Source organism: Psychrobacillus antarcticus, assembly GCF_029533155.1.
GTDB lineage: Bacteria > Bacillota > Bacilli > Bacillales_A > Planococcaceae > Psychrobacillus > Psychrobacillus antarcticus.
Map to the genome: position 1 here is coordinate 1 of NZ_JAIZDB010000011.1, position 57,671 is coordinate 57,671.

A 57,671-nucleotide genomic window follows, 5' to 3' on the forward strand; every position below is an offset into this window, starting at 1 on the left:
AAGATAAGCAAGTTTAACTTCTTCACTATTTTGCAGTTCTTGCGCTGATCCAGAAAGTACAACTCTTCCTGTTTCAATTACATATCCTCTATTAGCTATAGACAAGGCCATATTAGCATTTTGTTCAACTAATAAAACCGTAGTCCCCTCTTGATTTATATCTTTAATTACTTGAAATATGGTTTTAACCATTAATGGTGCAAGTCCCATAGATGGCTCATCTAATAAGACAAGTTTTGGTTTTGCCATAATCGCTCTTCCCATTGCTAGCATCTGTTGCTCTCCACCTGAAAGAGTTCCAGAATGCTGTTTTTTACGCTCTAAAAGTCTCGGGAATATTTCGTACACTTTTTGCATGTCTTGATGAATTCCTTGTTTATCTTTTCGAAGAAATGCGCCTAGCTCTAAATTTTCTTCTACCGTTAAATTTGCAAAAACACGTCTTCCCTCTGGCACATGGGAAATCCCTGCCTTTACTATGGATTGTGCTTGCTTGCCGGAAATAGATTTGTCCAGAAATTCTATCTTACCTTTTTTCGGTTTTAACAAGCCAGATAGGGTTTTTAACAATGTACTTTTCCCAGCTCCATTAGCACCAATTAACGACACAATTTCTCCTTGGTTAACAGTAATAGAAACATCACGCAGTGCCTGAATATTGCCGTAAAATACATCTATATTTTCAATTTTAAGCATTGTCATCGTGAACTTCCTCCCCTAAATAAGCCTCAATTACCTTAGGATGGTTTCGGATCTCTTCTGGTGATCCTTCCGCAAGAAGTTGACCATGATCGAGTACATATATTCTTTCACAAACGCCCATTACTAAATTCATATCATGCTCGATTAACAAAATTGTTAAATCGAACTTTTCACGAACAAATCCAATCAAGTTCATTAAATCATGTGTTTCCTGTGGATTCATACCTGCTGCAGGCTCATCTAGTAAAAGTAATTGTGGTCCTGCGGCAAGTGCTCTAGCAATTTCTAATCGCCTTTGTTGACCATAAGGTAGATTTTTTGCTAGTTCGTCCTTATACTTCTCCAACTTGAAGATTTCAAGAAATTCTAATGATTTTTCTTCCATTTCTTTCTCACCTTTATAATGGGAAGGTAAACGGAGTATAGAACTTAACATGGTATGTGTCGCAAGTGAATGATAAGCTACTTTCACATTGTCTAAAACGGATAATTCATTGAACAGACGAATGTTTTGGAATGTACGGCTAATTCCTTTTCTCGTTACTTTAAAAGGAGCTAACCCATTAATACGCTCTCCATTAAACAAAATATCTCCTTCAGTCGGTACATACACACCAGTTAGTAAATTAAAGCTCGTCGTTTTACCAGCTCCATTTGGTCCAATCAACCCAACAAGTTCCCCTTGATTTAGCTTAAGGTTTAAGTTTTGAACTGCTTTAAGCCCACCAAATTGAATGCCCGCATTTTTTACTTCTAATATTGTTTTACTTTCCATGCTGACCGCCTCCTTTTGGCGTTCTCCAAAGCTTGAAGTAATCCGTAATTTCCATCGTACCCATCAATCCTTTTGGACGATACAGCATAACTAAGATTAACACAAGACTATAAATAATCATTCGTGTTTCCGGATATCCTTGTAAATAAGTGGAAACCACTGTCAATAAAATAGCTGAAAGTACAGCACCCGAAAGACTACCTAATCCACCTAGAACAACAAATATTAATATATCAAATGATTTTAAAAATCCGAATTGACCAGGTTGAATGATATAAAAGTTATGAGAATATAAAGCTCCTGCTACCCCAGCAAAAAAAGAACCAATGGCAAATGCTGCTACTTTATAATAAGTAGTATTGATTCCCATCGCATCTGATGCAATTTCATTTTCTCTCACAGAGATTGCAGCTATTCCATGTCTTGAATTAGTAAAGTTCACTATTACTATGATAGTAATGACAAGGCAAACAAATGCATAAGTCCAAGTCGTTAAATGAGAGACTTGCATCCCTGCAGCCCCACCAACATAGTCAATATTCAAGAATACAATACGAATAATTTCCGCAAAACCAAGCGTTGCAATTGCCAAGTAATCTCCTTTTAATCTTAAACTTGGAATTCCGACAATTAGTCCCGCTAAAGCAGCTACAAATCCCCCAACAATAATTGCAAGGAAAAAAGGAAGATCCAATTTCATTGTCACGATTGCTGAAACATATGCTCCTACCGCCAGGAAACCAGCATGACCAATAGAAAACTGTCCTGTAATACCAATTACTAGATGTAGGCTGACCGCTAAAATTATGTTGATGGCTACAAAAATAAGTGTATTAGAATAAAACTGATTCATTGAACCATTTGCTATTAAAACCTGAACCACTGTGTAAACTAATACTGCCGCTATAATAAATAGCCAAAACTGTTTTGACTTTTTCATAATTATGTATCACCTACACTTTCTCTCGTGTATTTTTTCCAAAGATTCCAGATGGTCTAAAGATTAGAATTAATATTAAAATGACGAATGCTGCAGCATCTCTCCATAAAGAGAATCCTAAAGCACTAACGACCGTTTCAACAACTCCAAGTACCAACCCACCAACCATTGCTCCGGGAATTATGCCAATTCCACCAAGAACCGCTGCAACGAACGCTTTCACACCGGGAATCACACCCATAAGCGGATCAATCTTTGTATAATATACTCCGAAAATAACTCCAGCTGCTCCAGCTAGTGCTGAACCAATTGCGAAAGTTGCAGATATTGTATTATCAACGTTTATACCCATTAATTTAGCAGCTTCTGTGTCATGTGAAACCGCTCTCATTGCTTTTCCTGTTTTTGTTTTATGAACAATGAATTGAAGTAAAATCATTAGAACTACTGAAACAGATAGTATAAGAATAGATTGTATACTAATTTGTGCACCTAAAAATGCAAATGAACGATTGGAAAACACATCTGGATATGCTTCTGGTTGAGCCCCTCTAATATAAATTACTCCATATTCAATTAATAAAGATACTCCGATTGCAGTAATAAGTGCAGCTATTCTTGTTGCATTACGTAATCGTTTATAGGCAATACGTTCGATAATTACGCCAAATAATGCACAAGCTGCCATTGAAATGATTAATGCAGGGAAAAACCCTAATCCAAAAACGGTGATCGAGTAAAATCCGATAAATGAACCAACCATGAACACATCCCCATGTGCAAAGTTGATCAGCTTAATAATTCCATAAACCATCGTGTAACCGAGGGCAATTAGTGCATAAATACTCCCGAGTGAAATGCCGTTTATCAATTGTTGTATCCATTCCATCAATTTTCACTCCTATAACTTAAGATTTCAACTAAATTAGAAATAGAAAAGGAGGGATATCAATCCCCCCTAAAACCTACAAATCTTAAGGATTAACTTTTGCTTTAAATTGTTGACTTCCATCTACGAATTCAATAATTATAGCTGATTTAATCGGATGATGATTTTCATCAACTGAGTATAAACCTGTTACAAGTTCTAGTTGATCAGTAGCTTCAAGCGCTTCTTTAATTTTTGTGCCGTCGGTAGAATCTGCCCGTTCAATAGCATCTTTTAATAAATAAACCGTATCATATCCAAGTGCATTGAATGAGTTTGGTACTTTACCATATTTCTTTTCGAAGTTATCAGAAAACTCTTTCGCTTTACCGTCTGGATCTTCAGAAGAATAAGCAGTAATAATGAATGTATTATTTAAAGCATCTGCTCCAGCTAAGTCAACAAGTGTTGGAGAATCCCAACCATCTGCACCCATTAACGGAACAGTGATTCCTAATTCACGAGCTTGCTTTACGATTAATCCTACTTCTTCATAATATCCAGGGATAAAGACAAATTCTGGATTAGCCGATTTAATACGAGTAAGATTTGAACGGAAATCAGTATCTTTTGCAACATAAGATTCTTCAGCTACAATTTTACCACCTGCCGCTTCAAAATCTTTAATAAATGCAGCTGCTAGGCCTTTTGCGTAATCACTTGCATTGTCCGCGTATACTGCTGCTGTTTTTACTTTTAACTCATTGGCAGCAAAGTTAGCAGCTACCGTTCCTTGGAATGGATCGATAAACGCTGTACGGAATGTAAATGGATTTACTTTTCCATCTTCCCCAACAGTTACAGTTGTACTTGTTCCTGAAGGCGAGATCATAGGTGTTTTAGTATCCGTTGCTATTTGAACTTGAGCAACTGAGTTACCGCTTGTTGCAGCTCCAATGATAGCTACTACTTTATCTTGACTTGTTAGTTTAATAGCAGCATTAGTAGCCTCGGCTGCATCCGATTTATTGTCTACTTTGATAAGTTCGATTTGTTTTCCATTAATACCACCAGCGGCGTTAATTTCTTCAATAGCTAGATCAATAGCGTCAGCTTCTGATGTACCATAAGAAGCTACTCCTCCTGAAAGCTCAAGATTGGCACCAATTTTAATAGTGTCTCCACCTTTGCTTTCTGTGCTAGTTCCTTCTTCTCCATCACTCCCGCAACCAGCAAGAATCCCGATCAATAATGAAATTGAAAGGAAAAGTGAAGCAAATTTCGATTTTTTCATAAAAATACCCCCTATTTTTGTTTGATAATTCAGAATTTATAAGTTATACTAATTGCTTTCTTTCTTTAGCAAGTACAAACTCAAAAACTATCATTTTGTAAGAACAACCCTATTGTAAAACAAACTTTAAATTCAGTCTATACTAATTTTTCTCTATAATTTGAAAATTTACAGTGTTTATTCTAAATGGTAACTACATCCAGTCTTTAAGTCCTTATAGAATAAGGTTTTATAGGTCAATTTACTTGCCAGAAATTTCTTGAATTTAAAAAATAAAATTTTTAGATAAAAGTTTTTATGCAATATATAATATTATTTTCACTAATATTTCATACATATTATAGAAATAATTGAAAAATTTATATGTTTTTACTTTTCAATTATTATTCTATATACTATTGATAGTTCGAAATCCGTTATATTAAGGAGAGATAAAATGGTAAACCACATGCCAAGACGAGAAGAAGTAAAGCTGGAGGAAACATGGAATTTACATGATTTATTTAAGACTGAAAAAGATTTTGAAGTTTCGTTAAAAGCAATCGAAAACGGTGCATTGGAATTTAGTAATCGTTTCCATGGTAATATCCTAACTGCTACTGATGTAGTTGCAGCTTTGATAGAATATACGAAACTATACGAAGAAATAGTACCAGCAGGAACATTTGCTAGCCTTTCCTTAAGTACAGATCAAACAAATACGGACGGTCAAATGAGAGCAAGTAAATTTGGTTCACTTTCTGCAAAGGTAAGCAGTCAATTATCTTTCTTAAACAGTGAACTTGTGGAGCTTCCTGATGATGTAATTGAAGAAGCTATCTCAAAATCTCCATCCCATCAACTTTACTTAGAAAAGTTACTTAAAAAGAAAAAATATCAGCTCCATCCAGAAGTAGAAAAAACACTCGCTGCCTACTCCGCTTCTTTTGGAGCACCTTACAAATTATATGATACAACTAAGATGCTTGATATTTCGTTTGATAATTTTGAGGTGAACGGTCAAGAGTATCCTCTAAGCTATGTTTCATTTGAGAATGATTGGGAAGCAGAATCTGACACAGAAATAAGAAGAGCTGCATTCGAAGCATTCTCTAAAAAATTAAAAGAATATCAGCACACGACAGCTAAAACGTACGATATGCATTTACAAATGGAAAAAACAACTTCCGATATACGAGGCTATGACTCTATATTTGATTACTTACTGTTTAACCAGGACGTGGATCGTTCCTTATATAATAGGCAAATAGATTTAATCACAAAGGAACTTGCACCTCATATGCGCAAGTATGCAAAATTACTTCAAAAGGAACATGGGTTGGACAAAATGACATTCGCGGATTTAAAGATTTCATTAGACCCTACCTACGAACCAACAATATCTATAGAAGAATCGAAAAAGTATATTGATGATGCCCTTTCAGTAATGGGTGAAGAATATATCGAAATGGTCAACCGTGCATATGAAGAACGTTGGATAGATTTCCCACAAAACGTTGGAAAATCAACAGGTGCTTTCTGCTCTAGTCCTTACGGAAGTCACCCGTACATTCTAATTTCATGGTCTAGCCGGATGAATGAAGTCTTTGTGCTTGCACATGAATTAGGTCATGCAGGTCATTTCTATTATGCCAACAAAGAGCAGAATATCTTTAATGCCCGCCCTTCTCTATATTTCATCGAAGCTCCATCTACAATGAATGAAATGCTAGTAGCCAATCATTTACTGAAAAATTCGGATGACCCTAAATTTAAACGCTGGGTCATTTCTTCTATTGTAGCCCGTACGTATTATCATAACTTTGTCACTCACCTATTAGAGGCTGCCTATCAACGTAAAGTTTATGACCGAATTGATCAGGGTTTAAATGTGAATGCACAAATCCTAAACGAATATAAACGAAGTGTACTAGAAGAATTCTGGGGTGATTCGGTAGAAATTACAGAGGGTGCAGAACTTACTTGGATGCGCCAACCGCATTATTATTTGGGACTGTATCCATACACATATAGCGCAGGGTTAACAATATCCACTCAAGTTTCTAAGCAAATATTGGAAGAAGGTCAACCCGCTGTAGACGAATGGACGAAAGTATTGAAAGCTGGGGGTACTAAATCTCCTGTAGAGCTAGCACAAATGGCTGGTGTAGATATCACGACGGATAAGCCGTTAAAGGATACGATTGCATATATAGGTTCATTGATTGATGAGTTAGAATCGTTAACAGAGGAAATAAATCAAAAGGATTAAATTACCTAGATATGTGAGTTCAAGGTACAATTTTATACTTTATTCCATATAAGAAAAACCGGGCAGAAAAACGCCCGGTCTTCTAAAAAGAATAATGTAGATATGAAATTGATTTCCGCTCCGAGCGGACGCGTTCCGTGGGCACGGCTTCAGCCGCTTCCCTCGCTTACGCTCAGTCCAGGGTCTTCAGCTCGCGCTGTTCCCACTGGAGTCGCCGCTCTGCGCTCCAATCAATTAAATCCACTTTATATAAGCGGATAATTGGCTATAAAACCACTTAAATATACAATATAGATGTTTCATCTTAAAATATGTAAGGCTGAAAGAGACTCATATCAAAGAAAATCCACTTTCTACATTCTACGTTATAGCATAATATCTCTAATTCATCAGACTGTTTTATCCCTATATTAACTTTTATTTCTATTATCGTCTGAGCGAGAGGCTATGCTAAATCTTTAAGTACAGTACTACTCACTTAATTGATTGAAGTGAAGGGTGGCGACTTCTGCGGGATGAGTGAGACAGATGAGATATCACAGCGACGCGCTAGCGACGGTGATAGCTCATCGCTCACCCCGCGAAACGCGTCCACCTGAAACGCAAATCAGTAGTATCATTCAAGCATTAAAAGTCCTGTAAAAACAAAGTTCATGCTGTATTTTTATATACTTTCTTATCTTTTAAGAAAAACCGGACAAAAAACGCCCGGTACTTTAGGATCTAAACCTGTTTCTACTGATTTCGAAGGGCTTTGGACAGACTTATTGATATATAATTACCGTTTGATTTTTTAAAGATGCTGGTCGTGACTGAAGTCACGACCAGCATCTTTTTTTCTCGGTAATCTTATGGCTATTAACTGTCCGTCGCCCTTCTACAACTTTTAGAAACGGGTCAGTTCATTTTTTGGGTAACAAGAGAAAAGATACTATCCTAATAATGGAGGAGAGAGGATGACAGTCTAAGTACGCGACATCTTGGTGCTCCTGCGCAAAGCTCGTCGCAAAATAAAAAAACATTTCGCAACGACTGCCTGACCCGCATCGTGCGAGCCTGAAGATGCAATTTCGTTCGCTATTTCGCTTCTTTATTTGGTAGACACTTACTATTTTTCCTTATTTCCACTAGTAAAAAAGGAAATCTACTATCTTCATCCTTCCTTATACAATTTCATTCCTACATTCAACAGACGGTTTTATCCCCACATTAACTCCTACTACTCTTCTTATATAAGCGAGAGTCTATGCAATATCTCCTAGATGAGGACTACTCATTTAATTGATTGGAGTGAAAGTGGCGACTCCTGTGGGAACAGCAAATGTTTTCTGCACCGATAGCGAAGCGACAGGTGCACGAGCTGAAAGTCCCGCAGGAAAGACGTTGGTCAAACTTTATTTGACCAACGTCTTTGCGACGAGTAACCGCAGGAGCATATGTTTTCGTAGTGACAAGGAAATTGAAGCCGTGCCCACGAAAAGCGTCCACTGAAACGCAAATCAGTAGTATTAATCATTCTTAAAAGCCCTGTAAAACTGGTGTTCATGCTGTATTTTTATATACTTTCTTATCTATTAAAAAGCACTTGCTTCCGCAAGTGCTTTTTGCTGTTTATTTTACTTCCAACGATTTTTTAGATATATCTACTCTTTTTACGAATAGTGATAAGACTAAGGCTACAACTGTTACAAGCGTAGCGATGAAGAAAGTGAAATTAATCCCTTCTAACATAGCTTGACTACTAAGTTGCATTTTAAACTGCTTTAACGCATCTGTAGCAGTTGGCACATTTCCTGCTTTCGCTGCTTCTGCAAATAAACTAGCTCCTTTTGATTCCATTCTTGCATTCATTATTGTGATGAATATTGCAGAACCTATTGCCCCTGAAACTTGCTGCAAAGTGTTATTGACTGCAGTTCCATGAGGATTCATCTTCATCGGCAATTGATTTAGACCATTTGTCATGATAGGCATCATTACCATGGACATTCCTAACATACGGATTGTATAAACAATCATGATGTAATAATAATCTGAATCTATCGCTAAATTACTCATCATATATGTCGCAATCGTAGTAATTATTAAACCGATAGCCGCTAACGAGCGAGCACCATATTTATCAAACAACTTCCCTGTTACTGGTGACATTAACCCCATTGCTAAAGCTCCGGGTAGCATTAACAAACCAGAATCTAGAGGTGAAATACCTCGAATAGTTTGCACATATAATGGTGTTAAAATCATACCCGAGAACATTGCTGCAGAAACTACTACTGAAATAATAGAAGATAACGCAAACATAGGATATTTATAAATACGTAAATCTAACAATGGTTCGTCTAGTTTTAATTGTCTAATAACAAAAGTAACAAGTGCAATTACTCCGATTGCGATTGTACTATATACAATCGGTGCATCCCACCCTTTGTCTCCTGCAGAACTGAATCCATATAATAGACCGCCAAAACCGATAGAAGATAAACCTAGTGAAAAAATATCTAGTTTCATATCCTTGTTCGGGGTAATATTTTTCAGCTTGAAAATGGAAAATATTAATACGATTAAAGCCAATGGTAAGATAAACTCGAATAATACTCTCCAAGTATAATGTTCAATGATAAAGCCTGATAATGTTGGTCCAATTGCTGGAGCCATAATCATTACTAGACCAAATAATCCCATCGCTGTTCCTCTTCGTTCAATAGGGAATGCAGTCAACATAACATTCATAAGTAACGGCATCATTACAGCCGAACCTGCAGCCTGAATCATACGAGCTAAAATAAGTACCCAAAACTCTGGTGCTATAGCTGCTAAAAATGTACCCAATGAGAATAAGGTCATTGCAGTAATAAATAATTTTCTATTGGAGAACTTTGTTACAAAATATGCACTAGCTGGTATTAAAATACCGTTTATCAGCATATATCCAGTTGTCAGCCATTGAACAACAGAAGCTTTGACATCAAATTCAATCATAATTGTAGGTAAAGCTACGTTTAATAAGGTATTATTTAAAAAAGCTATGAATGCTCCTACAAATAGGATTGCAATCATCGCATAAGGTGGTTTTTGTTGCGTTTCGTTCATTCTTCATTTTCCTCCTAATATTTTGGGATATAATTGCACGAGTTGTACACTACTTGAAACATTTTATACTCTCAGTCCAAAAAATGCAACCATATAAAACGATTTGAATTAAATTTTATTGATTTAACTACTATTAATTTGTATTATTATATTTAGACTCATAGTATAAAGTGAAACTTCAAACAATGGGAGGCTCCCTCCCAATGAATGTTAGTTGAACCAATCGGACCTTTCCGGACAGATTATCTTTCTCTTATCATGAGTTTCCTTTGAAAACTTGAAGTGAAGATATTACTGCCCGTTCAGGCGGGATAAAGGTGTGTAAAAATGAAAAATAGAAAGCATCAAGTATTATTGTCTGCACAAAAATTATTTATCGAGAAAGGTTTTGCGGCTACTTCAGTTCTAGATATTATAAACGAAAGTAAAATATCGAAAGGTACTTTTTATAATTATTTTTCATCAAAGAATGAGTGTATAATTTCAATTATAGATAGTGCTCAGGAAGAAACTACGCTTAAACGTAGAGAATTATTAATCCATCAGGATGTATCAAATAAAGACATATTGATACAACAATTAATTGTCCGTATGGACGTACACAAAGAAAGAAACTTAGTCCCTATTTTTCTCGTAATTTTCCATTCTCAAGATTCGGAGCTTAGGGAAATTATTAAAGCAAATCACTATACAGAAGTAAAATGGTTAGCGAAGCGTATTGTAGATGTTTATGGAGAAAAATCACGGAAATTTTCAGTAGATAGTGCTATCCTAGTATTAGGAATGATTCAACAAATGCAACACCCTTGGACTATTAAATCAAAAGAGGTTTCTTCCAAAGAACTAGTCAATTATGTAGTGAACCGATTAGATTCATTAATACCAGCTTTAGTAAAATCCGATGAAGTTATTATAGATAATTTTGTTTTTAATCATTTCTTTGATGAAGTCAGAATTACAAAAGAACATGTTATTCAACTAATTCAAACATTTAAAGACATAAATATTAAAGAACTGAAAGTACAAGAAGTTGAATTGATAAACTTTATCATTGAGGAACTTAAAAGTAGTCAACCTAGAAAATTTCTTTTGGAAATAGTAGTGAATAGTTTCTCCCATACTATGAAAAATACTGCTCAATCTTTAGAAATAAAAGAAATAGCATCGAATATATGGCAGGTAATTGACTCTCTTAAATGAGGAGGTTTGAAATGAAAAACAGAGTCATTGAACAGTATGAAGCAGATGAAAACATGATGATTCAAATCTTTACGCAGTGGTGTGCTAACCATGATATAGACCCTATAGTACTTTATACGAAGGCTTATCCTAATCAAGCTCCCAACGAGGTATTAAACGATTTAGAGGAAACTACAGAAAAGAACGCAACAGATGTAGATACCCAAACAGTTCTTTATGTACTCCAGTTATTCGGAAATGATGATTTAGCTTATGAAGTATCTGAAGCTGCAAATACGTTTAATAAGTAATATATAAACTCCGTAAATCAGCATACAAAGAGCCGTACCCAAAAAATTATTTGGGTACAGCTCTTTTTTATTCCTCTGGCATATGTTTTAAGGATTTTTCCAACAAAACTTGTTGGCAGTTTATCTTAGGCTCTACTGATTCCTTATAATGATATTTTCCATTTTCATCCTGTACTCTTGCTTTAGCTGTGTCTTGCAATTCCAAATCGAGAATCTCCAACACTCTTTTTTTAATAGGTGGCGATAAAACTGGAAATAGTATTTCTACACGTTTCACCATATTTCTAGTCATCATATCTGCAGAAGAAAGATACAATCTAGAACCTCCATTGCGGTGGAACCAATAAATTCTAGAATGCTCCAAAAATCTTCCAACAATGCTCGTCACAGTTATATTTTCACTCACTCCAGGAATTTGAGGGACTAAACAACAGATTCCTCTTACGATTAGCTCCACTTTTACCCCAGCATATGAAGCTTCATACAGCTTTAATATCAAATCCTTATCTGTTAAAGAATTCATCTTTAATCGAATCCATCCATTCCCGAATGCCTGATGGTACTCAATTTCTTCATCTATTAAACTAACAAATTTATCTCGAATATCATATGGCGAAACGACTAACTTATCGTAATTTGGTTTATCTGTATACCCACTTAGAAAGTTAAAAAACTGAGTTGCGTCGGATCCAATTTTTTTATTTGCTGTTATGATTCCCATATCTGTATAAGTTCTTGCTGTTTGGTCGTTATAGTTCCCGGTTCCCAAGTGAACATATTGCTCAATTTTGTTGTTCCGTCTACGAATTACTAAAGTTATTTTGGAATGCGTTTTTAAATTATGCATTCCATATATGACCAGACAGCCTGCCTTTTCTAACTCTTTAGCCCACTGCACATTATTTTCTTCATCAAAACGAGCTTTTAATTCGACTAAAACTGTCACTTGTTTTCCATTTTCGGCTGCACGCTTTAACGCAAGAATTACAGGAGAATTACCACTAACTCGGTACAATGTTTGCTTAATAGCTAAAACGGAAGGTTCGTCTGCAGCTGTTTCGATAAAGTCTATGATTGCCTGAAAAGATTCATAGGGATGATGAAAGAATAGATCCTGTTTCTGCACTTTATCAAATATATCCTCATCACTTGCTATATCTAATGGTGGCTGAGGAATGAAAGGTTCATAGAAAAGGTTCATATATTTCCCCTCAAAGGTTTTAATAAAGGAAAATAAAAACGTCGTATCTAATGGTCCATTTACTTTATAGACGTCCTCTAACGCGATTTCTAACTCATCTAGTAAATAATTTAATATCTTCGGCTTAATTTCACTGATCTTTACTTCTAATCTACTTACTGCTCCCCATTTACGCTTTTTTAACTCTTTTTCAATTTCAATTAGTAAATCTCGTGCACCCTCTTCATGAATAGTTAAATCTGCGTTGCGAGTAATTCGGAAAGGATTGGCATGCTTCACATGATAACCATGAAACATCTTGGAAATATGTTCAATTATGACATCCTCTAGAAGCACAGCGACAAACGATCCATCCTCCGTAGAAACTTGGATAAATCGTTTTAATACGGAGGGAACCTGTACAATAGCAATTTTGTTTTGTTCTACTAGGTCATCTTGATGATCTTCAATCATCACTAAAATATTCATTGTCTTACTTAATAATATTGGAAATGGACGATATGCATCCACAGCTATTGGTGTTAACACTGGAAATATTTCTTCCTCAAACAGCTTTTGCATTTCCTTCTTTTGAGCACCTGATAAATCTGAGTACTTAACTAAAGAAATACCTTGCATAGGGAGTTTTTTTTCAATGAGCTCTTTATAAATATTCATTTGCCTACTTACTAATTCCTTTGTAATAGACGCAATTCTATTTAACTGTTCTTTTGGCGTAAGGCCAGCTTTGTTTTCTGGTTTATTAAAACCTGCTCTCACCTGATCTTGTAATCCAGCTACACGCACCATAAAAAACTCATCTAAATTGGAACTAAAAATAGCTAAAAATTTTAACCGTTCCAACAGAGGATTCGTTTCATCTTCCGCTTCTTCCAACACTCGCTCATTAAAAGCAAGCCAGCTTATTTCCCTGTTATTATAATAAGCATAGTCATTAAAAGGATGTTTTTCTACCATACTGTCAATCATCGCTCAGTTCCTCCATGTCTACAAACTTCAACTTCACTTCTATATGAACTATTTTCTCTAAATGCTTTTTCAATTTTTCCGCTTGGTTTTTCTCTAATAAATAATTTCCAACTACTAAAAATGTAAAATCAATTTTATTTTCAGATTTTTGGATGGACACATTTTTTATATGAGATCTCCCTAGTATATCTATCCCTTTTGTAAAACGGATCAAGGCTCCAATGTCTCGAAGCTGCTTATTTTCCTCATTACTAATAATATGCTGATACGGTCCTATATATTGTTTAAACATATCCTTATTTTTATAGGATGCAAGTAAGGCAATCTTCAAACGATCTCTATTAGAAATACCATCAATTGTTAAATTAGTTATAAGATGAAAAGTGAGTTGGCTGTAAGCGTCCACATCGATTTCTTTACCAACATGAGATAGTTGGAAAGCATATCGAAGTATGTTAATGTCTTGGAGCGGAGTAATATAACCCCACTGTGTAAACGTAAGATATATAGAAGAGAATATTTCATACAAATGGAGAGACTTCTCTTCATCTACATGAAATTTCCCTAACAAATGTCGCATAGCATTTGATGTCACTTCATTTACATTGAAATCTATTGGAGTTTCCTCTATTAGCTGAGCTAAAATAACTCCTTCCCTCAACCCTTTTTTACTATATATAAATATCGTACCTTGTACCTCGTCCATAAATACTCGGAAGGTTTCTAATGCGGGAACGATAATATCCGCTCGATCACTGGAAAGGCCATCTATTTTCTTTAAACCTTCTAAGGAGGTTTGGGAGAATTCATCGCTAAGCTCTTGTAAATCAGATGCACTTAACTCATACTGATGTATTCCATACAGAGGATAATTTTTACGTTGCTGATCAACTTGTGCTAAATTACGAGCACTGCCCCCAATTGCTACTACCGGTACTTGTAAATTATGTAACCATTCAAGTGATTGAAATTGCCCTTTTACATATGCGATAAGGTTTTCTTTTTCCTCTGTTGTGATTAGGCTATTCGTTATAAATTTCTTTTTTAGAGAAACTGCCCCAAATGGAAAACTATGCCAGTACTTTATTTTTTTATTCTCAAAATAAGTGATTTCCGTACTTCCACCACCCATATCTATCGTTACTGCAGTTGGTAGATTAGTGGAATGTATGACTGCTAAATAACCATAATTTGCTTCCTGTTCTGCAGATATAATGGTAATACTAATCCCCGTTTGTTTTTCAGCCTCTATTATTATTGTTTCACGATTATTCGCATGTCTTATTGCAGCTGTAGCAGCCGCAAACACATCTGTAACAGTTATATCGTTTAAAATCTTTTTAAATTTCAATAATGACTCTATTAATATGCGTATACCTTCTTTAGTTAAGTCTCCATTTACATCAATATGCATACTTAATCGTGCTACCGTTTTAATATTATAATGCTCTATTAAACCCTCTTCTTTACTATAACTAAAAACCACTAGACGAATGGAGTTGGATCCTATGTCTATGATTGCTTTTTGCTTGTTATTAGTTTCCATGCATTTTACTCCTCAATATATAGTTTATTCCTTAAATCTCCCTTGAAATGTTAAAAGTATGTAAATTTTAAAAACGAATGTTAAAAACATTAATATACCATTGTAAAATTTAAGTTATTTTTCTGAATTATTATACTACGTCTGATTTATTTAATGTACAATAATGAATAATATGGTTGGAAGGATGGATATCTTGAAAAAATTCACAAAAGAAGAGAATAGCTGGTCTCTTTATGATTGGGGCTCTTCCGCTTATTCAATCATCATTACTACCGCAGTTTTCCCTATTTTTTACAAAGAATCTGCAACAGCTGCTGGAGTAGATGCAGCAGATTCCACTGCTTATCTCGGTTATACGATTGCCATTTTCACTTTTATACTTGCCTTGTTAGGCCCTGTTTTAGGAACAATTGCGGATTATCGTGGAATGAAAAAGAAATTTTTTACTTTTTTCTTTGTATTAGGCGTTACATTTACAGCAATGCTAGCGTTCGTTCCTTTTGATAATTGGATTTTATTACTAATTTTTTATACACTTGCTGCACTCGGTGCAACTGGAGCAAACGTTTTCTACGACGGCTTTATTGTCGACGTAACAACCAATGAACGTATGCACAAAGTATCTGCACGTGGATATAGTCTTGGCTATATAGGATCTACTATTCCATTTTTACTAAGCATCGTCATTATTTTACTAGCCATACAAGAAATCATTCCAATTTCAACAAATAATGCAAGCCGAATTGCGTTTGTGATCACAGCAATCTGGTGGGTAATCTTTTCTATCCCAATGTTTAAAAATGTGAAGCAAATTCACTTTATCGAAAAAGAGGGAAACTTAATCGTAGAAAGTTTTAAACGTTTAGGAAATACTTTCAAAGAAATACGACAATACCGGACTGTCTTTTTATTTTTAATAGCTTACTTTTTTTATATTGATGGAGTAGGTACCATTATCTCCATGTCTACAGCTTATGGTTCTGACTTAGGATTGGGTTCTACGAGTTTGCTTATCGTTTTATTTGCGACGCAAGTTGTCGCTGCTCCTTTTGCCATTTTATATGGGAAATTAGCTACGAAGTTTTCTGAAAAGAAAATGCTGTATGTCGGTATAATTGTTTATATAATTGTATGTACTTATGCTTTTTTCTTAGATACTATCGTAGATTTTTGGATCTTAGCAATGCTAGTAGCAACTTCTCAAGGCGGTATACAAGCGCTTAGTAGATCCTACTATGCTAAATTAGTTCCAAAAGAAAATTCAAATGAGTTTTTCGGATTTTATAATATCTTCGGTAAATTTGCGGCTATCTTAGGTCCACTATTGGTAGCTGTTACTGCTCAAATAACTGGAAACTCGGCTTATGGTGTATTTAGTTTGGTCGTCCTGTTCATAATAGGGTTTATCATTTTGACAAGAGTACCAGAACCAAAAGCTTCGCCATCTGTAGATGATATAGTAAACACATAAAGGATTAAAGGCATACTAGAATCTAGTATGCCTTTTTAGATGGAAACTATTTAACATGTAACTTATTTGTTAACAATCTTCGTTTAGTCCATATTAATGTGAATATCAAAAACAGCTCAAATGCATTCGTCACTGCTCCACTTTCTATGTTAATAGGAACAGCACTTCCAATCGTCATCATAACAGCACCAATATAGAATACTGTCCATTTCGTTTTTTTTCATAAGATTGCACTCGCTACAAGGAGAATTAGCGTAACCAATAACACCATAATCGAAGGGCCTGTCGCTTCTTCAACATTTGAGTAGCTTATAACCCCATATTCTTTCCCTACTTTTAATTTCCAATCCAACAACCTCTAAAGAAAATTCTAATACTATTAAACCTATCGTATAAATGATGCCTAAAATAACTAACCAATTTTTCTTTGCCCATTCCATCCCACTTGCCTGTTGCAAGGATAAAATTATCGTAAATCAAGGGTAGTATGCCTACGTAGATAACACTTGTCCACTTTGCTAGGTCATGCTTTCTTATTCCATACAATCCCCAGATTAATAATACAGTATACAAAGTTGCATAAAGAAAATATTAAAACGTATCCACTTTATCGCCCTCCTTTGTATTCCATTCCCAAATCCTATTACTTATGATCATCTGAATTATTTCACAATATAAAACCTACAACTAAAATTTAGCTGTAGGTTCGTTAAATTATTTATTGTTTCCCAAAAGTCGCAGGCATTACTACAGCAATTACTTCACCGCGAGCACAGAGCTCTTCCCCTGCAAATACTTCTGTAGTTACTTTGAATTTCTTTGGATGGATTTCTTCGACTTTGCCAATTGCTTTTAGTGTAACCTTTTGAGGCGTTGGTTTAAGGAAATCTACATGCAGAGATCCAGTCACAAAGCGTGGTGGTGTATCTCCACTCCCAGGTTCAAACCCATTTTTCCGATGTAGTGCAAGCGAAGCAGAACCTGTTCCATGACAGTCAACTAATGCCCCAATTAGCCCACCGTATACGAAACCAGGTATAGCGATATGTTCTTGTTTTGGTTCGTAAATAGTTACTGTCTGTTCCCCTTCCCAAGCCGTCCGAAAGTGATGTCCCTCTTTGTTCATTCTCCCACAACCGTAGCACCATGCAAAATCCTCTGGGTACTCATCTTGAATAGCGCGAATTTTTTCTACCATTAATAACTCCCCCTTTAGAAAACCATACAAAAAAGCAATCTGTACGTCAATACAGATTGCCAAATTCTATTAATATATATCTACTCTACGATCTTTAAATACAGGAATTCTGTTTCTTACTTCTTCCACTTCGTCTATATTGATATCTACTACGCCGATTGTTTCTTTATCTGCTCCAACCCAAAGAATCTCTCCCCATGGCGCAATTACCATCGAGTTTCCGTTAAATGAATTATTAGGATCTTCTCCAACTCGATTTACCGCAACGATGAAACATTGATTTTCAATCGCCCGAGCCTGTAATAATATTTTCCAATGATCCACTCTTGGTGCTGGCCATTGTGCAGGTACGAAAATAACTTTTGCTCCGGCCGATGAATGTGCCCGGAACCATTCTGGAAAACGTAAATCATAACAAATCACGCCGCCCATTTCAACATCATCCAGCTTAAAGATATTTTTGTTTGATCCTGCTTCTAAGTAAAGATGTTCATCCATTAATTTAAACAAATGAGCTTTATCATATTCAGCAATAAGCTCTCCAGTATTATTAACGATGTACATCGTATTAAAGAAGTGATTATCCTTTTTTATTGAAACTGAGCCTCCAATTATATGAATATGTAGCTCTTTTGCTAAACTAGTCAGGAGATTTTTAGTTTCTTCCCCGTTTACATCTGCCAATTCCTCGAGACGAGTTAAATCATAAGCTGAATTCCACATTTCAGGTAATACGACAATTTCCGCATTTAACATGGCTGCTTTTCGAATCTTCTCTTCAACTTTTCTAAAATTTTCTTTTGGGTCTCCAAAAGCTATATTTAACTGAACACATGCAATTCTCATTTTGCCACTCCTATAATCATTATGATTAAAAGGGTATAAGATTTGACTAACAAATGCAACTATTCACGTAATTAAAAATTATTGGAAATTATTGTCACTAATATTATTCAACCTAATAAAAACCGGGTAAAAATACGCTCGGTCCTTTAGGAACTAAACTTGTATCTACTGTATTGAAGTCCTTTGGACAGACTTATTGCTATATAATTACCGTTTGATTTTTTTAAGATGCTGGTCGTGACTGAAGTCACGACCAGCATCTTTTTTTCTCGGTAATCTGATGGCTATTGACTGTCCGTCGCCCTTCTACAACTATAAGAAACAGGTTAGTACATTTTTGGTTAACTAGAGAAAAGTTAAATTCCTAAATAGAGAAGAAGCTCACGAAGATGCAATTTCGTTCGCTGCTTCGCTTCTATATTTAGTATCTACTTACTATTTCTCTTTATTTCCACTAAATAAAACAACCTTCTTTTTTCATCCTTCCTTAAAGAATAGTATCCCTAATACAACAGACCGTATTATCACTATATTTACTTTGACCGCTCTTAACATCCAGTGTTCACATGCATTTTTATATACTTTCCTTTTTTATAAACCACCCACAATTGTGAGTGCTTTCATTTAATATTCACCTGTGTTCATAAACGTTCGTATTTCTTCTATTTCTGCTTTTATTCTTTCATTTGCAGTATCTAAAGAATGTTGATTGTCTACTTTGCTAATCAAACCTGCCATTAACGTTTCCAGTAAGCGTTCATCATCACTTAATTCCCCATCAATTAGCCTTGAGTCATACTTTTCTTTGTATTCAATCATAGTCTTCCATTCTTCAATCGTCGGCTCTCTCCCTTTCTCTAGTGAGGTTTCAACAGTAGTAAGCACCTGTTCAACATCCTTCTTCATCTGTTCTGAAATGTTCTCATTCACTGATCCACATGCTGCTAATAGAAAAGTTATTGTAAGAAGTATTAAAAATCGCCTCATCTAATTGCCTCCTTCATTCGAAAAGTGCTAAGAAATTCCATACTGCAACAGATAATAAATTACATAGAACCAACCAAACACCCCATGAATAATCGCCCACAGTATTGATTTGTTCACTGTCCATGAGATCACTATCGCTAATACGACTCCAAATCCAATTCCGCCAGACGTTACCGACCTCTCTTTACTCATTCACACCCACCCTATCCTTTTGGCAGTCTTATCAATTAATATATTCCACTTACGCAACACCTTATGCCAAGACATATAAAGCTTTTCTGCAATATCTTCCCATTCGTAGGACCGTTTTTTAAAACCAAAACTAATAGGGTGCCGTATAGACAAGTTAAATATTTAAGGTAAAATAAAACGGATGTCTAACAAATGCGACTAATTAGAAAAAGAGGTTATGTAAATGGAATTTTCAAACCGTTTAAAAAATCTGCCTGCACAGTTTTTTGCTACGCTAGTAAAAAAAGTAGGAGATGCAGTTTTGGAAGGTAGAGATGTGATAAATTTAGGGCAGGGAAATCCTGATCAGCCCACACCCCCTCATATTGTGAAAGCACTGCAAGAAGCAGCTGCTAATCCACAAAATCATAAGTATAGCCCTTTTCGTGGAACTGGAGATTTTAAAAAAGCCGCAGCCAATTTCTATAAACGAGAATACAATGTGGACATTGACCCTGAAACAGAGGTGGCAGTGTTATTTGGGACTAAAATTGGTTTAGTAGAACTTCCTTTAGCACTGATGAATGAAAATGACTTAATGCTCCTTCCAGATCCTGGTTATCCTGATTATTTATCAGGGGTTGGACTTGCAAATGTAGAGTTTAACACGATGCCTTTAGTCGAAGAAAATAATTTCCTTCCGGATTATAGCTCTTTAACAGAGGAACAAAAACAAAAAGCAAAACTAATGTACTTAAATTATCCTAATAACCCAACTGGTGCTATTGCTACATTAGACTTTTTCCAGGAAACTATCACATTAGCAAAACAATCCGATATTGCCATTGTCCATGATTTTGCATATGGAGGAATAGGTTTTGATGGCGTCAAGCCGGTAAGCTTTTTACAGGCAGATGGCGCAAAAGATGTAGGTGTAGAGATGTATACATTATCTAAAACATATAATATGGCCGGCTGGAGAGTTGGTTTTGCAGTTGGAAACGCTAAAATTATTGAAGCTATTAATATTATTCAAGACCATTTATTTGTAAGTCTCTTCCCTGCCGTGCAAGTAGCAGCTACCGCAGCTTTAAACGATAGTCAGGAAAGTGTGACAGAATTGGTCGCATTATATGAAAGTAGACGAAACACACTTATTGAATCTTGCACGAGTATCGGGTGGCAAGTGAGTGCACCAAAAGGGTCCTTCTTTGCATGGTTACCTGTTCCTGCTAATTATACGAGTGAAGCTTTTGCAGATTTACTGTTGAAAGAAGCAGACGTAGCTGTAGCTGCTGGTAATGGATTCGGTGCGTTCGGAGAAGGATATGTTCGAGTGGGTCTATTAGTGGATGAAGAACGATTGAAAGAAGCAATTACACGGATTGGAAAACTGAATTTATTTAAATAAACAGCATTCCTTTTAGGTCAAAACATGATTCTATCGTTTCCGAAGTGCTTTTGATAGACTTGTTGCTATACAATTACCTTTTATTTTTTGAGAGGCAGGTCGTCACTCACATCACGACCTGCCTCTCTTTTTTCGGTAATTTTATGGCATTTTTCCCGCATTAACGGGCAGTAGAGAACTGCCCGTAAAAGCGCCCGAATGGTTCAACTAACAATCAGTGGGGAATGAAGCCCCACTGATTGAAGTTTCACTTTTTCTGTCCGACGCCCTTCTTCAACTTTAGGAACTAGTTTAGTACTGCTTTTGGGAAGATGAGAAGAAATTCTTGCTTATACATAGAAGTGGATGACAGTCTAAGGACGCGACATCGTGTCGCAACGACTGCCTGACCCGCATCCTGCGGGCCTCGGAAGATACAATTTCCGGCGCATCTATCCTTTTTTATCTAGAAAACACTTATTATTTCTCTCTATGACCACTACTTTTTGTAAAAGCTACTTACTTTACCTAAGTGACACCTGGCTATACCTTATTAATGGTGTACTACTATCTTATTTGATTTGTTTATAGTGGAAGATGGCACTCTTAACTTTGTTCTACCACCTCAAACGCAAACCAGCGGTTATTCACTTATCCAGCTGATTAGGTATCTTTTTATTAGTCCCTACAGGATAAAATTGGTTAGCTCCTGTTTCCTCGTCAAACTGTCTACGAAACTCTATATCAATCGTTTCCGCTAACACGAGATCTACTGTAATTACAGGGTTTTCTCCTTTCATAAAATGACCACCAAAAATATTCCCATTTTGGTCACATATTGTGCCATGAAAATGCGTTTCAAACTGTCCATCTCTTTGACATACAACCCCTGTACCTTGCAAAAACTCTATCGGTCCCTCTTTAACAACCAGGTTATTGTACCCAACCCCTAAAACTGAATCCTCGTTGGGAACTAAATAAACAAATCCACTTCTTTGAAAACTACCAAAACAACTAAGAATTGTAGCGGATTGAATTTTATTTACTTTACACAACTCCTCTATCCCTTCAAGTAAATCAGTTCCATAAACTAAACGTGCAGCTACTACCTTACCCATCTGTCCAACAGCATAATTCGCTCTAATTTTTGACAACGCTTACACACTCCTAATGTATAAATATTTACTATCACTAAACATAATCTATTTCGAATATTATATCCAACTTTTAAAAAGGTGGTTGACTTTAACAAGTTGGTGTAGTAAATTATATTTTATGAACTGTTGGAAAACTTAATAGCTTATATCTCTTATCAAGAGTAGCTGAGGGACTGGCCCTATGAAGCTCGGCAACCATCCACATATTAAACGTATGTGGAAAGGTGCTAAATCCTGCAAAACAATTTGTTTTGATAGATAAGAGAGGACAAATGTACTTTTGCGCCTCTCTTTCTAATGGAAGAGAGGCTTTTATATTTATACAACGTTCTTAATAATTATTTGGAGGAATGGAAAATGAAAAAATTTGGATTATTGTTGTCAACGGTACTTTTAACTGGTGCACTTGCCGCTTGTGGAAGTGACGCATCTTCAAAAACAGAAGCGATTAATGAAGACAAAATAATAGTAGGTGTAACTGCTGGACCACATGAACAAATTGTGGAAGTGGCTGCTGAAGTAGCAGCTAAAGACGGATTAGAAGTCGAACTTAAAGTATTCTCGGATTATATTTTACCTAATACAGCATTATCAGAAGGTGATTTAGACGCTAATAGCTATCAACACGAACCTTTCCTTGACACGTTTAACGCGGATCATAGCACAGACTTAGTTACTGTAGGAAGAACAATATTAAATCCAATGGGCGTGTATTCAGACAAATACAAGTCAATTGATGACCTGCCAGACGGCGCTACTTTTGGTTTACCTAATGATCCAACAAACGGTGCCCGCGCATTGTATATTTTAGAAGAAGCTGGTTTCATCAAAATTAAAGAAGACAAAAGAGAAACAGCTAGTATTTATGACATTGAAGAAAATCCAAAAAACCTAGAATTTATTGAACTCGAAGCCGCTCAAATACCAAAACAACTAAGTGAAGTAGATGCAGCTGCCATCAACACTAACTTTGCACTAGAAGCAGGTATCAATCCAAAAGAAGATTCTATTTTACTAGAGTCATCTAACTCTCCTTATGTGAACTATATTGTTGTTCGTGCGGAAAACGAAGATGATCCAACAATCCAAAAGTTTATAAAAGCATATCAATCTGAAGAAGTAAGAAAATTCATCGAAGAAGAGTTTAAAGGTTCTGTATTACCAAGTTGGGACGAATAATTCACTTGAAAACGTTACCGACTTCGGTAGCGTTTTCTTTAGAAAGGAAGATAGTAGATGATTGTATTAGAAAATGTCACGAAAGAGTTTAATAGCAAGAGTGGAACAGTAAAAGCAGTAAAGCGGGTAAATATACAGGTGAATAAAGGAGAAATCCACGGAGTCATCGGTTATAGTGGCGCAGGTAAAAGTACGCTCATTAGATGCGTAAACCTACTAGAAAAACCAACGGAAGGCAAAGTTTTCATTAACGGAGTAGAACTTACATCCCTTCCCCTTCCTAAGTTGCGTGCAACGCGCAATAAAATCGGCATGATATTTCAAGGATTTAATCTATTAAAAACAGCAACTGTTTACGATAATATCGCTATTCCACTAAAACTACTTGGCTACGATAAAACCGAAGTAAAAAAACGAGTGGAACAATATTTAGAGATAGTTGGTTTAACTGATAAGCATACGAACTATCCTAACCAGTTATCTGGAGGTCAAAAGCAGCGCGTAGCTATTGCCCGTGCCCTTGCACAGGAGCCAGAAGTATTACTAAGTGATGAAGCAACAAGTGCGCTTGACCCGGAAACAACTGATTCTATTTTAGAATTGCTTCTAAAGATTAATCGTGAATTAGGAATTACGATTCTATTAATCACACATGAAATGAATGTCATTCAAAAAATATGTGATCATGTATATGTGATGGAAGATGGAGAAATTGTTGAACAAGATACTGCTATTAAACTATTTACTAACCCTACTCACCCAACTACTAAAAAATTTTTAAATACAATCAGTCAGCGTAACTTATCCTCTTCTTTAATATCTCAGTTAAAAGTTACAGGTGCTGTAACACGTTTAACATTTGTCGGCGAAAGTACTGGAAAACCATTGTTAGCTGAAGTGAGTCAGAAATTTAATGTACAACCTAACATCTTATCTGCTAATATTATCGAATTGAAAAATGGCATTGTCGGAAATATCGTCGTTCACCTAATTGGGGACAAAGAACAGGTTAGAAATGCTATCCACTATCTTGAAGAACAAGGTGTAACAACTGAAGAACTGGAGGGACAATCTCATGAGTAGATCCGATCAATTTATAGAACAGTGGCTACCAATTATTGGCGAATCTGTTTTACAAACATTTCAAATGGTCGGCATTTCCCTTTTCTTCTCTGTATTAATCGGGATTCCACTTGGGATTTTAATCGTCCTGACTAGACCAGGCCAATCATTAGAAAACAAGGTTATTTATCAGTTAAGTAATTTAATCATAAATATTGTACGCTCTGTTCCTTTCATCATTTTACTTTTTTTCATTCTGCCTTTTACAAAGTTAATAGTTGGAACATCTATTGGTGTTAAGGGAGTTATCATACCCCTAGTAATTTATTCAGCACCATATATCGCTCGCCTAATGGAGTCAGCTTTTTTAGAAGTAGAGAATGGAGTAATTGAGGCATATACAGCAATGGGTATTAGTACACGCGCCATCATTTGGAATGTCTTACTTCGAGAAGCTCGCCCTTCTATTATATTAGGATTAACCATTTCAACGGTAAGCTTAATCGGTGCAACAGCAATGGCTGGTATGGTTGGTGCAGGTGGTTTAGGGGACGTGGCATATCGTTTCGGTCACTTAAGACATGAAGTAGACGTTATGTATGCGACAGTTGTCATTTTAATCATCCTTGTTCAGAGTATCCAATCTATTGGTAACCGTATTGCAGCTAGTATTAAAAAAGATTAGTAGGAGGTTCCAAAATGACAAATTTATTGTATGTGGAGCGTTGTGGATCTATTGCGACGCTTGTCTTTAATCGAGCGGATAAGAAGAATTCTTTCTCCCTTGCTATGTTTAAACAGTTAGGTGAATTATTAAGTGAACTGGAGAAGGATTCGCAAGTTAAATTATTAATACTAAAAGGAGCAGATGAAACTGCATTTTCCTCTGGTGCTGATATAACAGAGTTTCTAGAAAATCGTTTCTCTGCCCAAAAAGCAAAAGATTATAATGATGCAACACTTGAATCTATTGAAAAATTATATCGTTTCCCAAAACCTACCATAGCGCTTATTAAGACGTTAGCTATTGGGGGTGGATTGGAGCTTGCAAATTCCTGTGATTTCCGATTCGCATCCTCGGGTAGCAAACTTGGTATCACCGCTGCAAATATAGGCATTATCTATAACCTTGTTAGTACCAAGCGGTTAGTAAATCTAATCGGACCAACAAAAGCAAAAGAGTTATTGTATACGGCACAACTAATCACTGCTGAAGAAGGAAAAGAAATCGGCTTAATTGATTTTATCTATCCAATGGAAGAGTTAGAGGAAAAATGCCTTGAGTTTGCTAGTCAAATTATACGTAAATCTTCTGTTGCGAATAATGGTATTAAACAAGTAATCCAAGCAATTATCGATGGTGATAATGAAGAAACAAAAGAAATTGAGGAACTTATATTAGCATCCTTCAGCTCCGATGACTATAAAGAAGGCATCCAAGCGTTTTTAGAAAAAAGAAAACCAAATTTCTCATAAGAGGTGTTTCATTTGTCCACTAATGATTTATTATTAAAAAATATCGAAGCAAACGTTCACTATCCAATTAATTTCGCCGAATTAGAAGCTGCAGCTAAACGAACGTTAGAACCTGGTCCATTTGGCTACATTCGTTCCTCCGCTGGTGGTGAAGAAACGTATAGAAAAAATACAGATTCTTTTTTAAAGTATTCGATCATCCCCCGCTTTTTAACGGATGTATCTACGTTAAATACAGAAGTAACGATTCTAGGACATACATATCCCCACCCCCTATTCATTGCACCTGTTGGTGTGAATAAAATCGCCCATGAAGATGGCGAATTAGCGGTCTCCAAAGCTGCAGCAAAATTCGGATTTCCGTATATTCAAAGCACGGTGTCTAGCTATTCTATAGAGGAAATTGCAGCAGAAACAAAAGGCAGTTCCAAATGGTTTCAATTATATTGGTCTTCCCAAAATAAAGAAATCTCCTTTAGCATGGTTAAAAGAGCAGAAGCTGCTGGCTATGAAGCAATTGTATTAACAGTCGATACAACAATGCTTGGTTGGCGAGAGGAGGATGTCCGCAACCAATACTCCCCATTAAAACGCGGGTTCGGACAAGGTAACTATGCATCAGATCCAGTATTCATGGCATCTCTTAGCGATCCATCTCAAGAAAGTATTGTAAATAGCATAGTAGAAAATATATATCACCCTACTTTAAACTGGACTAATATATCGGAGTTACGTGAGCATACAACTCTACCTATCTTAATAAAAGGAATACTTCATCCTGGGGACGCTAAACTTGCCATTGAAAAAGGAATTGATGGAATAATTGTTTCTAATCATGGAGGTCGGCAATTAGACGGTGTTATTGCGAGCATTGATGCCCTTCCGGAAATAGTTCAAGCAGTAGATGGACGAATTCCTGTTTTATTTGATAGTGGAATTAGAAGAGGTTCTGACGCAGTAAAAGCTTTAGCTCTTGGAGCAACTGCAGTTTGTATAGGTCGCCCTGTTATTTGGGGGTTAGCATCTGGTGGTCAAGAAGGTGTCGAACGTGTTTTAGAGAACTTCCTTCAAGAGACTCGAATTTCTATTTCTTTGAGTGGGGCTCGTAATCTAGAGGAAGTTAAAAAACTAAAGTTATTTAAAGATTAACGGAATATATAAGGTGGTGGACCGACGATGGAACAAGCATTAAAAGGAATGAAAGTACTTGATTTATCCCAGGTGCTTGCAGGACCCTATTGTACGATGGTTTTAGCAGATATGGGCGCTGAAGTTATTAAAGTGGAAAAATTCCCTAATGGTGACGACACTAGAAGCATGGGACCGTATATAAAAGAAGAAAGCTATATGTATATGATGGTCAATCGAAACAAACGTGGGATATGTCTTAATTTAAAAACAGATCTCGGTTTAGAGGTACTATATAAACTCATTAAAGATGCGGATGTTTTTATTGAAAATTATCGCCCCGGTGTTACAAAAAAACTTGGAATCGATTATGATACGCTGAAAGCTATAAATCCAGCGATAATTTATTGTTCTATCTCTGGCTATGGTCAAACAGGACCGTATAAGGATAAAGGAGGCTATGATATTATGGCACAAGGTCTTTCTGGCCTTATTGATATGACTGGAGAGAAAAATGGCAAGCCTGTCAAAGTAGGTATTGCAATTCATGACATTGCAGCTGCCCAAACGGCCATCCAGTCTATTTTATCCGCCTATATCTATCGTCTTAAAAAAGGCACGGGGCAATATGTTGACGTCTCTTTAGTAGATTCGGGTCTCGCCTGGACTGTATGGGAAGCTGCAGCCTATTTTGGAAAAGGTGAAGTACCTCAAAGAAATGGCACAGCGCACCGTGTTTCAGCACCCTATCAAGGCTATAAAACGCAGGATGGATTTATCCTTATTGGTGCTGGAAATCAGAAACTTTGGGAAAAATTTTGTTTACAGGTTGTCCATAAACCAGAATGGCTAACGGAAGAACGATTTTTAACCAATAGTATTCGAGCAAAAAATGCTAGCGAACTGGAGAAAGAAATTGAGAAAGTTCTAAGTGAACATCCCTCCTCCTACTGGTTAGATCTATTAGATGCTGGAGGCGTCCCTTCTGGACCTATCTATTCATATGATCAAACGTTAAATGATGAACATATTTTATCGAGAGATATGATACTAGACTACGAACATCCTATAGCTGGAGCAATGAAAACGCTAGGCTTCCCAGCTAAATTCTCTGAAACGCCCGGACAATTTAAAACTGCGGCTCCCCTGCTTGGTCAGCATAACAAAGAAATACTTGCTGAGCTTGGATACACAGAAGACGAAGTACAATCATTAATGTCCAGTAAAGTTATGAATGGGTAAATGAGCGGATTATCAGGGCATTCGACCGATTCATCCTTTGATGAGTTATCAAATAAATAGACCGATTGCGCTCTGCAATCGGTCTTAATTATTAGTGTACCTTTACATATTAGCCATTAATCTTTTTGCAATTGCTTCGTATTCATCCGGTCCTATACCTGGTGCAAATTCCTCTGGAAGTGATCTTAAATCAGGAATATCATACCCTTTAGGACTTCCTTCTTTTACATATAGCTTCTCACCACTCAATGGATTATTGCCTTTCCAAATCTGATTTATATCTTTGTAGTCTCCTACATTATTCCATGTGAATAATACATTCCCATACCCTTGTTCTTCATACTTTCTAGCTGTATCAAAGACACGATTATCGAGATTTGGTATTGGTAGCATTTTCGTAACATCTACTCCTGTTGCTATTTCAATCGCTTTTGCATACGCCAGAACATGCGTCCCACCACGTACAAGTAAGTACCCAATCATCTCTCGAGCAGTCGGATGATCCGTCATCTCATACACGCGCATTTTATGCGTTCTCGCACCACATTCCAAAAAGAAGTTATGAAGTAAATCCAATACTAAGTTGCCACTTGAAAATACGTAATCACCTCTCCATGGATTCCCCATAGAATCTCCCGCTAAGGAAGTTTGAGCATTTGCAATAAAAGCATACGTATTTCGTTTATCGATAGCAGCTTGAAGTGGAGAACTGTTCGGGTCACCAGTAAACGAAGAATTTTTATTTAATAAGTTAATAGTATTTGATACTAGTTCCACATGACCAAACTCTTCTGCAGTTATACTAGCTACTAAATCATAAAATGGTTTTAATTTCCCTCTACCACGAAAATTAAATGACTGGTACATATAGTTATTTAACGTCGACATTTCCCCAAACTTTCCACCTAATAACTCTTGAACTGCAGAAGCGGCATTTGCATCCCCATATTCAACTCTCGGTAGATCAATTAATAATTTATCCACTCGCTGAAACAAATAACAAGCTCCTCTTTTTTTAGATTATTGGTGAAATCCACACTATTTGCTGTGTTCTAATATAAAATGGTGTCCCACTTACGTCTATAACTAGATGATCTGGTGCAATGCTTTTAAGCGTACCTTGCATTGTACTTCTAGTAGTTTGAACAGCAATCATTTTACCCTGTAATCCCATTGCCGCCTGATAAACATATCCCTCAAATTGGCTTACAAATTCCACATTTGCTTGCGACTTGTCGTTCACTCCATATCCATCCCTTCTTAACAATCATACTAGTGTATGGTATAAGGTTTTAAATGGTAACAAGAACATGCTATGATGGACTAGGACGTTTAAATAAGTTGGGTGATATAATGATTAAGAGACTATTAGTTACAGGTTATAAAGCACATGAATTAGGCATATTTAATGACTCCCATAAAGGAATTCCGATCATTAAACAAACGCTAGAAAATCAACTACGCGTGTTGTTGGATGGAGGTTTAGAATGGGTAATATTAGGTGGCGGGCAAGGTGTGGAAACTTGGACTGCCGAACTAATTCTTGATCTGAAGGATGAATATCCACATATAAAATTTGCTATTATTACCCCATTTTTAGAGCAAGAAAAAAATTGGAATGAACAAAAAAAAGAAAAGTATGAACGTCTCTTAATGCAAGCAGATTATCATACAAGCGTAACTAAAAAACCTTATGAAGCTCCATGGCAATTTATAGAAAGAAATAAATTCGTTGTTCGTAATACAGATGGTATGTTAATCGTGTACGATGAAGAGAATGAAGGCTCTCCAATGTTCATGAAAAAGTTAGCAGAGCAATATGCTGAAAAAAATGATTATCCAATAATCGTTATTGATGCATATGACCTTCAATTAATGGCAGAAGAAATAGCAGAAGAGAGGAATCAATTTCTATGATTACAAATAAACTCACTAAAAAAATCGAACAATCTACAGGCAATGAAGTAGCATTAACAAACGAGGAAAAAGATTTTGCAGAAAAAAATCAATTACTTCCCGCAGGAGTAAATGTCGTTCTACAAAGTTTTTTCAACGAAGCAATTATTGAACGATATAACAAAGAAACGGATGAACTAATTACGAAAGAATCTATTGAGTTTTTACAATCACCCGTATCCTATTTGAAAGATAATATTCAAGAGTATACTTTTTTAGAAACGCCAGTTTTGGACATTGTTAGCGTAGATGCAATCGCAGTTGAATACGATGAGGTATTTGAAGTTTACACTGCAATGTTTGGATTATTTATTCAAAAAAAATATACCGCAGAAATTAGAGCTTTTCTTGATGCCCATTACGATGCAGAGAAAATGCAATATAGTATGATGTTTGCTGCTAATGAAGGTTTATGGGAAATTAATTTACCTATAAATTATTTAAAAGGTTTTGATGATTCCTTTTCTATCGAAGAAATGTATCAATTTCTATATTCATTAATCTTTCAGTTAATAGCGAGTATTAAATAAAACTAATCATGTAACAATCCCAAAGAAATATATTGGGATTGTTTTTTTATTTTTATTGCTTGCATATTTTATGCGTTTTTGTTCAAACTACAAGAGATGTTTCATCACAGTTTCTACAAGGAGGAAAAGTTGGAATGACACAAAACCCATTTGGACAAGGTCAAGGTCAAACTCATCAAAATATGCAAACAGGCAATATCGCACAAAACATGAATCATGGTGGTCATGAACTTTTTGACGTACATGAAGTACTATCAACAATGGTATCTGGGTTAAATTTAAAAACGTTGCTACGTCCACATGTGAAAGACCAAGAATTACTTACTATTTTAGATAGACAATATGCCTTTGCATTAGACGAATATAATATTACTGTAGAATGCTTTAAAACAGGTGCAGATCCATCCCACCCAACTACTAGCTATAAAATGCAAACTGGAAATGATTTTATTTATGGTATTAAACCTTCACAGCCCAAAAAACCAATGCAAACTGCCAATGAAATTTCAGATGAAATAATTTCAGGATACCTTCTAGGTGCTGCTAAGACCTCAGCTACTACTAAAACTAGCTGCGCATTAGAAACAACCAATCCAGTTGTTCGTCGAGTGCTAGCTGACTCCATTCCAAACTGTATCGAAATGGCTTATGAGCTTTCTATATATCAAAACAAGCACCATTATTATCAAGTTCCACAGCTTGATCAGCAAAGCATGCAAGCAATGTTGAACTCCTTTGCACCTGCTCAAGGAAAAATGATGAGTTAAATTATTTATCTCGTCCCATTGCTATGGGGCGAGTTATTTTATTTTCAATTGTTTAACTTTGTTAATAACGTATAATATCTATATTGGTTATTAATGAAGAAAAGGGTGGAATGTATGCGAGTAGCTATTTTTGACTTTGACGGAACAATCTATGCAGAAGAAACATTTACATTACTAATGAAACATTTAAAAGAACACCCTACCTACCATTCATCATACAAACGCTTCTATCGGGCAATTGTCCCACCGTACATAGCAAACAAACTGAAGATCTACCCTTCTAGCAAGATGAAAAGTCGATCTATGCAATTATATTTAGAGGCATTTGATGGTCTTACAAAACAGGAAATGGATGTATACTTCGAGGAAATAAAAACGGAGATGCAACAGGATTTTAACGAAAAGGTGTTAGAAAAACTGAAACTTCATCAGCAAGAAAATATCCATATCTTACTTGTATCTGGTGCTTATACACAGTTTTTAGAGCGTGTGACAGATGGGATAGTGTTCAATCAGATCATTGGCACAGATATATTCTATAAAGATGACAAAGTTTATACAAAGAATGTCATCCACCATGTAAATGGGGAACAAAAAACGTTGAAAGTACAAGAAGCATTGAGTGGTCATCAGATTGATTGGGAGAATAGTTATGCGTACGGGGATAGTTTTTCGGACTTGCCTGTTCTAGAGTTAGTAGGAAATCCAGTAGCCGTTAGACCAGAAGAAAAACTTCGGAAATTAGCTACTGCGCGTGGTTGGGAAGTAATGGATTGAGCATTTTGAATTGGTCGTTTTCGTGGTATTCGACCGATTATCTGTGATTTTCAACCGATTGTTAGATAGTTTCGACCGATTGTCTTATTGATTCGACCGATTTGATATTTAATACCCAACGTTTGCAGAAAAGAATGACCTAGTCTCACTGTGAGGCTAGGTCATTCCATTTATTAAGTAAGACGTACATTCACATTTTTAGCATGCAAGTAGGATTTGATTTCCCCTATAGTATAGTCTCCGTAATGGATCATGGATGCAACGAGTGCAGCATCAGCTTTCCCCTCTGTGAAGACTTCTTCAATATGCTCGATTTTTCCTGCCCCACCTGAAGCGATTATGGGAATATTAACTTTTTCCGATAATAATTTAATAAGCGCTACATCATAGCCATTTTTCATGCCGTCTTTGTGGATACTTGTACAAATTATTTCTCCAGCACCTAGATCAGCAGCTTGTTGAGCCCACTCTACGACATCTAGTCCAGTTTTCTCATGACCAGAATGTGTGTAAACTTCCCATCTAATTATTTCTTCGTAGTCATTATAAATCGGCATAGCATCTAAACCTAAAACTACACATTGTTTACCATAAATATCCGCAGCTTCTTTAAGTAATTCTGGGCGCATTACTGCTGCAGAATTGACTCCCACTTTATCTGCTCCAGCACGTAGTAAATTTTTGAAATCTTCGACGGTACGTACGCCTCCGATTACGGAAAATGGAATATTTACTTGCTCGGCAACACGTTGAATCCAATCCAGTTTTAGATCTTGATTTTTCAACGATGCCGTAGTGTCTAGATAGATTAATTCATCTGCACCATCTTCGGTATACTTTTTACCTAGCTCCGCAGGATCTCCTATAATAGTAGGATTTCGGAATTGAATATACTTTACTGCTTGATCGTTTAATACATCAATGGCTGGTACAATTCGTTTTCTTAACATATTATTTATCTCCTTGTTTACAGTAATTATCTAAAAGCTGAATACCATACTTACCGCTTTTCTCTGGATGAAATTGGACGCCCATTACTTGTGAATTACCAATTACCGACGCAAAATTTAACCCATAATTTGTTTCCCCTAAAATATCTTCCACATTCTCTGGTTTTGCAAAATAGGAATGAACAAAGTAAAAATCCGTTTCGTCTGGAATATTATTAAATAGAAAATGATTTTGAACATCTTTCACTTGGTTCCAGCCCATATGTGGGATTTTTTCCGATTCATCGGTAAATTCTGGTACTGTCCCTCTTAGTAAACCAAGACAAGGCACATTCCCTTCCTCGCTCGTTTCTAGTAGGAGCTGCATACCAAGGCAAATACCTAATAGTGGAGTACCTTCCGAAACTCTCGCTTTTAAATAATCGCTTAGACCAGTGCTATTCAACACATCCATAGCCACTTTGGCATTTCCAACCCCTGGAAGGATCAACTTAGTAATATCATCGGTATGATCACTTGCTGTTGTAATGAGTTTTGTATCATATCCAAGCTGTTTAATCGCTTTTAACACACTATGTAAATTTCCTGCGCCATAATCTATAATTCCAATCATGTTGAATTGCCCCCATATTCGTTATGTATACTATTATGCCATCAAATGAACAAAAAAAAAACAAAAACTTTAGCACACTAGCATAGTAAAACCGGTCAAGTGACGATGACCGGTTCTTTACTGACATATTCATCTACTCGTTTGGCTACTTCTTGCCCTTCTTTAATAGCCCAAACGATTAAGCTCTGCCCTCTTCTAGCATCACCAGCTGTAAAGACTCCCTCCACGTTTGTTAAGTAATCTTTTGATGATGCAGTAATTTTTTTATTCGTTACTCGAACACCAAATTGGTCTGCTAACGTAGTTTCTGGTCCTTCAAAACCGATTGCTATCAATAAGAATTGAGCTGGCCATACTTTCTCTGTACCTTGAACTTCTTTAAAAAAGTGGAACCCATCATCTCCAAGAACTTTCTCCATTTGAATCGTATGAAGTTCTTTTACATTGTTATTCGCATCCGCAACGATTTTCTTCGTTTGAATTAAATATTCCCTTGGGTCTTTGCCAAATTTTGCATCCGCTTCTTCATAAGCATATTCTAGTTTAAAAATAGTTGGGTCAGTCGGCCACTGATTATCTTCAGCACGATTTACAGGTAGCTGTGGATGCTTTCCAAATTGGACTACACTCCTGCATTGTTGACGAATAGCCGTCGCCACACAGTCTGCTCCCGTATCACCGCCACCAATGACGATCACATCTTTCCCTTTTGTATTAATCCATTGACCATCCTTGAAATTTGAATCTAACAAACTTTTTGTGGTAGTCGTCAGATATTCCATCGCAAGATGTATTCCTTTAGATTTACTGCCCTCCATATGAAGAACGCGTTGTTTCTGTGCTCCGATACATAAGATTACCGCATCAAACTGCTCCTTCAATTGCACTGCTGAAATATCCACTCCAACTTCTGTATTAAGGATAAAATCAATGCCCTCCTGCTGGAGTAATTTAATTCGGCGTTCTACAATATCTTTTTCTAGTTTCATATTTGGAATCCCATACATGAGAAGACCACCTGCTCGATCTGATCGCTCGAAAACAGTAACAGAATGCCCTGCCTGATTGAGGTCATCTGCACTTGCAAGACCAGCAGGACCCGAGCCGATAATGGCTATCTTCTTACCAGTTCTTGATAATGGAATTCTTGGAACTACCCATCCATTCTCAAATCCTTTATCGATAATAGTCCGTTCAATACTTTTTATCGATACTGCTGGATCTGAAATGGCCAGAGTGCATGAACCTTCACAGGGTGCCGGACAAACTCTTCCAGTAAACTCAGGGAAATTATTTGTCATGTGTAAACGTTCAAGTGCTTCCTGCCATTTCCCTTTGTATACTAAGTCATTCCATTCTGGTATCAAGTTATTAATCGGACAACCGGATGTTGCCCCCCTAACTTCAATTCCCATATGACAAAAAGGAGTCCCACAGTCCATACATCTTGCCCCTTGTTTTTGTAAGGACGCATCCGTTAATTTAGATGAGTATTCCTTCCAGTTATTAATACGTTTGAGAGGGGCCACCTCTTTACCTTTTTCACGCTCATATTCCATAAATCCTGTAGGTTTTCCCATTCGTATCTCCCCTCTCCTTATTTTTTCGCTAGAACTTTATTATCCTTTTTTTCAACAGTCGAAGTTGCCAAAAATGCTTGCATTGCAGCTGCATCATCAGTTAGTCCTTGTAATTTAAACGATTGAATTTTATCTACCATTTTTTTATAATCAATTGGTACAACTTTTACAAATCGACTAGATGCTTCATCCCACTTATCTAATAATTTCATCGCTTTTGTACTCTTCGTATAATAATAATGATCCATTATTAATTGACGTAAAGCATGTAATTCATCTGCAGTTTGAATTTGTTCAAATCCAATCATTTCAGTATTACATTTTTCTTTAAACCCGCTCACATCATCCACAAGTACATACGCAATTCCACCAGACATTCCTGCCCCGAAATTTTTCCCTACATCCCCTAAAATAACAGCACGGCCACCTGTCATGTATTCACAGCCGTGATCTCCGATACCTTCCACAACAACATCTACTCCACTATTTCGAACTGCAAAACGCTCCCCAGCACGACCATTGATAAATGCAGTTCCGCTCGTTGCTCCATAAAGCGCAACATTTCCAGCAATAACATTTTGTTCTGCTTTACCTTGAATAGGTGCTGTTACAATTAGTTTTCCACCCGATAAGCCTTTTCCAAAATAGTCATTAACATCGCCTGTAATATACATCGACATTCCTTTTGGAATAAAAGCACCAAAGCTTTGACCAGCTGCTCCTGTAAATCTTAAAACGATTGAATCATCCGCTAATCCTCTTGCACCATATTGTTTGGAAATTTCACTTCCAATTACAGTTCCTACAACACGATCTCTATTCGTTATAGGGAAATGAAGTTCCGCTTTCGACTGACTTTCTATCACTTTTTTCAATTTGGGTAGTAAAACCTTTATATCAAATGATTCATCTATTTTATGATCTTGCTGCGTTTTCCAAGTTCTCGGTCCTTCCGCTTGATACAATAGCGCATCTAGATTTAACTGTTTTGCTTTCCAATGAGTTTTTGCACGCTCGCTAACCTGTAACACATCTGTTCGACCAACCATTTCTTCCATCGTTCTGAATCCTAGTAAAGCCATGTATTCTCGAACTTCTTCTGCTACAAATTTCATAAAGTTAACTACATAGTCGGCAGTTCCTGTGAATTTATCCCGTAGCTCTGGATTTTGTGTGGCAATACCTACTGGACAAGTATCTAAGTGACATGCTCGCATCATAATACACCCCATGACAATCAGTGGTGCTGTTGCAAACCCGAACTCCTCTGCACCGAGTAATGCTGCCATTACGACATCTTTACCTGTCATTAGTTTCCCATCGGTTTCTAACACTACCCGATCGCGCAAACCATTTAACATTAATGTTTGATGTGCTTCCGCAAGCCCTAATTCCCATGGAAGACCAGTATGTTTAATACTCGTTTTAGGCGATGCACCAGTTCCACCATCGTATCCACTAATTACAATTACATCTGCTGCTCCTTTAGCTACACCAGCTGCAATAGTGCCTACCCCTGATTTCGCCACAAGTTTAACACTAATCCTAGCTGCTCTATTGGCATTTTTTAAATCATGAATTAATTGAGACATATCTTCAATGCTATAAATATCATGATGTGGCGGTGGAGATATTAAACCTACTCCTGTTGTAGAACCACGAACATCCGCAACCCAAGGATATACTTTATTTCCAGGTAATTGCCCGCCTTCACCTGGTTTTGCACCTTGAGCCATTTTAATCTGTAATTCATTTGCTTGAACGAGATAATGACTCTTTACACCAAATCGACCCGATGCAATTTGTTTAATAGCACTACGCCTATTATCGCCATTAGCATCCAGTTCATAACGGCTCGGATGTTCGCCGCCTTCTCCGCTATTACTTTTCCCACCGATCCGATTCATCGCGATTGCCAATGTTTCGTGTGCTTCTTGGCTTAGGGAACCATATGACATGGCACCTGTTTTGAAGCGTTTAACTATTGTTTCTACAGATTCTACTTCTTCTAGTGGAATTTTTTTAATTCCTTTATTAAAAGTGAATAAATTTCTTAAGAATCCGATACGTTCCTCATTGGCCATTTCTGCATATTGTCTATATAATCCATAATCGCCTCTTCTAGTTGCCCATTGAAGCGTATGAATCGTTTTAGGATTGAATGCATGATGTTCTCCATTGCTTCTCCACTGAAAATCACTACCTGATTCTAATGAATTACCTGATGTAACAACTGCTTGTTCATGCCTTTTAATAGCTTCCCTCGCAATTGTTTCTAAATCAATTCCACTAAGTTGAGAAACGGTACCAGTAAAATAACGCTCGATTACGTCTTTACTAATCCCAACAGCTTCAAAAACTTGAGCCCCTCGGTAACTTTGAACAGTGGAAATCCCCATTTTGGACATTACTTTTACAACACCATCTGCAATTCCTTTACTATATTTAGCTACTGCTTGTTGGTAACTGCTCGCTATATGCCCATCTTGTATTGCCTCTCCGATCGTTGCATATGCAAGATAAGGATTGATCGCATCTACACCAAATCCAATAAGGGCGGCAAACTGATGTACCTCACGTGCTTCACCAGATTCGACAATAATACTTACTTTTGTACGATTTCCGTTTCGCAGTAAATGTTGGTGTATATGACTTGCTGCTAATAATACAGGAATCGTTAGTTGCCTTTGTGAAATAGTTCTATCCGAAAGAATAAATAGAGAAATTCCTTGTTCCACCAAAACATCTACTTTTTTCGAAAGTTTTTCTAAATCCAACTCCAAATATTCAGACATTTCTAAATGGAGGTATACAGTTGAAAAGCCTTTTATATTATTCTCTTTTAAGTGTGCTAATTGACCATTTGTTAAAATAGGAGTATCTAAAAAGATTCGTTTTGCATTAGTAGCATCCGGATGAAGTAAATTACCTTCCGCTCCAAGCAGCGTCATTGTTGAAGTTACAATATGCTCTCTAATCGAGTCAATTGGAGGATTAGTCACCTGAGCAAAAAGCTGTTTAAAATAATTGAATAACGACTGCGGACGATCAGATAATACCGCTAGAGGTGTATCATTCCCCATGGACCCGATTGGATCCTTCCCATCCATTGCTATTGGGATCATATACTTATGCACATCTTCAAACGTATAACCAAATGCTTTTTGACGGAATAACAAATCATCCAATTGTTCTACTTTTTCTTCTGTTTCAGGAAGCTTATACATATTTTCGGTTAACCATTGTTGGTAAGGTTGAGCTTGCGCCATTTCTGTTTTTATTTCTTCGTCAGAAATTATGCTACCTTTCTCCAAATCAACTAACAGCATTCTGCCAGGGCTTAGACGTTCTTTATATAAAATATTTTCTTCATCTATATCCACTACTCCAACTTCAGAAGAGAACACAATATAATCATCTTTCGTAACAAAATAACGTGCAGGACGCAATCCGTTACGGTCTAAAATGGCCCCTATCTGCTTGCCATTTGTAAAGGAAATTGCGGTTGGGCCATCCCATGGTTCCATTAAACTGCTATGATAAGCATAGAAAGCTTTCTTTTCGTCCGAAATATGCGGATTCTCCGTCCATGGCTCTGGTATAAGCATCATAGCTGTATGGGCAGGTGTTCTGCCAGCTAAAACAAATAATTCAAAAGCATTGTCGAGCATGGAAGAATCACTACCATTCGTATCGATAATTGGTAGTAGCTTCAATAGATCTTCACCAAAAGCTTTTGAAACAAATTGTTTCTCTCGAGCCTTCATCCAGTTGATATTGCCTCGTAATGTGTTGATCTCTCCATTGTGAACAATATAGCGATTTGGATGTGCTCGCTCCCAGCTAGGAAACGTATTTGTACTATAACGGGAATGAACAAGTGAGAATGCAGAAGTGAATAATTCATCCTGTAAATCGACATAAAACAAATCAACTTCTTCAGGAGTTAATAGTCCTTTATAAACAATCGTTTGACTAGAAAGGCTCGCACAATAGAATTTAAGGCTTTGACGTTCAGCCCAATGTTCTGCTTGTTTACGAATGATATATAATTTACGTTCAAAAGCTAATGATTCTAATTCATCATTAGATTGAATAAAAACTTGACGAATGAATGGTGCGGTTTCTTTCGCTTTATTACTCAATCCACTTGCATCGATTGGCACAGTTCTCCATCCAATAAGCACTTGCCCTTCAGCTGCTATTAAATCATTTATCTTTTGTTCAATTAGTTTGCGTTCTTTAGAGTCGTTTGTAAAAAATAACATACCAACTCCGTATTTACCTTTTTCGGGTAAATCCCATTCGCTACATACAACACGAAAAAAGATGTCAGGTATTTGAACCATTAATCCTGCTCCGTCACCTGTTTTGCCGTCGCCGCCTCTTCCAGCGCGATGTTCTAAACGACATAACATCTCTAAGCCTTTTTTTACGATATCATGTGTTGCATTACCTTTTATATGTGCGTATAAACCTATCCCACATGCATCATGTTCAAAAGTCGGATCATACATACCTTGTGCCGGTGGTAGTTGGTGAAATGTCATGTTTATTCCTCCCTTTAAACTAATAAAGTGTCTTAGGAATATTGTATGTTTTCAAAATAATATAAACAATATATAATTTGGATATAAATCATCTAATTACGAGATAGATAAGGAGAATTCGATGGAATTACGCCAATTGAGGTACTTCATAGAAGTTGCAGAAAGAGAGCATATTTCGGAGGCTGCAGTCCATTTACATGTGGCACAGTCTGCAGTTAGTAGACAAATAGCTAATTTAGAAGATGAACTTGGGGTTCAATTATTCGAGCGAATTGGTAGAAATGTCAAGCTTACACCAATTGGTAAGACTTTTTTAGAGCATAGTATCTCTGCCATCCAAGCAATTGATTTTGCGAAGAACCAAATTGATGAATATTTAGACCCTGAAAAAGGAACGATTAAAATCGGCTTTCCAACTAGTTTAGCTGGTCACTTATTACCAACTGTCATTTCGGCGTTTAAGAAAGAGCATCCAAATGTGGCTTTTCATCTGCGCCAAGGGTCATACAACTATTTAATAGAAGCTGTTAAGCATCGGGAGCTGAATTTGGCTTTTTTGGGTCCTCTACCTCCTAAGGATAGTAGTCTGCATAACACCATCCTTTTTACGGAGAATTTCTCTATTCTCGTAAATAGCAATCATCCCTTTGCCAATAGAGATAAGATACCTCTTATTGATTTACGCCAAGAGGATTTTATACTTTTTCCGGAAGGCTATATTATGCAAAAGTTAGTAGTCGAAGCATGTAATTCTGTTGGCTTCACTCCTAAAGTATCTTCTGAGGGTGAAGATATGGATGCGATTAAAGGATTAGTCGCCGCTGGGATAGGAGTAACACTTTTACCAGAAAGCACTTTTTATAACTCTACACCGAGATTCACTAAGAAGATCGCTATTGAATTGCCAAATATACGAAGAACTGTTGGAATTATAAGCCCGGCTACAAGAAATCTATCTCCTTCCGAAAAGGTATTTCATGATTTTGTCGTCCAATTTTTCTCACTAATCGGGCAGTATCAATAAAATTCTATAAAATGGCAGTATACACACTAAATATCCCAGTAAATGACCTGCCTAGTTCTTTAAGTTCAAAACCTCTCTATCGTTTTCGGGGGGCTTTGGACAGACGGTTTACTTATATGATTACCAACATCCCTTTTTTCGTTATACTAAAGCCTGTATAGCTCCTCGTTAGTTCATTAACCTTTCTTCTTGAAAGACAAGATAATAAATACAATCCCACTAATGAAAAATAATGCTATGAAAAGGTTATCGAATAATGGCATTGTTTTTGGAGTAGTATCCCACATTCCGGTATTTATTTGTGCCGACCAATAAATATATGCGGTTAAGCGTTCAATCGTAAAAATTAGTCCACTAAATAAAATGAATAACGACCCTAAAATTAGACTTATTTTTTTATCCAATAACTTCCCTCCTTCGTTTTAATAAAGTACTTCGATATAATTTTAAAAATACCTTCTGATTCAACTTTCCTGCTAACTTTAACTTAAGTGAAACATTTCACAAACAATACCACCTTGTGAAAATCCACCCTTACCTTTAACACAGCCATTTTTTAATAGGATAGTTATGACTATCCTTTCGTATCTCACTGGAATATTATTCTTTATTTATGGAAAACAAAAGATATAGTTCTATGAATTTTCTACGTTACTATAATCTATCAGTTTCTTTTTACTTCTATAATTTACGATAAATATGCTAATGCCAACCAAAACTAAACCGATTATGAGTAAATATGTAATTGTTTCATCTAAGAATACCGCGCCTAATATTACTGCAATAATTGGCACCATGAAAGTGAAAGCTCCTACTTTACTAGCTTCACCTTCCCTAATAAGTTTGTAATACACTATCTGCGCAAGAGGAATACCTAAAATAGAACCATAACTTAATGCACCAATATATTCACTATTCCAAACGATATCGGAAAAGTCTTCGAAAAAACCACCAAATACAATCAAATTTTATAAATTGGCCAGCTACCTCCACAAACAAAAATTAAAAACAAGAGAAGCATTGTCTACTTTGTAAAAACATTTTTCAAACCTATTACTTCCTTTCAACAAATAAACCAAGTCTCTAAGATCACTCTGACCACTTTATAACGCACTAAGCATACCATCTATTAAAAAATTATTTCTTTTAAAATGATACTCCAAGACTACTAATCTACATGAAATTAAAAATGGAACCACCACAAGAGTAGCGATTCCATTTCAATATTCTATTTATCAGCCGACGATTGCATTAGCAATTACTAACATGATTAATGACGTAATCCAGGCTAAAGTTGTTGGAACTGACCAGACCATAATTTGTTCTTTCAATTTAGTAATACCAAGCATCCGGTTAACAACCCAGAACAAAGAATCATTGAAGTAAGAGAATAGCATAGCACCTAAAGCGGCTGCTTGTGCAGCCAGTACTAAATTGACATCTAAATTTACTAGTATTGGCGCAGAAATAGATGCTGCTGTTATCATTGCAACTGTCCCACTACCTTGTATCAAACGAACAATAGAGGCAATGAAGAATGGTATTAATATTGCTGGTATTGGTAATCCTGCAATAATTTCGGCAAGATAATCACCAGTACCACTATCGCGTAATACGGTACCTAAAGCACCACCTGCTCCAGTAACAAGCAAGATAATACCTGCAGTTGTCATACCTTCTTCCATTCTTTCCAACGCTTCTTCACGCTTCATGTGATTAGCCAATCCATAAATTGCTGCCACTAGACCTAAAGCCAGGGCAATAATCGGTTGCCCAAAGAACAACACATAGTCCCATGCTCCACCAGTAAACTCTAAAGCTGTTAAAGTTGTGTTTAAGAATATTAAAACGATTGGCAATAAAATCGGGAAAAAAGATTTAAATAATGAAGGAAGTTCTTTTTCACGATCACTCGATGCTGCTAAGAAATCGTTATATACCATTTCAGATGGATCCTTACGAACAAAACCATCCCCATCTTCTTCTGGCACTTGATGGATTCGTTTACCAATCCACTGGGCGTACAACACGCCTACAATAATAATTGGCACCGCAAAAATGAGTCCCCAAAAAATCATTTCTCCAATGTTTACGCCAAAAATACCTGCAACTCCTAGTGGTCCTGGAGTTGGTGGAACTGCATGGTGAGTTGCCACCAAACCAATAGCCAGTGCAACTCCAAGAGTTACAACAGATTTTCCAGTTTTACGTGACAAAGATTTAACTAAAGGATTTAAAATAACAAACGCTGAATCCACAAAAATTGGAATTGAAACGATATAACCAGCAATAGCCATTGCCCATTCTTCTTTTTTCTTTCCAACTAAACGTATTAATGAATAAGCAAGTTTTTCTGCTGCCCCAGTAACTTCTAGAATACGTCCCATCATAACACCTAACCCTACTACTATACCTATAGAGGCTAGAGTATTACCAAATCCAGAAGTAATCGAATTTACTACGTTTAGTGGCTCCATTCCACCTATTAAACCAGTAATGGATGCTGCTATGATTAAAGCTAAAAATGCATGAATTTTTGTTTTTAATACGAGTAAAATAAGAACTGTAATACCTATTACTAGACCTAATAACATTTGTAACTCTAAAGTCATTCCCATGAAACCCCTTTCAATCCTCTAGTTTAAAAAGAAGGAAAGTAAAATACTTTCCTTCTATATAATTACTTATCTTTACAATGATTCACGAGTGAATTTTGGTGCATATTCAGCAGCTAGTTTGATACATTCGTACATGCTAACTTCAGATGCAATGTTTTTCCATGCGATATCAAATGCTGTACCATGGTCAACAGATGTACGTAGGAAAGGAAGACCATTTGTAATAGAAATAGTACGGTGGAAATCCGTCATTTTCGCTGCGATATGACCTTGATCATGATATAGAGAAAGAACTGCGTCATATTTACCATTTAGCGCTTGGAAGAAAACTGAATCTGCTGGTACTGGACCATAAGCATCAATTCCATCTGCTTTTGCAAGTTCGACACCTGGTTTAATTTCTTCTACTTCCTCCATACCGAATAGACCACCCTCACCTGAATGTGGGTTTAATCCTGCAACTGCAAGCTTACGACTCTCAACTCCTAGACGTTGGAGAGCTTTATCACATCTATTTAAATAATCACGAACTCTTTCTTTCGTCATTTGCGTAATTGCTTCTGCTACGGATACATGGCGTGTTAAGAAGAATATACGCATTCCTTTTACTTGGAACATTGTTAATGGATCTGGAGCCCCACCTAAATCTTCTAGCATTTCTGTATGACCGATATAAGGAACATTCGCTGCTTTTAATGATTCTTTATTAATCGGTGTAGTAGCAATTGCTTTCACTTCACCAGCCATTGCAAGTTCCACTGAGCGTTTTATAAATTCAAATGCTGCTTGTCCGTTTTGTGCTGAAACTTCTCCAGGCACGAAATCTTCCATATTAATATTTGCTAAATCCATCACATCGATTGTTCCAAATTCATAAGAACCTTCTGCAGGTGATGTTACTACACTAACTTTCAAATTTACTCCAGTAACTTCGATTGCTTTACGAAGTATATTTGCATCCCCTACTACTAAGGGTTTACACATCGTGTAAAGTTCTTCTTTTGCTAAAGATTTCACTGTAATTTCAGGACCAATACCGGCCGCATCTCCCATAGGAATTGCAATAATTTCTCGAACTGTAGTCATATCCTAAACACTTCCTTCTTCTTTTTTGTTTGTTAAGAATCTTACACATTTATAAATAGAGTACTTATCCCCTACCATGCCACCTTTAGTGATTACAGGAATACTATCGAAAGCTCCTCCTATAAAATGACCATATGCAGCTAACGGAAGAACTTCATCCTGCAGTCCGATAGCTTGCGCTTCACTAACAGAACATAGTGCTGCTGTTACATCTCCACCACTGGAAAACATCCCATCAATTGTATGTTCTGTTTGGTCAATAACACCATGTGTGACTCTAGCCAAACCTTCCGTTAAGCGTTTGGCAAGCTTTTCTTCCGTCACCCCTTCTCTAGTGGCTATATCTTTTAAGTTTAATTTTGCAGCACCAGGGGCATAAGTAGTGATAATCAGAACTTCTTGATCTTCAAGTTTAATAATTGCTTCGTTCACTGCGCGTTCTATTTCTTCTTGCCATGTATTAGTAGTAGAAGCCAGGGCCGCCGTATTCACATAAACTGGATTAGCATTCTTCTTATCTATTAGATAATTTAACTGTCTTCCAGTTAATGGGGTTATACTTCCTACGGTCACGATGAATTTGTTTGTCAAAACATGCTGATGAGCCATTAAACGACTATAGGAAGCGGATAATGGACCTGGATCCACTGGTACAAAAACCACACCCTCAATTGCAGCCATCGATTCAGCTATATGATCGATTTCCTCATTAGTAACAGCATCCACAACGATAATCCGATTTCCAGCCTCTATTTGTTTCATCATTTCTAAATGAATACTATTTTTCCCTTTTAACACTCTTCCTAAGCCTATATGTGAAACCGGAAACTGACTTTGCTCACTCATAATAGTTGGTACATGAGATATTGTAATCGGATTCATAGGATCTTTTGCGACATCCGTAGATTCAACAGGTACACCCTCTACCAATAGATATCCACCAGAGACGATGCGACCTGAATCTGGATATGACGTAACGACTACTGCCACACTTTTTTCTCCTAGTGCATTTAATAATGTGTCTGTTTCTACTCCAAGGTTTCCACGTACAGTGCTATCTATACGTTTACAAAACACGCTTGCACCCCATGATGAAAGTTGTTCGTATGCTTTTAAAACCCTTGATTGTGCTGAACTAGGTGCACAGTATCTACTATCCGTATCCATACTAATGGAGGTAAACCCGCCAACTGTTGGTACTTGCCCTTCGAATACTACGGTAGCACTATTAAAACCGTTTTTTGATAGGAGCACTCCAGTTGCATTAGCCCCAGTTAGGTCATCTGCAATAATTCCAACTTTCATTTTTTCACGTCCTTAATAAAGGTAGTCATTTCCCTGTAGATTTCTTCCACTTCTACTGGAAGCGTTTGATCGGTTATTATAGCAGTCACAGAATCAATACTAGCAATTTTAGCAAACGCTTTCTTTCCAAACTTTTGAGCATCTACTACGAGATAAACTACCTCACTACTTTTAATCATCTGTCTTTTGATAGAAGCTTTCTCCAAAGTAGCAGAGGTAATACCTAGTGTAGAATGCACCGCATGTGCACCTAAAAACAATATATCCACATGGATTTCTTTTAACATGTTTTCTGCATATGTTCCAAAGACTGCTCCAACACCATTTTGTATTTTTCCGCCTAGCATAATGACTTCTACTTCACTGTCCATCAATTCCGCGGCGATTTTAATATCATTCGTAACAATTGTTAGATTTTCTCTTCGTTTTAAACGTTTGGCAATTTCAAAATTTGTTGTCCCGGAATCTAGAAATACTTTCATGCCATCTTTTACTAAACCTATTGCGATCTCCGCAATTTCCACTTTTTGTGGGTGTGCTTCTGCAACTTTTTGAAGATAACTCTGTTCCGCAATAATACCCTCGGGTATTGCAGCTCCTCCGTGGGTTCTTATAAGTTTCTTCTGTTTTTCTAATTCATCTAAATCTCGACGAATTGTCATAGCAGATACATCAAGCAAATTAACTAATTCTATAATTTCTACTTTACCTTTTACAGCAAGCACTTCTATAATGCGTTTCTTTCTTAATTCGGGAATCATGTAATTCTCCTTTTCAGAAAACGTTTACTATGAACATATTATGTTCGTCTCTACCATTAAAGTCAATATATTTTGTTAAATTTTAATATAGTATGTTCATAATGAACACTTTTAACTAATTAATTGTTAAACAATTTGGAATTATCCGAAGGAATTCTAGCATTTTAGCGATGTAGTGTGATAAAATATAATAATCTATAAATAGAAAATTGGAGGTACTTTCCCTATTATGCAATCAACAGATACGAAGACTATTCAAGTCGAGAATGTCCTTATCGCACATCAGTTTTTAAAAGATGTCGTCTACCATACACCCTTACAAAAAAACGAATATTTATCTGATAAGTATGGAGCATCTATTTATTTAAAACGGGAGGATTTACAGCATGTCCGCTCTTTTAAATTACGTGGTGCATACTATAAAATCAAAACAATCCAGGAAGCTGCAAAGGAAAAAGGAATTGTCTGTGCTAGCGCTGGTAATCACGCACAAGGAGTCGCATACGCATGTGCCCAATTAGGAATTATCGCTAAAATCTTCATGCCACTAACTACACCGGCACAAAAGATTGATCAAGTGAGGATGTTCGGACGGGAATTTGTTGAAATCATTCTAGTAGGGGATACATTTGATGATTCAGCGGAAAGTGCAACGGCTTATGCAGAGGCGGAGGATAAAATCTTTATTCATCCATTCGATGATCCAGAAATTATTGCAGGTCAAGCTACTGTTGCAGTGGAAATTATGAATGACATTGAAGTTCCTATGGACTATCTGTTCGGTAGCATTGGAGGTGGCGGGTTAATAGCTGGACTTTCTACATATATAAAGAACGTCTCTCCTTTTACTAAGGTAATTGGTGTTGAGCCTGCTGGAGCCGCTAGTATGCAAGCTGCTTTTAAAAATGAAGGACCAATTATGCTGGAATCAATTGATAAATTTGTCGATGGAGCAGCAGTAAAATGTGTCGGAAACCTGTCCTATGAGCTAAGTAAAAAGTACGTGGATGATATTGTCCTAATACCTGAAGGAAAAGTTTGCACGACGATATTGGATTTATACAACAAACATGCGATTATTGCAGAACCTGCTGGTGCCCTAACTGTTGCAGCGCTAGATTTCTATAGCGAAGAGATTAAAGGTAAATCTGTCGTTTGTGTTATTAGCGGTGGGAACAATGATATTGGTCGTATGCAAGAGATTAAGGAGAAATCTTTAATCTACGAAGGGTTATTATATTATTTCATCGTAAAATTCCCACAAAGAGCCGGAGCATTACGTCAATTTTTGGACACAGTTCTTGGACCGGATGATGATATTACTACGTTTGAATATACAAAGAAAAACAATAAGGAAAGTGGACCTGCGCTTGTCGGAATTGAATTGAAAAACAGAAATGATTATTCTGGCATCCTTTCTCGCATGAATGAGAATGGATTTTCCTTTAAGGAAGTAAATAAAGATAGTACGTTATTTGAATTACTCATTTAACCAAAACCTTGTAATATCAACGTTTAAATCGATTGATATTACATTTTTTATTATATTAATATAAAGTTTATTAAATATCCACACCTCAAATCTAGCAAAATAGTTATCTGTTTGATATAATGATTATTGTATTATAAATATTCTAATCTAGGAGGAAATTGAATGTCAGAAAATCAAAACAACAATAAATTAACAACTGCAGCGGGCGCGCCAGTAGTAGATAACCAAAACTCGCAAACAGCTGGACCACGTGGACCAGTATTATTACAAGATGTGTGGTTATTAGAAAAACTAGCAAACTTTAATAGAGAAGTAATTCCAGAGCGTCGTATGCATGCTAAAGGTTCAGGTGCATATGGTAAATTTACTGTAACTCATGATATTACTCAATATACGTCAGCTGCTCTATTCTCTGAAATTGGTAAAGAAACAGAAATGTTCGTACGTTTCTCAACAGTAGCAGGTGAGCGTGGAGCAGCAGATGCTGAACGTGATATCCGTGGATTCTCTATGCGTTTCTATACAGAGCAAGGTAACTGGGATCTAGTTGGTAACAACACTCCAGTATTCTTCTTCCGTGATCCACTACAATTCCCTGATTTAAACCATGCTATTAAACGCGATCCACGTACTGGTATGCGTAGCGCTAATAGCAACTGGGATTTCTGGACATTATTACCTGAAGCACTTCACCAAGTGACAATCGTAATGAGTGACAGAGGTCTTCCAAAATCTTACCGTACAATGCACGGTTTCGGTAGCCATACATTCAGTATGATCAACGCTAACAATGAACGTGTTTGGGTAAAATTCCATATGCGCTCTCAACAAGGTATTGAAAACTTAACTGATCAAGAAGCAGTTGAAGTGGTAGGAGTTGACCGTGAGAGTTCTCAACGTGACCTTTACGGTAATATCGAAGAAGGCAACTTCCCTAAATGGAAAATGTTTATTCAAGTAATGACAGAAGAGCAAGCTAATAATATGCCTTACAACCCATTCGATTTAACAAAAGTTTGGTATAAAAAAGACTTCCCACTAATCGAAGTTGGAGAGTGGGAACTTAACCGTAATCCAGAAAACTATTTTGCTGAAGTAGAGCAAGCTGCTTTTGCACCTTCTAATGTTGTTCCTGGCATTAGCTTCTCTCCAGACAAAATGTTACAAGCACGTTTATTCTCATATGCAGATGCTCAACGTTACCGTTTAGGTGTTAACCACCACCAAATTCCGGTTAACTCACCAAAATGTCCGGTACACTCTTTCCATAGAGATGGTGCTATGCGTGTAGATGGTAACTTAGGTGGAACAATACCTTATGAGCCAAATAGTTATGGACAATGGAAAGAACAACCTCAATTTAAAGAGCCTCGTTTAGCACTTCAAGGGGACGCTGGCATTTGGGATTTCCGTGAAGATGATGATAACTATTATGAGCAACCTGGTAAACTATTCAATCTGATGACACCTGAAAAACAACAAGTGTTATTCGAAAACACTGCTCGTAACATGGATGGAGTAGAAGAATTTATCAAAGTTCGTCACATCATTCATTGCTACAAAGCTGATCCTGCTTACGGAAAAGGCCTTGCGGATGCAATGGATATTCCATGGGGCAATATCGAAGCTGCAATGGCTTAATGTGAAAGTTAGTGTGGCTAGTCGTAACTAAATGTTGCGTCTAGCCACTTTTTTATTTTCCATTTTTACTCATTAAGACATAAAAAAACCGGGCAAAAGACGGCCGGTCCTTTAATAACAAAACGTAGATATACCATTGATTTCCGCTCCGAGCAGACGCTTTCCGTGGGCACGGCTTCAGCCGCTTCCCTCGCTTACGCTCAGTCCAGGGTCTTCAGCTCGTACTGTCCCACCGGAGTCGCCGCTCTGCGCTCCAATCAGTTAGAACCACTTTATATAATTGGATATAAAACCACCTAAATATAGGTGGTTTTTCTTAAAATTAGTCAGGGTGAAAGGAACTCCGATCAAAGTAAATCCACTTTCTTCTTTCCTAATAAATTAGTATTCATAACCGAGCGGAAGATTCTATCCCTACATTAACTTGAACTACTCTTATCATCTAAGCGATATGCTATGCAATATCGTAAAATTTAGTATCACTCACTTAATTGATTGGAGTGTAAGGTGGCGACTCCAGTGGAGGCCAACAGGATGTTGGTCACGAAGGCTTAGCCACACGACGTGGCGCCCTTAGCCTTCGGTCCTTATAAGCATTACAAAGGAAAGCGTCCACCTGAAACGGAAATCAGTAGTATTAATCATTCTTTTCATTCCATAAACTCAGTGTTCACGCTACATTTTTACATACTTTCTGACCATTAAAAAAAGAGTAGCAATTAAGCTACTCTTTTACTTATTTAAGATGATAATAACGTTCGGTCACTTGTTAATTTTTGACCTCTAATTCGTTGGAATTCTTCCATCAGCTTTTCAATAGTTAAATCTTTCTTTTCTTCTTCTCCAACTTCCAAAATTATTTGACCCTTATCCATCATGATCAAACGATTACCTAAATCTAAAGCTTGTTGCATATTATGAGTTACCATTAGAGTAGTAAGATTATCTTTTTTGACGAGTCTTTCGGTCAAATTTGTTATTAGTTCCGCACGAGAAGGATCGAGTGCAGCAGTATGCTCATCTAATAATAAAATAGACGGTTGTGTAAAAGTAGCCATTAACAAAGATAATGCCTGTCTCTCTCCACCAGAAAGTAGTCCTACTTTAGCAGTTAAGCGATTTTCAAGATTAAGATGTAGGCTTTCCAGTGAGTGAAGGAAAAATTCTTTTCTTTGTTTATCTACGCCAACTCTCAGACTCCTTTTTTTATTTCTAGAGTAGGCAATTGCTAAGTTTTCTTCGATCGTCATTGTTGGTGCCGTACCAGACATTGGATCTTGAAACACTCTACCGATAAACTTAGATCGTTTAAATTCAGGGAGTTTTGTAACATCATTGCCATTTATTAATATTTGACCAAAGTCAGGAGATAATGCCCCGGAAACCATATTTAACATGGTAGATTTACCAGCACCATTACTCCCGATAACTGTTACAAAATCACCGATATTTAATTCTAAATTTATGCGATCTAATGCAATTTTCTCATCAGCAGTACCCTCATTGAAAATCTTGTTGATATCATTTAATTTAAGCAAGGTTTTCACTCTCCTTACTCTTATTTAGAGCTAGCACTTCAGATTCACGCAATGCGTGCCGTTTTGCTTTCCTACCTTTTTCACGACGTTTTTCAAAAAACTGAGGTAAAATTAGCGCTACAATTACAATGAATGCTGTAATGAGCTTCATATCTCCCGCATCCAAAAATTCTACTCGAAGTGCCAAAGCTAAAACGATACGATATATAATAGCACCTACGATTACTGCAAGGGTTGTTCTAACAATTGTTTTCGTACCGAAAATTGCTTCTCCAATAATGACAGATGCAAGTCCGATTACAATCATCCCTATACCTAATCCAATATCAGCAGCTTTCGTATATTGAGCAATCAAAGCACCAGAAAATGCAACGAGTGCATTGGAAAGGCCTAATCCTAGAATGACAAGTGTATCTGTATTTGCCGAAAAGCTACGAATCATTTTCTTGTTGTCTCCGGTAGCACGGATTGCCAAGCCAACTTCTGTTTTTAAGAACCAATCAAAAATCAATTTTATAATAATAATCAAAATAGCAACAATTACTACAGTTCCCCATGTCTTTGGAACATATTGAACGCCCATAGATGTGAAGAAACCATTAATAACCTCATCTATCCCTAAATTTCCCCACCAGCTGAAGAACTGGCTAAATATAGTTCCTTCATTCATTAATGGGATATTCGGTCTTCCTACAGAATTCTCAATCGTAAAGCCCATAATTCGTAAATTAATAGAATACAAAGCAATCATCATTAATATCCCAGAAAGTAACGGATTAATCTTCCCTTTTGTGTGTAATAGTCCTGTCATACAACCAGCTAGAAATCCAGCAATTATTGCTACTAATGTTGCAATTGCAGGATGATAACCAAGTACAATCATTGCCGCAGCAGTACCAGCTCCAGTAACAAAGCTTCCATCCACCGTTAAATCTGGAAAATCTAACACTCGGAATGTCAAATAGACACCGAGTGCCATAAGTGCATATATAAATCCTTGTTCAACTGAGCCAAAGATTGCTGTAAACATAAAACATCAAACTCCTATCTATTCCACAAATTCTGATTCCCATTCATCTTTTACTTCAATTCCAAGGGCATCAACAGTATCTTTGTTCAAAACGAATTTTAAATTTTGTGGATATTGAACGGGTAATTCCGCAGGTGTGCTTTCACCTTTTAAGATTTTAACAGCCATTTCACCAGCTTCATAGCCGATATCATAAAATTCAAAGCCATACGCACCTAAGCCACCACGTTTTACGGAATCGAACTCCGCTACCATCATTGGAAGTTTATGTTCGTTGGCAACATCTATAACAGATTCAAGTGCATTAACTACCGTATTATCCGTTATAATATATATCGAATCTACTTTTCCTATTAAAGATTCAGTAGCTTGCTTAACTTCAGCAGATGTTGAAACAGAAGCTTCTACAACATTTAGCCCAACTTTAGCCATTTCTTCTTTTACTGCATCTACAGAAGAACGTGAATTTGCCTCGCCTGCATTAAATACCATCCCAACATTTTTTAATCCTAACTCATTCTTCATATAAGCAACGGTATTTGGAATAGCTTCGGGGTGTGTATCAACTGTCCCTGTTACATTTCCACCTGGGCTTTCCATAGAATCTACAAGTTCAGCATCAACAGCGTTTGTTACCGAAGTAAATACAATCGGAATATCTTCAGTTAACGCCGTAACTGCTTGTGCACTAGGTGTCGAGTTAGCAAATATTAAATCTACTCCTGAGCTTACTAGATTATTAGCAATCGTCGAATTTAAACTATTATCATTTTGAGCGTTTTGATATTCATATTCGACCTCAAGTCCTGCATCCTCAATTGCTTTTTGGAATCCTTCATAAGCTGCATTCAACGATGGATGTTCTACAATTTGTGTTACACCAATGGTAAATGTTTTTGTATCCTCTGACTTCGTACTATTTGTTGAAGCAGTTTCATCTGCACCACATGCTGCTAATAGTAAAACAGCAGCTGATAATACCGTAGCAAATTTCTTCTTTGTACTCTTCATCTTTAATAACCCCCATTTTACATTTGACGCATCAGCGATTCAACTCGCTAAAGCATTAAGATAAAGCAATATTACACTGAATATGCATAATAGTCAACAACATTACGACTTATTCAATTACTTTTATTCGAAATTTTCAGCATTCATTTGGAGACCATTACAATTTCTTAACATAGAAATAATATGTAGGAGACATTTTTGTTTTAAAATATAAGTTAGGATATATTGTTTTATTTTAGGGGGATTATAGAATGGCAATTTTAGAAAATGATTATCACAATCTATTTAGCTATATATTAGAAGAAAAATCGATAGAAACAGTATTTCAACCAATTATTTCATTACAAACTGGGCAAATATATGGTTATGAAGCATTAACTAGAGGACCTATAAATACAGTGTTACATAATCCAGAAAATTTATTTGATTATGCTTTAAAGACTGGAAAACTGTGGGAGCTTGAAAATGTTTGTAGGGCAAATGCACTGAAATGTGCATATGAATTACAAGCGGAAGGAAAACTTTTCCTAAATGTAAATCCCAATATTATGAATGACCCGAAATTTAAACAAGGTTTTACAAAAGAATTTTTGTCTATTTTTAACATGGATTCAGATTCTATTGTTTTTGAAATCACTGAACGTGAGGCTATAAACAATTTAAAGGATTTCATTAATACGATTGATCATTATAAAAGACAATTTTATCAAATAGCAATTGACGATGTAGGTTCTGGATATTCTGGACTAAATATAATTACTGATGTACGCCCACATTTCATGAAATTAGACATGAAACTAATCCGTAATATTAATAAGGATAGAACCAAACAATTACTCGTTAGAAGTTTGTGTGAATTTGCTAATTATTCTCAAATACATATTATTGCAGAGGGCATCGAAACAATAGAGGAATTAAATACGCTCATTGATATAGGAGTGCATTTCGGCCAAGGCTATTATATTCAAAAGCCAAATCCAAAGTTATTTCCAATCAGTGGTGAGTTGATAGATATTATCAAAAAAGAAAATAACCGACAAAACAGTATGGTTTCTAATCGTTTAACCGACACAACTATTGAGCATATCGCTACTCCCCTACATCTGATTTCGAGTGATTTGCCTATTTCCAAAGTTAGTAAATTAATGGAATCTAATGATTCCTTACCTGGATTTTGTATTAAAGAAAACAATAAGTTAATTGGCGTAATTACAAGAAATAAACTTCATTTGAAATTCAGTGGTCCCTATGGGTACAGTTTATACAATAAAAAGCCAATTTCTGCAATTATGAGCAGACAATTTATGAAAGTAGACGCCGGAACACCAATAGACGTTGTTGCTAAAATTGCTATGAAACGAGATCCATTACACTTATATGATTTCATCACAATTACGAAAGAAGAACATTATTTTGGCATTGTGACGGTCAAGGATTTATTGGAAAAAAGTATGCAGCTAGAAATAGACTATGCAAAACATTTAAATCCACTGACAGAATTACCAGGGAATATTATTATTGAACAGCAACTTCAAAAATGTATTGAAGCAACGAACGACCTTATTGTTCTATACTTAGATATTGATAATTTTAAACCATACAATGATGTATATGGATTCGAAAAGGGAGATAAGGTAATTATGGATCTCGCAAGGATATTAGAGGTCGTCTGCCCTACGGATAGATTCATCGGTCATATTGGCGGAGATGACTTCATTCTAATTACAGATTTAGCAAGTAGTAAAGAAATGTGTGAAGAGATTATAGAACAGTTCAATCAAGCCATTGAAAATTATTACTATGCAAACGATTATACAAAAGGACATATCGTTGCTAAAAATAGGCACGGAATAGAAGAACAATATCCTCTATTAACTATTTCCATAGCAGGATTAACCAATCGAGAATCTCAAACAATTTATGAACTGTCCGAAAATGCAACAAAAGTAAAAAAACAATGCAAGCAGCTTATGGGGAGTAATTATTTAATACAGTATTAACTAGTCGTGAAATAAACAATGAGTGAAGTGAACCCCCCCCAACTGATTATTTTGAAATTTATGCTATGATTAAGCTAATAATTCACTATTAGGAGGTCCATGCATGACTACCGTAATTATTATTGGTATTTTTATATTCCTAATTATATTAGGCCTCACCATTTTCACGATCAATAAAGGCTACGCATTTAAGCACACAATTGACGAAATACCTGTACAAGACGACAAAAAAACGCATAGCCACAACGGCTAATGCGTTTTTTCCGTTATGAATTTTTTTCCAGGTGACTTAAATAGTATGTGTGTTAAACATTTGATTTCCCTCTTCAGCCTTAGGCATACACACTGCGGACGATAAATGAAGTAGAAACTCTTATTATGTAGCGGAATTTCTACCATATAGTAAGTATTTACTAATAGAGAAAGCGAGGTGCGCTCGAAATTGTATCTTCGAGCGCTTCTTCGACAGGTAGGAAAGAATTACTTCTCCTCTTCCCAAAAGCTTTAAGAATCTGTTTACTATAGTTGAAGGAGGACGACGGACAGACTAACGCCATAAATTTATCGAAAAAACTAAGGCGGGTTGTGACTTACGTCACAACCCGCCTCTAATAAATCAGGATAATAATATAGCAGCAAATCTGTCCAAAGTTACTCCGAAAACGATACAAATTAGGTTCTTATATTAAAATGTCCTTACGTTTTTAATCGTTCATTCGAATTCTTAATTGCTTGCTATTACTTTATCTTTTTTAATCTGTTTACTTCTTAATTGACCACATGCAGCATCAATATCACTACCCTGCTCCATGCGAACACCACAATTAATCCCTTTGTTTTTCAGTGTTTGGAAGAAAGCACTGATAGATTTTTCATCGCTACGCTGATATTGTCCATGCTCATCTACTGGATTATACGGGATCAGATTCACATATGACAGATGACGTTTGTTTTCTAGAAGTTTTGCAAGTTGTAGCGCTTCTTCTACATGATCATTTACATCTTTAAGAAGAATATATTCGAATGTAATCCGACGATTTTTCTTCTCTAAATAATAATCTACCGCTGCCATTACTTTTTCAATTGGGAATGCTTTATTGATGACCATGATTTTCGTGCGAAGCTCATCATTTGGAGCATGTAAAGAAACAGCAAGATTTACTTGAAGATCCTCTTCCGCAAAATCAATGATTTTCTTAGCAAGACCACTTGTTGAAACAGTAATATGACGAGCACCAATAGAAAGTCCTTTTTGATCATTGACAGTGTACAAGAAATTCATCAAGTTTTTATAGTTATCAAACGGCTCCCCAATACCCATTACTACGATATGGCTAACACGCTCTTCTTTTTGAATTTGGTCCAAATGGAATTGTACCTTCATAATTTGTTCCACAATTTCTCCTGCATCCAGATCGCGGCTCTTTTTAAGTAATCCACTTGCACAAAAACTACAGCCGATATTACACCCTACTTGTGTCGTAACACACACAGAAAGTCCATATTTAAATCGCATTAGTACTGTTTCGATTAAATTTCCATCATGCATTTCAAAAAGGAATTTAATTGTCCCATCTGCTGATTCTTGCTTAACACTTTCTTTTAACGTTTGTATGACAAAGTTATCTTCTAAAATTTGAAGACATTCTTTGTTTACATTTGTCATTTCCGCAAAACTTTGTACACGTTTGATGTACAACCAGTCCCAAACCTGCTCTGCACGGAATTTCTTTTGGCCTTGTCCAAGTAGCCATTCGATTAATTGATCTCTAGTCAGACCATATATAGATTTTTTCATTAAAAGCCCTCATTTCATGCGTATACAATTTGCCTATTATACTATAGTTATTTACCCAAGACAATTTATTATACTTGAAATAAGGTGTAAAAGAAATATTTATGCTTGATTAACTTCATTTTTTCTTATCCAATCACTATAACTACCGACATAAAGTTGAACATTTTCGTAGCCAGCCTCTTTTAAACATCCATACAATGGTGCAGCA

The 57,671-nt window shown here is 36.4% G+C and carries 51 protein-coding genes and 1 riboswitch (1 of these 52 running past the window's edge); of the genes, 20 read left to right on the top strand and 31 right to left on the bottom strand.

The features are described from left to right. From LDK52_RS07480 to LDK52_RS07500, 5 genes are all read right to left on the bottom strand, one after another. Positions 1-696 (bottom strand): ABC transporter ATP-binding protein (locus LDK52_RS07480; protein ID WP_277585401.1); only part of this gene is annotated, 696 nt, incomplete at its 3' end. Next, the gene (locus LDK52_RS07485) at positions 689-1,477 is read right to left on the bottom strand and encodes an ABC transporter ATP-binding protein (protein WP_277585332.1); all 789 of its coding nucleotides are present in this window, start codon (positions 1,475-1,477) and stop codon (positions 689-691) included. The genes LDK52_RS07485 and LDK52_RS07480, both read right to left, overlap by 8 nt. Continuing rightward, complete coding sequence (locus LDK52_RS07490) at positions 1,467-2,417, bottom strand: branched-chain amino acid ABC transporter permease (protein WP_277585333.1); 951 nt, start codon at positions 2,415-2,417, stop codon at positions 1,467-1,469. The genes LDK52_RS07485 and LDK52_RS07490 overlap by 11 nt, the downstream gene beginning before the upstream one ends. Positions 2,418-2,430: 13 nt before the next feature. Next, positions 2,431-3,306: a branched-chain amino acid ABC transporter permease gene (locus LDK52_RS07495; protein WP_277585334.1), complete on the bottom strand. Its 876-nt coding sequence runs from the start codon at positions 3,304-3,306 to the stop codon at positions 2,431-2,433. Positions 3,307-3,391: 85 nt separating this feature from the next. Beyond that, on the bottom strand, positions 3,392-4,579 hold the full coding sequence (locus LDK52_RS07500) for an ABC transporter substrate-binding protein (RefSeq protein WP_277585335.1): 1,188 nt from the start codon (positions 4,577-4,579) through the stop codon (positions 3,392-3,394). A 436-nt stretch (positions 4,580-5,015) separates the two neighbouring features. Between LDK52_RS07500 and pepF the strand changes: the two genes are divergently transcribed. Next, complete coding sequence (gene pepF / locus LDK52_RS07505; RefSeq protein WP_277585336.1) at positions 5,016-6,830, top strand: oligoendopeptidase F; 1,815 nt, start codon at positions 5,016-5,018, stop codon at positions 6,828-6,830. A gap of 1,611 nt (positions 6,831-8,441) precedes the next feature. Here pepF and LDK52_RS07510 read toward each other — a convergent pair. Further along, positions 8,442-9,923 (bottom strand): DHA2 family efflux MFS transporter permease subunit, encoded by a 1,482-nt coding sequence (locus LDK52_RS07510; protein ID WP_277585337.1) that lies wholly within the window; start codon positions 9,921-9,923, stop codon positions 8,442-8,444. A gap of 327 nt (positions 9,924-10,250) precedes the next feature. On the opposite strand from LDK52_RS07510, the gene LDK52_RS07515 reads away from it, so the two are divergent. Further along, positions 10,251-11,123: a TetR/AcrR family transcriptional regulator gene (locus tag LDK52_RS07515; protein WP_277585338.1), complete on the top strand. Its 873-nt coding sequence runs from the start codon at positions 10,251-10,253 to the stop codon at positions 11,121-11,123. 11 nt (positions 11,124-11,134) lie between these two features. Further along, the gene (locus LDK52_RS07520) at positions 11,135-11,413 is read left to right on the top strand and encodes a hypothetical protein (RefSeq protein ID WP_277585339.1); all 279 of its coding nucleotides are present in this window, start codon (positions 11,135-11,137) and stop codon (positions 11,411-11,413) included. A gap of 67 nt (positions 11,414-11,480) precedes the next feature. Here LDK52_RS07520 and LDK52_RS07525 read toward each other — a convergent pair whose 3' ends face one another. Further along, positions 11,481-13,583, bottom strand: coding sequence for an RNA degradosome polyphosphate kinase (locus LDK52_RS07525; RefSeq protein WP_277585340.1), 2,103 nt, complete (start codon positions 13,581-13,583; stop codon positions 11,481-11,483). After that, entirely contained in the window at positions 13,576-15,129 is a 1,554-nt protein-coding gene (locus LDK52_RS07530) for a Ppx/GppA family phosphatase (protein ID WP_277585341.1), read from the bottom strand. The genes LDK52_RS07525 and LDK52_RS07530 overlap by 8 nt, the downstream gene beginning before the upstream one ends. 190 nt (positions 15,130-15,319) lie before the next feature. Here LDK52_RS07530 and LDK52_RS07535 point away from each other — a divergent pair, with 190 nt between their 5' ends. After that, a complete protein-coding gene (locus LDK52_RS07535; protein ID WP_277585402.1) occupies positions 15,320-16,600 on the top strand; it encodes an MFS transporter in 1,281 nt (426 codons plus the stop codon). Positions 16,601-16,646: 46 nt separating this feature from the next. Here LDK52_RS07535 and LDK52_RS07540 read toward each other — a convergent pair whose 3' ends face one another. The 5 genes from LDK52_RS07540 to LDK52_RS07560 all read right to left on the bottom strand — a co-directional run bounded on the left by LDK52_RS07540 (position 16,647) and on the right by LDK52_RS07560 (position 19,823). Continuing rightward, complete coding sequence (locus LDK52_RS07540; RefSeq protein ID WP_277585342.1) at positions 16,647-16,778, bottom strand: hypothetical protein; 132 nt, start codon at positions 16,776-16,778, stop codon at positions 16,647-16,649. Between the two features lie 540 nt (positions 16,779-17,318). Then, positions 17,319-17,798, bottom strand: a complete 480-nt coding sequence (locus LDK52_RS07545; RefSeq protein ID WP_277585343.1) for a PaaI family thioesterase — start codon at positions 17,796-17,798, stop codon at positions 17,319-17,321. A gap of 69 nt (positions 17,799-17,867) precedes the next feature. Beyond that, on the bottom strand, positions 17,868-18,644 hold the full coding sequence (locus tag LDK52_RS07550) for a carbon-nitrogen family hydrolase (protein ID WP_277585344.1): 777 nt from the start codon (positions 18,642-18,644) through the stop codon (positions 17,868-17,870). 624 nt (positions 18,645-19,268) lie between these two features. Beyond that, positions 19,269-19,631 carry a hypothetical protein gene (locus LDK52_RS07555; protein WP_277585345.1) on the bottom strand — a complete coding sequence of 121 codons (363 nt, stop codon included), beginning with the start codon at positions 19,629-19,631 and terminating at the stop codon, positions 19,269-19,271. A 27-nt stretch (positions 19,632-19,658) separates the two neighbouring features. Next, the gene (locus tag LDK52_RS07560; protein WP_277585346.1) at positions 19,659-19,823 is read right to left on the bottom strand and encodes a hypothetical protein; all 165 of its coding nucleotides are present in this window, start codon (positions 19,821-19,823) and stop codon (positions 19,659-19,661) included. Positions 19,824-20,046: 223 nt separating this feature from the next. Here LDK52_RS07560 and LDK52_RS07565 point away from each other — a divergent pair, with 223 nt between their 5' ends. Next, entirely contained in the window at positions 20,047-21,213 is a 1,167-nt protein-coding gene (locus tag LDK52_RS07565; RefSeq protein WP_277585347.1) for a pyridoxal phosphate-dependent aminotransferase, read from the top strand. 626 nt (positions 21,214-21,839) lie between these two features. Here LDK52_RS07565 and LDK52_RS07570 read toward each other — a convergent pair. Next, positions 21,840-22,346 carry a PPC domain-containing DNA-binding protein gene (locus LDK52_RS07570; protein WP_277585348.1) on the bottom strand — a complete coding sequence of 169 codons (507 nt, stop codon included), beginning with the start codon at positions 22,344-22,346 and terminating at the stop codon, positions 21,840-21,842. 152 nt (positions 22,347-22,498) lie between these two features. Then, positions 22,499-22,614: riboswitch (SAM riboswitch) on the top strand. Between the two features lie 92 nt (positions 22,615-22,706). Here LDK52_RS07570 and LDK52_RS07575 point away from each other — a divergent pair. Genes LDK52_RS07575 through LDK52_RS07600 form a run of 6 tightly spaced genes read left to right on the top strand, consistent with a single transcriptional unit; the run spans position 22,707 to position 28,436 of the window. Next, positions 22,707-23,528, top strand: a complete 822-nt coding sequence (locus tag LDK52_RS07575; protein WP_277585349.1) for a MetQ/NlpA family ABC transporter substrate-binding protein — start codon at positions 22,707-22,709, stop codon at positions 23,526-23,528. Between the two features lie 57 nt (positions 23,529-23,585). Continuing rightward, a complete protein-coding gene (locus LDK52_RS07580) occupies positions 23,586-24,611 on the top strand; it encodes a methionine ABC transporter ATP-binding protein (RefSeq protein ID WP_277585350.1) in 1,026 nt (341 codons plus the stop codon). Continuing rightward, on the top strand, positions 24,604-25,275 hold the full coding sequence (locus LDK52_RS07585) for a methionine ABC transporter permease (RefSeq protein ID WP_277585351.1): 672 nt from the start codon (positions 24,604-24,606) through the stop codon (positions 25,273-25,275). The genes LDK52_RS07580 and LDK52_RS07585 overlap by 8 nt, the downstream gene beginning before the upstream one ends. A gap of 14 nt (positions 25,276-25,289) precedes the next feature. Then, positions 25,290-26,066, top strand: a complete 777-nt coding sequence (locus LDK52_RS07590) for an enoyl-CoA hydratase/isomerase family protein (protein WP_277585352.1) — start codon at positions 25,290-25,292, stop codon at positions 26,064-26,066. A gap of 3 nt (positions 26,067-26,069) precedes the next feature. Continuing rightward, entirely contained in the window at positions 26,070-27,215 is a 1,146-nt protein-coding gene (locus LDK52_RS07595) for an alpha-hydroxy-acid oxidizing protein (RefSeq protein ID WP_277585353.1), read from the top strand. Positions 27,216-27,242: 27 nt separating this feature from the next. Next, positions 27,243-28,436 carry a CaiB/BaiF CoA transferase family protein gene (locus LDK52_RS07600; protein ID WP_277585354.1) on the top strand — a complete coding sequence of 398 codons (1,194 nt, stop codon included), beginning with the start codon at positions 27,243-27,245 and terminating at the stop codon, positions 28,434-28,436. Between the two features lie 102 nt (positions 28,437-28,538). On the opposite strand, the gene LDK52_RS07605 is transcribed toward LDK52_RS07600, so the two are convergent. Next, positions 28,539-29,432 (bottom strand): manganese catalase family protein, encoded by an 894-nt coding sequence (locus LDK52_RS07605; protein WP_277585355.1) that lies wholly within the window; start codon positions 29,430-29,432, stop codon positions 28,539-28,541. Positions 29,433-29,451: 19 nt separating this feature from the next. Continuing rightward, positions 29,452-29,679 carry a YuzF family protein gene (locus LDK52_RS07610; protein WP_277585356.1) on the bottom strand — a complete coding sequence of 76 codons (228 nt, stop codon included), beginning with the start codon at positions 29,677-29,679 and terminating at the stop codon, positions 29,452-29,454. A gap of 110 nt (positions 29,680-29,789) precedes the next feature. On the opposite strand from LDK52_RS07610, the gene LDK52_RS07615 reads away from it, so the two are divergent. The 4 genes from LDK52_RS07615 to LDK52_RS07630 all read left to right on the top strand — a co-directional run bounded on the left by LDK52_RS07615 (position 29,790) and on the right by LDK52_RS07630 (position 32,466). Further along, positions 29,790-30,353, top strand: coding sequence for an SLOG family protein (locus LDK52_RS07615; protein WP_277585357.1), 564 nt, complete (start codon positions 29,790-29,792; stop codon positions 30,351-30,353). Beyond that, positions 30,350-30,922: a branched-chain amino acid aminotransferase gene (locus tag LDK52_RS07620; RefSeq protein WP_277585358.1), complete on the top strand. Its 573-nt coding sequence runs from the start codon at positions 30,350-30,352 to the stop codon at positions 30,920-30,922. Before LDK52_RS07615 ends, LDK52_RS07620 begins: the two co-directional genes overlap by 4 nt. A gap of 134 nt (positions 30,923-31,056) precedes the next feature. After that, a complete protein-coding gene (locus tag LDK52_RS07625) occupies positions 31,057-31,689 on the top strand; it encodes a spore coat protein (RefSeq protein ID WP_277585359.1) in 633 nt (210 codons plus the stop codon). 114 nt (positions 31,690-31,803) lie between these two features. After that, positions 31,804-32,466: an HAD family hydrolase gene (locus tag LDK52_RS07630; RefSeq protein WP_277585360.1), complete on the top strand. Its 663-nt coding sequence runs from the start codon at positions 31,804-31,806 to the stop codon at positions 32,464-32,466. A 173-nt stretch (positions 32,467-32,639) separates the two neighbouring features. On the opposite strand, the gene hisF is transcribed toward LDK52_RS07630, so the two are convergent. The 4 genes from hisF to gltB all read right to left on the bottom strand — a co-directional run bounded on the left by hisF (position 32,640) and on the right by gltB (position 40,159). After that, a complete protein-coding gene (hisF, locus tag LDK52_RS07635) occupies positions 32,640-33,416 on the bottom strand; it encodes an imidazole glycerol phosphate synthase subunit HisF (RefSeq protein ID WP_277585361.1) in 777 nt (258 codons plus the stop codon). 1 nt (position 33,417) lies between these two features. Further along, positions 33,418-34,029, bottom strand: coding sequence for an imidazole glycerol phosphate synthase subunit HisH (hisH, locus tag LDK52_RS07640; protein WP_277585362.1), 612 nt, complete (start codon positions 34,027-34,029; stop codon positions 33,418-33,420). A 95-nt stretch (positions 34,030-34,124) separates the two neighbouring features. Next, on the bottom strand, positions 34,125-35,609 hold the full coding sequence (gene gltD / locus LDK52_RS07645; RefSeq protein ID WP_277585363.1) for a glutamate synthase small subunit: 1,485 nt from the start codon (positions 35,607-35,609) through the stop codon (positions 34,125-34,127). A gap of 17 nt (positions 35,610-35,626) precedes the next feature. After that, complete coding sequence (gltB, locus tag LDK52_RS07650; RefSeq protein ID WP_277585364.1) at positions 35,627-40,159, bottom strand: glutamate synthase large subunit; 4,533 nt, start codon at positions 40,157-40,159, stop codon at positions 35,627-35,629. A gap of 121 nt (positions 40,160-40,280) precedes the next feature. On the opposite strand from gltB, the gene gltC reads away from it, so the two are divergent. Further along, the gene (gene gltC, locus LDK52_RS07655; protein ID WP_277585365.1) at positions 40,281-41,183 is read left to right on the top strand and encodes a glutamate biosynthesis transcriptional regulator GltC; all 903 of its coding nucleotides are present in this window, start codon (positions 40,281-40,283) and stop codon (positions 41,181-41,183) included. Between the two features lie 176 nt (positions 41,184-41,359). Here gltC and LDK52_RS07660 read toward each other — a convergent pair whose 3' ends face one another. From LDK52_RS07660 to LDK52_RS07685, 6 genes are all read right to left on the bottom strand, one after another. After that, positions 41,360-41,587, bottom strand: a complete 228-nt coding sequence (locus LDK52_RS07660; protein ID WP_277585366.1) for a hypothetical protein — start codon at positions 41,585-41,587, stop codon at positions 41,360-41,362. Positions 41,588-41,818: 231 nt separating this feature from the next. Beyond that, positions 41,819-42,148: a DMT family transporter gene (locus LDK52_RS07665; RefSeq protein ID WP_277585367.1), complete on the bottom strand. Its 330-nt coding sequence runs from the start codon at positions 42,146-42,148 to the stop codon at positions 41,819-41,821. Positions 42,149-42,418: 270 nt separating this feature from the next. Next, positions 42,419-43,795 (bottom strand): GntP family permease, encoded by a 1,377-nt coding sequence (locus LDK52_RS07670; RefSeq protein ID WP_277585368.1) that lies wholly within the window; start codon positions 43,793-43,795, stop codon positions 42,419-42,421. A 78-nt stretch (positions 43,796-43,873) separates the two neighbouring features. After that, the gene (pdxA, locus tag LDK52_RS07675; RefSeq protein WP_277585369.1) at positions 43,874-44,887 is read right to left on the bottom strand and encodes a 4-hydroxythreonine-4-phosphate dehydrogenase PdxA; all 1,014 of its coding nucleotides are present in this window, start codon (positions 44,885-44,887) and stop codon (positions 43,874-43,876) included. A 3-nt stretch (positions 44,888-44,890) separates the two neighbouring features. Beyond that, positions 44,891-46,192, bottom strand: coding sequence for a four-carbon acid sugar kinase family protein (locus LDK52_RS07680; RefSeq protein WP_277585370.1), 1,302 nt, complete (start codon positions 46,190-46,192; stop codon positions 44,891-44,893). After that, positions 46,189-46,953 carry a DeoR/GlpR family DNA-binding transcription regulator gene (locus LDK52_RS07685; protein WP_277585371.1) on the bottom strand — a complete coding sequence of 255 codons (765 nt, stop codon included), beginning with the start codon at positions 46,951-46,953 and terminating at the stop codon, positions 46,189-46,191. Before LDK52_RS07685 ends, LDK52_RS07680 begins: the two co-directional genes overlap by 4 nt. A 229-nt stretch (positions 46,954-47,182) precedes the next feature. On the opposite strand from LDK52_RS07685, the gene ilvA reads away from it, so the two are divergent. Next, positions 47,183-48,445, top strand: a complete 1,263-nt coding sequence (ilvA, locus tag LDK52_RS07690; RefSeq protein WP_277585372.1) for a threonine ammonia-lyase IlvA — start codon at positions 47,183-47,185, stop codon at positions 48,443-48,445. Positions 48,446-48,607: 162 nt separating this feature from the next. Beyond that, positions 48,608-50,086: a catalase gene (locus tag LDK52_RS07695; protein WP_277585373.1), complete on the top strand. Its 1,479-nt coding sequence runs from the start codon at positions 48,608-48,610 to the stop codon at positions 50,084-50,086. 740 nt (positions 50,087-50,826) lie between these two features. Here the strand turns inward: LDK52_RS07695 and LDK52_RS07700 are convergent. The 3 genes from LDK52_RS07700 to LDK52_RS07710 are packed head-to-tail and all read right to left on the bottom strand — an operon-like array spanning position 50,827 to position 53,665. After that, positions 50,827-51,624, bottom strand: coding sequence for an ABC transporter ATP-binding protein (locus LDK52_RS07700; protein WP_277585374.1), 798 nt, complete (start codon positions 51,622-51,624; stop codon positions 50,827-50,829). Beyond that, the gene (locus tag LDK52_RS07705; RefSeq protein ID WP_277585375.1) at positions 51,617-52,654 is read right to left on the bottom strand and encodes an ABC transporter permease; all 1,038 of its coding nucleotides are present in this window, start codon (positions 52,652-52,654) and stop codon (positions 51,617-51,619) included. Before LDK52_RS07705 ends, LDK52_RS07700 begins: the two co-directional genes overlap by 8 nt. A gap of 18 nt (positions 52,655-52,672) precedes the next feature. Beyond that, the gene (locus LDK52_RS07710; protein ID WP_277585376.1) at positions 52,673-53,665 is read right to left on the bottom strand and encodes an ABC transporter substrate-binding protein; all 993 of its coding nucleotides are present in this window, start codon (positions 53,663-53,665) and stop codon (positions 52,673-52,675) included. Between the two features lie 251 nt (positions 53,666-53,916). Between LDK52_RS07710 and LDK52_RS07715 the strand changes: the two genes are divergently transcribed. Next, complete coding sequence (locus tag LDK52_RS07715; RefSeq protein ID WP_277585377.1) at positions 53,917-55,665, top strand: GGDEF domain-containing protein; 1,749 nt, start codon at positions 53,917-53,919, stop codon at positions 55,663-55,665. Positions 55,666-55,768: 103 nt separating this feature from the next. Beyond that, positions 55,769-55,918, top strand: a complete 150-nt coding sequence (ytzI, locus tag LDK52_RS07720) for a YtzI protein (RefSeq protein WP_277585378.1) — start codon at positions 55,769-55,771, stop codon at positions 55,916-55,918. A 471-nt stretch (positions 55,919-56,389) separates the two neighbouring features. On the opposite strand, the gene rlmN is transcribed toward ytzI, so the two are convergent. Both rlmN and LDK52_RS07730 read right to left on the bottom strand, forming a co-directional pair. Further along, positions 56,390-57,463, bottom strand: coding sequence for a dual-specificity RNA methyltransferase RlmN (gene rlmN / locus LDK52_RS07725; protein WP_277585379.1), 1,074 nt, complete (start codon positions 57,461-57,463; stop codon positions 56,390-56,392). Positions 57,464-57,562: 99 nt separating this feature from the next. Beyond that, positions 57,563-57,671 carry the final stretch of a sulfurtransferase gene (locus tag LDK52_RS07730; protein ID WP_277585380.1) on the bottom strand. Its footprint extends 704 nt past the window's final position, so the window shows 109 of its 813 coding nt (coding positions 705-813); the start codon falls outside the window, past its right edge — the gene reads right to left on this strand; its stop codon occupies positions 57,563-57,565.

Excerpts from the sequence above, each read along its gene's own strand:
- LDK52_RS07485 (WP_277585332.1), bottom strand. The coding sequence starts at position 1,477 with ATGGAAAGTAAAACAATATTAGAAGTAAAAAATGCGGGCATTCAATTT.
- LDK52_RS07490 (WP_277585333.1), bottom strand. The coding sequence starts at position 2,417 with ATGAAAAAGTCAAAACAGTTTTGGCTATTTATTATAGCGGCAGTATTA.
- LDK52_RS07495 (WP_277585334.1), bottom strand. The coding sequence starts at position 3,306 with ATGGAATGGATACAACAATTGATAAACGGCATTTCACTCGGGAGTATT.
- LDK52_RS07500 (WP_277585335.1), bottom strand. The coding sequence starts at position 4,579 with ATGAAAAAATCGAAATTTGCTTCACTTTTCCTTTCAATTTCATTATTG.
- pepF (WP_277585336.1), top strand. The coding sequence starts at position 5,016 with ATGGTAAACCACATGCCAAGACGAGAAGAAGTAAAGCTGGAGGAAACA.
- LDK52_RS07510 (WP_277585337.1), bottom strand. The coding sequence starts at position 9,923 with ATGAACGAAACGCAACAAAAACCACCTTATGCGATGATTGCAATCCTA.
- LDK52_RS07515 (WP_277585338.1), top strand. The coding sequence starts at position 10,251 with ATGAAAAATAGAAAGCATCAAGTATTATTGTCTGCACAAAAATTATTT.
- LDK52_RS07520 (WP_277585339.1), top strand. The coding sequence starts at position 11,135 with ATGAAAAACAGAGTCATTGAACAGTATGAAGCAGATGAAAACATGATG.
- LDK52_RS07525 (WP_277585340.1), bottom strand. The coding sequence starts at position 13,583 with ATGATTGACAGTATGGTAGAAAAACATCCTTTTAATGACTATGCTTAT.
- LDK52_RS07530 (WP_277585341.1), bottom strand. The coding sequence starts at position 15,129 with ATGGAAACTAATAACAAGCAAAAAGCAATCATAGACATAGGATCCAAC.
- LDK52_RS07540 (WP_277585342.1), bottom strand. The coding sequence starts at position 16,778 with ATGACGATTGGAAGTGCTGTTCCTATTAACATAGAAAGTGGAGCAGTG.
- LDK52_RS07545 (WP_277585343.1), bottom strand. The coding sequence starts at position 17,798 with ATGGTAGAAAAAATTCGCGCTATTCAAGATGAGTACCCAGAGGATTTT.
- LDK52_RS07550 (WP_277585344.1), bottom strand. The coding sequence starts at position 18,644 with ATGAGAATTGCATGTGTTCAGTTAAATATAGCTTTTGGAGACCCAAAA.
- LDK52_RS07555 (WP_277585345.1), bottom strand. The coding sequence starts at position 19,631 with ATGAGGCGATTTTTAATACTTCTTACAATAACTTTTCTATTAGCAGCA.
- LDK52_RS07560 (WP_277585346.1), bottom strand. The coding sequence starts at position 19,823 with ATGAGTAAAGAGAGGTCGGTAACGTCTGGCGGAATTGGATTTGGAGTC.
- LDK52_RS07565 (WP_277585347.1), top strand. The coding sequence starts at position 20,047 with ATGGAATTTTCAAACCGTTTAAAAAATCTGCCTGCACAGTTTTTTGCT.
- LDK52_RS07575 (WP_277585349.1), top strand. The coding sequence starts at position 22,707 with ATGAAAAAATTTGGATTATTGTTGTCAACGGTACTTTTAACTGGTGCA.
- LDK52_RS07580 (WP_277585350.1), top strand. The coding sequence starts at position 23,586 with ATGATTGTATTAGAAAATGTCACGAAAGAGTTTAATAGCAAGAGTGGA.
- LDK52_RS07585 (WP_277585351.1), top strand. The coding sequence starts at position 24,604 with ATGAGTAGATCCGATCAATTTATAGAACAGTGGCTACCAATTATTGGC.
- LDK52_RS07590 (WP_277585352.1), top strand. The coding sequence starts at position 25,290 with ATGACAAATTTATTGTATGTGGAGCGTTGTGGATCTATTGCGACGCTT.
- LDK52_RS07600 (WP_277585354.1), top strand. The coding sequence starts at position 27,243 with ATGGAACAAGCATTAAAAGGAATGAAAGTACTTGATTTATCCCAGGTG.
- LDK52_RS07615 (WP_277585357.1), top strand. The coding sequence starts at position 29,790 with ATGATTAAGAGACTATTAGTTACAGGTTATAAAGCACATGAATTAGGC.
- LDK52_RS07620 (WP_277585358.1), top strand. The coding sequence starts at position 30,350 with ATGATTACAAATAAACTCACTAAAAAAATCGAACAATCTACAGGCAAT.
- LDK52_RS07625 (WP_277585359.1), top strand. The coding sequence starts at position 31,057 with ATGACACAAAACCCATTTGGACAAGGTCAAGGTCAAACTCATCAAAAT.
- LDK52_RS07630 (WP_277585360.1), top strand. The coding sequence starts at position 31,804 with ATGCGAGTAGCTATTTTTGACTTTGACGGAACAATCTATGCAGAAGAA.
- hisF (WP_277585361.1), bottom strand. The coding sequence starts at position 33,416 with ATGTTAAGAAAACGAATTGTACCAGCCATTGATGTATTAAACGATCAA.
- hisH (WP_277585362.1), bottom strand. The coding sequence starts at position 34,029 with ATGATTGGAATTATAGATTATGGCGCAGGAAATTTACATAGTGTGTTA.
- gltD (WP_277585363.1), bottom strand. The coding sequence starts at position 35,609 with ATGGGAAAACCTACAGGATTTATGGAATATGAGCGTGAAAAAGGTAAA.
- gltB (WP_277585364.1), bottom strand. The coding sequence starts at position 40,159 with ATGACATTTCACCAACTACCACCGGCACAAGGTATGTATGATCCGACT.
- gltC (WP_277585365.1), top strand. The coding sequence starts at position 40,281 with ATGGAATTACGCCAATTGAGGTACTTCATAGAAGTTGCAGAAAGAGAG.
- LDK52_RS07670 (WP_277585368.1), bottom strand. The coding sequence starts at position 43,795 with ATGACTTTAGAGTTACAAATGTTATTAGGTCTAGTAATAGGTATTACA.
- pdxA (WP_277585369.1), bottom strand. The coding sequence starts at position 44,887 with ATGACTACAGTTCGAGAAATTATTGCAATTCCTATGGGAGATGCGGCC.
- LDK52_RS07680 (WP_277585370.1), bottom strand. The coding sequence starts at position 46,192 with ATGAAAGTTGGAATTATTGCAGATGACCTAACTGGGGCTAATGCAACT.
- LDK52_RS07685 (WP_277585371.1), bottom strand. The coding sequence starts at position 46,953 with ATGATTCCCGAATTAAGAAAGAAACGCATTATAGAAGTGCTTGCTGTA.
- ilvA (WP_277585372.1), top strand. The coding sequence starts at position 47,183 with ATGCAATCAACAGATACGAAGACTATTCAAGTCGAGAATGTCCTTATC.
- LDK52_RS07695 (WP_277585373.1), top strand. The coding sequence starts at position 48,608 with ATGTCAGAAAATCAAAACAACAATAAATTAACAACTGCAGCGGGCGCG.
- LDK52_RS07705 (WP_277585375.1), bottom strand. The coding sequence starts at position 52,654 with ATGTTTACAGCAATCTTTGGCTCAGTTGAACAAGGATTTATATATGCA.
- LDK52_RS07710 (WP_277585376.1), bottom strand. The coding sequence starts at position 53,665 with ATGAAGAGTACAAAGAAGAAATTTGCTACGGTATTATCAGCTGCTGTT.
- LDK52_RS07715 (WP_277585377.1), top strand. The coding sequence starts at position 53,917 with ATGGCAATTTTAGAAAATGATTATCACAATCTATTTAGCTATATATTA.
- ytzI (WP_277585378.1), top strand. The coding sequence starts at position 55,769 with ATGACTACCGTAATTATTATTGGTATTTTTATATTCCTAATTATATTA.
- rlmN (WP_277585379.1), bottom strand. The coding sequence starts at position 57,463 with ATGAAAAAATCTATATATGGTCTGACTAGAGATCAATTAATCGAATGG.